Origin of the sequence: Dyella sp. 333MFSha (assembly GCF_900102405.1) — a bacterium.
GTDB lineage: Bacteria > Pseudomonadota > Gammaproteobacteria > Xanthomonadales > Rhodanobacteraceae > Luteibacter > Luteibacter mycovicinus.
The window spans coordinates 343,801-400,511 of record NZ_FNBR01000002.1 but is presented as its reverse complement, the minus strand read 5'-3'; the positions used below and the strand labels follow the sequence as shown (position 1 = coordinate 400,511).

Genomic DNA, 56,711 nt, shown 5'->3' with positions numbered 1-56,711 from the left:
CCCTTGCTGGCTGCGCCACCCGTACTGAGATGCAAATGGTGCGGGACGAAGATACCTATAACGTTTGGTCGTCTCGCATCCAGCATCTGCCTTTCGTGGTCCATCAACCGGATGGACGGTTTGAAGCTTACGATGGGACAGGGGCTCCGTTTCCTAAAGCGGCTGCGATGGTGGAGGCCGAGCACGACGACCGTGTCGAAATCTACATTGGTCGCTTTGATGGGCCCGATAAGACGCTCTGCTAAAGCACGCCTGATGCGTCCGAGCGCCCGAACGGGCCGAATGTGCTGGCCGCCTTGTGTGATCACGAGCGTTCCGTCGTTTCGTTGAGCGACCATTTGCAGCACCGACCCGGAGCGTCGGCAGTCCGGCTCAGTCTATCGATGCGCGCACTTCGTGGAGCCAACCCTCGGCAGATCGAGGGCGTACCCCCAGCTCCGCGCGATGATGGCGAGGGTTAGGGAGACGGAAACAGCAGCTTCGTCGGCTTGGCCGTCTCTGAGGTGTCTGTTGATGGCTCCCGCGGGCAGGCCTGGGTCGCGACCACCATCTTGGCATCGATAATCCAGGTGTTCACTGGGTCGGTTTTCTGACGCACGTAATACTGGGTATCGGTCGGAAAGACGAAATTGAACGGCACCGTCTGCGTGCCGCCCGGCGTCGCCAACAGATTGGAAAGGACAGGATCTTTCTCTGCGTCGCGGATCTGGTCCTCATGGGACGCTCTGGGCTTTTCTCCTGCACGGCAGGATGCGACGTGCTTCATCTGCCTCAGGAATGGACGTTCCATCGGGACCCATGAACCAGCCTGGCGTCATTTTCCTGTACGCATCTTCCGCTCACGCCGCCACCGCCAGCCGTCGGCACCGGTATGCCGAGAAGCAAATCGACCGGCGTCCCCGATTAGCAATTCTTGTCGAGCCGGGCTATCCATGCACGTTCTTCGTCACGCAGCGATGTGCGCTGATCAGGACTTAAGCCCTTGCGCAGGCGTTGATACGCGGAGTTCAACCGTTTGTGCTGGTAATCGTGCTCGTTACCGATACAGTTGTTGAGCGCGAGGGTGACGCCGCGCGTTCCAACAATCCAGCGCGTCATGCGAGGAAAATCCTGTGCGATGTTTGTTCGCTCGACCCTTGCCCCGGTCACTGTGAAATAGCTAGACAGTCGACGCAACTCGAGGCCAGCGCCAAGCGAGCCCCACAGTGATTAACGAGATCGTCATTTCGATCACGCCCATGGCTTTATAAAACCACCAGGCGTCCGTCATGGTGGCCGCCATGACAAGTGTGTAAAAGATTCCAAGAATGATGGTCACTATGCGGCATGCCCTGACCGGTAAAAGCAGTGACAATGCGATCATCAAGGCGGGCGCAGCCAGGAGCATCGACGCGCCGACGAGTGTGCCCTGGCTTGTCGGACCTATGGGCCCATCACCGTTGAGGACACCTTGTAACTTCCCTGGGACGTACAGGCCAAAGTAGTCGCCATAGATGTAACACGACATCAGCGATGTCCATAACGCGGCCAGCTTCAATCGTACGGGAACCGGATGGTCTTCGAATGAAGGTAATGCCATTGCGGTTTTCTCCTACTCAATCGACACGGTCGGATCGGGCGTAGGGGCACGTTCGTGCGATGCTCCAAAGACGAGCAACCATAAACAAGTGCCTATCTCGCCGAGGGCGGCTGGAACAGTCGCGTAGTCCGAAAACATCGAGCGGCTGTAGTCAGGTAACAACAGTTGCCCAAACACGTCGACGACATAGCCAGCGCTTCCCAGCATCAGCAGATAGCCGAACAGCCGTGGAATAGTCCGCGACACAGTGATGAGATAGCCCATCGGTGCGAGCCACAGCCCCCAAAACAGGCTGGCAATGAGCAACGTGTGGTCCCAGCTGTAGAGGGCCATGCACGCCAGCGCATGGCCGTACATACCGGCTTCACCGGCCGATAGCTTCGTATTCGTAAGCCAATTGACGGCATCGACACGCTCGACAACGCCGACGAGTGCTACCGGGACGCTGGCAAGTGCCAGAACCGCCATCACACTCGCGGCCCACCGGCCCGCGTGATGCAGTAGTCGGTAGAATAAAATTGGCAGCACACAAAAGGCGGCTTGCTCGATAAGAAACGCTGCCGTCCCTGCATTGTAGAGTCCCGGGTTTGCTAACAGTTGCTCGACCCGGCTCTGTGGCGCGCCGCTGCCTGACAGTGCGGCAGGAACATACATCAGGCTGAATAGCCCTGTGCCCACAACGACGAGATAGGTCAATCCTGTCAAGCGGCCCAGCGATTTATGCCCGTCCATATGCCTCCCCCCTGCTGACGACGCTAGTGCGCGAGTATGGGAGGTGTCGAAGTTCGATAAAAGCATGCCAGAAGTATCGAATCTTACTTATGGGCCGTTAGCGTCCAGGACACCATCCCATCCGGCCTCCCACCGCCAGCCCGTTGCTTTCGCCGGGTGCCGCCATGCCTCCTGCCGTCGGGCTCTTCACGCTCGTGCGGCCGCTGGCTGCCTCGCGCCCGTGGGTGACGTCCATGTCTCCGGCGGAAGGACAGCTTTCCCTACTGCTCAGCCGCCCTGAAGCGCCTTCTCGGACATCCGCGGCATACGTACGCGGCTGGGAAAGGCGTGACGCACGATCCGCCAGATGACCTGACCGAACTGCTTAGGTAACGAGCCCGTGTTGTAGTGCTGGCCGTAACGGGCGCAGATCTGCTTCACCTCGACCGCCATCGCCGCGTAGCGATTGGCCGGCAGGTCCGGGTAGAAGTGATGCTCGATCTGATGGCTCAGGTTGCCCGACAGCACGTTGAGCAGCTTGCCGCCGGCGATGTTGGACGAGCCGCGCAGCTGGCGCAGGTACCAGTGGCCGCGCGTTTCGTCGCGAATGGTTTCCTTCGGGAACACTTCGGCATCGGCGGTGAAGTGGCCGCAGAAGATGATGACGAAGGTCCAGATGTTGCGCATGCCGTTGGCGACGAGGTTGCCCAGCAGCACCGGCAGGAAGAACGGGCCGGCCAGCAGCGGGAACACGATGTAGTCCTTGATCAGCTGACGCGCCATCTTGCGACCGACCGGACGGAAGTTGCGACGCAGTTCCGCTGTCTTCATCTTGCCCGCGAACCAGCGGCCGATGCGCAGATCCTGGATAGCCACACCCCACTGGAACAGCAGCATGAAGAACACCGCGATGACGGGCTGCATCAGATAGAACGGACGCCACCGCTGCTCGGGGAAGATGCGCAGCAGGCCGTAGCCGATGTCGTCGTCCATGCCGCGCACGTTGGTGTACGTGTGGTGCTGGAAATTATGCGTTTTGCGCCAGGCATCGCCGGTGGCGACGATATCCCATTCGTAGGTCTGGCCATGCAGCTTGGGGTCGCCCATCCAGTCGTACTGGCCGTGCATGACGTTGTGGCCGAGCTCCATGTTGTCGAGGATCTTCGACAGGGCCAGGCAGATCGTGCCGACGATCCAGGCGGGGACGAGCACGCTGTGCACGAAGGCGCCGAGGAAGAGCAGCGCGCGCCCGGTCACGCCGGTCCAGCGCACGGCGGCGACGATGCGACGGATATAGCGGGCGTCGCGTGCGCCGACGTCGGCAGCGACGCGGGCACGCAGGGCGTCGAGCTCGTCGCCGAAGGACTGCAGCTCGGCGGCGGAAAGAATGCGGTTCTTGATGCGGGCCATGTGTATTCCTTAGAGGTCCAGGACCAGATCGGTGCTCGGCGCACTGACGCACAGTCGTACCGGGGTCGACGGCTCGCTGTCGCGGTCGCCGGTCAGCGTGTGACGTACGGTGCCCGAGGCGCGGCCGCAGGCGCAGGTGTTGCAGATGCCCATGCGGCAGCCATGACGCGGGCGAAGGCCCTGGGCTTCGAGACCTTCCAGCAACGAGGTGCCGCGGGCGAGGGTCAGCGTGCGTCCGCTGCGAGCGAGGTGTACCTGTACCTCGCCGGCTTCGCCCTCGACGGTGGCCGGCGTGCTGAAGGCTTCCGCGTCGAAGTGCGCGACGTAGCCCTGAAGGCGCGCGCGTGCCGCCTCGACGAATCCGCCCGGGCCGCAGGCGAGCACACGGCGTGCCTGCAGGTCCTCGATCGACTCCAGCGACACGTCGTCGACGCGACGCTCGGGCTCGACCCCGGCACGCGTGAGCAAGGTGCGCACACGCAGCCGCGGGTGGGTAGCGGCCAGCTCGTCGAGTTCGTCCACGAAGCAAAGGTAGGCGCGATCGCGCGCCCAGTACAACAGGTCGACCTTGACCGGCATGCCGCGTGCGGCGAGCGAGCGCACCAGGGCACGCATCGGCGTGATGCCGCTGCCGGCAGCCAGCAGGAGCAGGTCGTCGGTGTCGGAAGGCAGGGTCATCTCGCCGAAGGCCTGACCGAGGGTCACCACGTCGCCTATCCGGGCGGCTTTCGCCAGATGACCGCTGACCACGCCGCCGGGCATCGCCTTGACGGTGATCGCCAGCGTGCCGTCGTCCAGTGGCGTCGGGCTGTAGCTGCGCACCAGCCGGCGACCCTCGATTTCCACGCCGATATTGACGTGCTGGCCGGGGAGCATGCCCTGCCAATGCCGGTTGGGGCGGAGCACAAGGGTCACGGCGTCGCGGCTCGCCGCCGTGCGCGAGACCAGGCGCGCCAACGGCTGCTCCAGGGTCCACAACGGGTTGAGGCGGGTCGCCCAGAAGTCGAACAACGCCGGTGAGACGGCGCGTCGCACGGCGCGCTGGCGCCAGGAGGTTTTCGGAACGGGAAGGGCGTTCATGGAGTCACTATACGCGCATCCGCACAGCTGTGTATACAGTTGTGCATTCATGACTGGGGGTATGATTCGGGCCTAGTCCGTTATCAGCGCCTTATGACCTCGATCATTCTCACCCCGTCCCCGGATTTCCCGACGCCGCCGCGCAAGGCGGGGATCGCCCGTGAGGACCTGCTGGCCGCCGCGCTCAAGCTGATCGGTCCCAACCGCAGCCTGTCCACGGTAAGCCTGCGCGAGGTGGCGCGCGAAGCCGGCATCGCGCCCAACAGCTTCTATCGTCAGTTCCGCGACATGGACGAGCTGGCCATCGCCCTGATCGACCTGGCGGGGCGCTCGCTGCGCATCATCATCGGCTCGGCGCGGGAGCGTGCTACCTCGACCGATCGCAGCGTGATCCGTGTTTCGGTCGAGACCTTCATGGAGCAGCTGCGCGCGGACGACAAACTCCTGCATGTGCTGCTGCGCGAAGGCGCGGTAGGGTCGGACGCTTTCAAGCAGGCGGTCGAGCGCGAGCTGATGTACTTCGAGGACGAGCTCCGCGTCGACCTGATCCGCCTCGCCGCCGCCGAGCGCGCGACGCTGCACGAACCGGCGCTGGTATCCAAGGCGATCACCCGCCTCGTTTTCGCGATGGGTGCCGGCGCCATGGATCAGCCGCCTGAGCGCGACCCCGAGGTGATCGAGCAGATCTCGACGATGTTGCGGATGATCATCACTGGCTCCCGCGTACTGGAGCAATCCAAAGGCTGAATCCCGGCGCTATAGTTCGCTCCTCACCGGGGGAGTGACATGGTCGATAACGGGATGGGCTTTGCAAGATCCGGCGGGTGGCGCGTCGTTCGTTTCGCTGTCCTGACGTTCGTACTCACCATCGTCGCCCACGCGGTGGCCTACCTGGCCCATGAATACAGCCACTCGATGGCCGCGTGGGCGTTTGGCTGGATGAAGTCGCCTTTCGACATCGATTACGGCTCGGCTACCCCCGGCAACATCCTCCTGCTGGGCGACGTTTCCGACAACGTGGAATACGCGCCGATCATCGCGAGTGGCGCCGGGTGGCAGGCCTCTCTCATCGCACTGGCCGGCCCGTTCGTCGGCAACGGCGTGCTCTTTTTCATCCTGGACGCCGTGTCGCGCATGGACGCGGTGCGGTCGCGGCGGGGGCTGCAGTCCTTCGTGTACTGGCTGTGCCTGATGTGCGCGGGCAACGTGTGGAGCTATGTGCCCATCAGGGCACTCTCCACGCATGCGGATATCGCGCTGTCCGCCCAGGGCTTCGGCATCCCGGTGTGGCTGCAGTTCCCGTTTCTGATGGCGGTGTCGGGCTATATCGCCTGGCACTTCTTCAGGAAGACGTTTCCGGGTGTCTGTCAGAACGTGACCCACGGTGACCCGGCCCGATGGCTGCTGATGGCGGTAGTGACCGCTTGCTGGTTCTTCCTGTTCTTCGGTGCGGGCGGGATGTCCGGTTCGTACGGCACGATCGCGTGGATATTCTCGGTCGTCTCCTGCTTCCTGTTGTTCCCGCTGTGTGCGGTCTGGCTATGGAGCACCTGTGGCCTGGCAGACGCTTCGTCGACATCCGCATCGGGATGATCGTGGCACCCGCCCACCCGGGCCGTCCCATGACTGAGCCGACGCCATGTCCGAAACCATCTTCGAAGCCCTCCGCGAAAGCCACGCCACGCAGCGCTCACTCGTCCGCAAGCTGCAGCGCTCGGAGCCGGGTCCTCACCGGGTCGAGTTGTTCACCGCGTTACGGATCGAACTCGCGGCGCATGAGGCGGCCGAGGAGCGTTACCTCTACGTGCCGATGCTGATGGACGATCGCGGCTTGCACTCCTCGCGCGATGCGCTGGCCGACCATCACAAGATGGATGACCTGATCGAGGAAATGCAGACGCGGAACCACGCGGGTCGCAGCTGGACGGCGAACCTCGCCAAGCTTTCCGAAGAGCTGCACGATCATCTGCGCGAGGAGGAGAAAATCTTCTTTCAGCTGGCCGGCAAGATCCTGACGGCGCCCCAGAAGACAGGGCTGGCAAAGAAATATCGGAAGGACTTCGCCGCGCACGAGAAAAGGCTGCGCGCGGAGTGACGCCGTAATGCCGTGATGGGGGCGTCGTTCCGGCCATGCGTCTTTCGCCCCGTTTGCCCTCGGCGACGGGTGGTGTGACCATCACGGACTTACCAGGGACAGGAGAGTCCGTTGCTCAAGACACTGATATGGCGTCCGCTCCAGCGGCTGGCCGACTTCGCCGCCGGATCGGCCGTGGGCGGCCTCGTGCTGATGGGTGCCGCGGCGCTCGCGATGATCGTGGCCAATTCGCCGCTCGCCTCCGTGTATTTCGACGCGCTGCAGGCGCACGTCGGCCCGCTGAGCGTGCTGCACTGGATCAACGACGGTCTCATGGCGGTGTTCTTTCTGCTGGTGGGCCTCGAGATCAAGCGCGAGTTCATCGACGGGGAGCTGGCCTCCAACCGTCTGCGCGTCCTGCCGGGTCTGGCGGCGCTGGGCGGCATGGTCGTGCCGGCGGCCATCTTCCTGCTGGTCAACCGGGGCAACGCGGAATCGATGCGTGGCTGGGCCATTCCCTCGGCGACCGATATCGCCTTCGCGCTCGGTGTGGCCGCCTTGCTCGGCAGCCGGGTGCCCACGTCCCTCAAGGCGTTTCTCGCGGCCCTGGCGATCATCGACGACCTCGGTGCGGTCATCATCATCGCGCTGTTCTACACCCCCGATCTGTCGCTTGCCTATCTCGGTCTGGCACTGCTTGCCGTTGCCACGATGGCCCTGATGAACCGCTTCGGCGTCAGCCGCCTGTGGCCTTATCTGCTCATCGGTGTCGTTCTCTGGGTGCTGGTGCTGAAGTCCGGCGTCCATGCGACCCTCGCGGGCGTGGCGACCGCGTTGTGCATCCCGCTTAGCGACAGTGAAGGGCGCATGCCGTCCGACGGCGACTGCACCCATTCGCCTCTGCTGAGGCTCGAGCACGCGCTCCATCGACTGGTCCCCATCACGGTGCTGCCCTTGTTCGGCTTCGCCAACGCCGGCATCTCGTTCGCCGGTGTGGGGCTGGCGCAATGGCTCGCCGCGACCACGGTCGGCGTGGGCCTCGGCCTGCTCGTGGGCAAACTCGTCGGTGTGTTCGGTGCCGCATGGCTCGCCATCCGCTTCGGCTGGGCGGAGATGCCGCGCGGCGCCTCGCGCGGGCAGCTGTTCGGCACGGCGCTGCTGTGCGGCATCGGTTTCACGATGAGCCTGTTCATCGGGATGCTCGCCTTCCCGGATCATCCCGAGCTACGCGACGAGGTGAAGCTGGGCATCCTTGCAGGCTCCGTCCTTGCGGGTCTCGCCGGCTGGGCCGTCCTTCGTGTGACCGCACGCACGCCGGCGATGCCCTGAGCCAATCCTTGCCTGCGCGGCGCGCTATCCTCGTCGACGACCCCGCTTCCCCTCCGAAGGACACCCTGTGGCTGACCGTAAAGACATCGAGTGCTGGCTGACCGACATGGACGGTGTGCTCGTCCACGAGAACAAAGCCCTGCCGGGCGCTCCCGAGCTGATCCGCCAGTGGCGTGACCAGGGCAAGCCCTTCCTCGTGCTTACCAATAATTCGATCTTCACGCCGCGCGACCTGAGTGCGCGCCTGCGGACGTCGGGTATCGACGTGCCCGAGGAGCAGCTGTGGACATCGGCGCTGGCGACCGCGGCATTCCTCAAGGACCAGTCGCCCGGCGGCTCGGCGTTCGTCATCGGCGAGGCGGGCCTGACCACCGCGCTGCACGAGGCGGGCTTCATCATGACCGACACCGCGCCCGACTACGTCGTGCTCGGCGAGACCCGTACCTACTCGTTCGAAGCCATCACCAAGGCGATCCGTCTGATCGGCGCGGGCGCGCGATTCATTGCCACCAATCCGGACGTCACCAGCCCCAGTGCGGAGGGCCCGCTCCCGGCGACAGGCGCCGTGGCCGCGCTCATCACCAAGGCCACCGGGCGTCAGGCTTATATGGTCGGCAAGCCCAACCCGATGATGTTTCGCTCGGCGATGAACAAGCTCGGCGCGCATTCGCACAACACCGGCATGATCGGCGACCGCATGGATACCGACGTCGTCGCCGGTATCGAAGCGGGTCTGCATACGGTGCTTGTGCTCAGCGGTATCGCCGACCGCGCGGAGGTGGATCGCTACCCGTTCCGCCCGGCGGAAATCCTTTGCTCCGTGGCGGATCTGCTCGACGACTGACCGGATTACTTCGACGGTTTGGCGGCGTCGACCGGTTCCGGCGCTTCCACCTTGGGCAGATTCATTTTCTGTCGTGTCGTATCGATCCGGCGCTTGCGCTCGGGCAGGTCCAGCTTCTGCGGCTTGCCCGAAGCCAGCGCCTCCATGATGCCTTCGACGATCAGCACGTCGATCAGGCCTTCCTGGCCATCCGGCTCCGGATCTTCGTTGTCGAGCAGGCATGCGGAGAAATATTTCAGCTCACCGCCGAACTGGTCGGTCGCCGGGGCGGAAATCTTCCGCTCCTTGTCGCCCACGGTGATGGTCTGTTCGAAGGGCGTGCCGTAGGTGAAGCACGGGCGCATGTGCACACTGCCCTTGGTCCCCGCTACATAGAACGCATCGACGGCATTGCCGTAGTAGGACACGGTGAAGAGGGCCACGCGGTTTCCGGGAAAGCGCAGGGTCACGGCCACGGTGTGGTCGAAATCGTCGCCAAGTCCCGACTCCGGATGGCGCAGGCCCACAGCCGACACCACCTCGATCGGGTCGGCATCGAAGACGTAACGTGCCGCGTTGATCGGGTAGGGCGCCATGTCGAAGACCGGTCCGGCCTTGGCACCGTTGGTCGCCCGGTGGTTCTTCGGGTCGACCATCTGCGCGAACGTCGCGCTGAAGGTATGCACCTGGCCCAGCTCGCCGGCGCGAATGCGGTCGATGAGGGACAGCGTGGCGGGCTCGAAATGAAGCCGGTAGGCCACCATCAGCTTCGCCGTCGACGCGGCGGCCGTCGCAAGGATCTCGCGACTGGAGGCGTGGGTGATCTCGAGCGGTTTCTCCACCAACACATGGATCCCGGCCTTCAGGGCGGGGATCACGAACTCGGCGTGGCGCCAGTTCGGCGTCGCAATATAAAGTGCATCGATGCTGCCGGAGGCCAGCAGCTCGTCGAACTGGTCGTAGCTGTAGACGCTGCCGATGCCGTAGCGCTCGGCCACCTTGGCCGCCTTGTCCGTATCGCTGCTGACCAGGGCGGTGACGACCGAGTTTCCGGTGTGCGCGACCCCGGGCAGCATGGCTTCCTGGGTGATGTCACCGAGGGCGACAAAGCCGTAGCGGATCTTGCGCGAGGTGTTGGTCGAGTCGGACATCGGATACTCCTTCAGGCAGAACCCCGAGTCTGGGCACCGACGTGTTCATGAGGCGTCGTAAGCAGGCGAACGAAATCGTGACGACGCCTGCCTGAAGGCGAGCATGGACTGACATTGCGTCCACGCGCCGACCTGCCAGAATGCGTCGTCCCGGAGAACCCGATGCCCCACGCGCCCGCCCCCAAACTGCCTGCCGTTTCCGAGGCTCGCCGCCTTGCGGCGCTGTCGTCGTTCGATATTCTGGACACGGAGAAGGAAAGCGCATACGAAGACATCGTGCGGATCGCCTCGTATGTCTGCCGTGCCCCTATCTCGGTGGTCAACCTGATCGACGCCGACCGGCAGTGGTTCAAGGCGGAAGTCGGCCTGGGTGTGCGGGAAACGCCGCTCGACACCTCCATCTGCGCGCACGCGATTCTCGAACACGACCTGCTGGTCATACCCGATACCACCCAGGACCCCCGTTTTGCCGCCAATCCGCTGGTGACCGGTGAACCCGGCCTGCGTTTTTATGCGGGCGCGCTGCTGAAAACCGCCGATGGCTTGCCGTTGGGCACGGTCTGCGTGCTCGACACCCAGCCGCGGACGCTGGATGACGACCAGATCGACACCCTGCGCCGCCTGGCGCGCCAGGTCATGGCGCAGATGGAACTCCGCCGTATGCTGCGCCAGTCGCAGCGCCGCGGCGATCACCTCTCGCGGCTGCTCGCGACTGCGGGGCACGACCTGAAGGCGCCGCTGCGCTCGGCGCTGTACGCCATGTCGAAGGTGCGCAGCGGCGTGTCCGGCGAGCACGCCGCGCGTCTGGACGACGCGAGGACCGATCTTCTCAGCGCCGACCAGCAGCTCAGCCGGCTGCTCGCTTCGACGCATGCCGACATCGCGGGCGGAGATGCCGAGCTCGGCCCCGTCGTTCTGCATGAGGTGTTCGACGCTCTGTCGTCGACCTGGACGAGGGCGGCGCAGCGCAAGCGCGTCGCACTGACCATCGGGCGCACCGGCGCCATCGTGCGAGGGCATCCGTTGCTTCTGGAAACTGTGCTCGGCAACGCGCTTTCGAACGCCGTGAAATATACGCCCGGTGGTGGTGCGGTCACCATGCTGGCGCGATCCGGCGATGGAAAGATAACGATCGACATCCAGGATAACGGTTGCGGTATTCCTGCGGAAAAGGTCGAAGAATTGTTCAGCGCGTTTCGCCAGGCCGATCCGCAGGCCGAAGGGCTTGGTCTTGGCCTGTGGCTGATCCGGCAGAGCGCCGCCGCGATGCATGCGGAGGTGGAAATACATCCCGGTGCCACTGGCGGAACGATCTTCCGGCTGAGCCTCGACGCCGCCTGACCACGCCCCGGGTGCCCGGCCATCCTGGCTGAGCCGTAATGGCGCACCCGCCTGACGGATGGGTGACCGGTGGTAATCTGTCGCCCCCGAAATCAGGTGTGAGCACTCATGGCGGTACGCGATTCCAACGGCAACGAGCTGGTCGAGGGCGATGCCGTCACGGTCATCAAGGACCTCAAGGTCAAGGGTTCGTCGATCACCCTCAAGCGCGGCAAGCAGTTCAAGAGCATCCACCTCACCGATGACGAAGACGCCATCGAGGTCCGTGAGGGTAAGAGCGTGCTCGTGCTGAAAACGGAGTTTCTCAAGAAGGCGTGATGTGAGTCGCGGTCGTGGCGTTGACTTGGACCGTCCGCCTCCCGATGCTTGTCTGGCCATCGGCCACAGGGGTCATGGCGTCCGCAGGAGACTAGGATGGTCGTGCACACCGGCGACATTTCGAGAGATCGTTCGAAGCCCGGGCCTTCGCTCCAGGGTGCCCCGTTCGTAAAGCCGAGGCGCATTGCATCGTTATGGCACCTCGCCGGTTACGTACTCATCGTCCTTTCGATCACGGCGTGGGGTATTTTCTCGTCGTTCGGCCACGCAGCCGCCGGGCCCGTCGCTGAGGGGGCACAGGTGCTGCGAGCGTCACCCTGGCCTTTTTACACGTTGTCCGTGCTGGGCAACGTCGGTGTTCTTTACTACTGCTGGGTCGGCGTCCATCGCGAAGGTGGCACGCTGGCAACGCTCACGGGCGGTCGCTGGACGTCGCTGCGTGGGGTGATCAGGGACGTCGCCATCGCGGCGGTCTTCTGGCTGGTCTGGGAAGGCGTCGCCTGGGCCGCCTGGCAACTCGTGCCAGCGGTGGCCGGGGAGGGGGTTCCTTCGATGTTGCCGCAGACGCCCGTCGAAGCGGCTGGCTGGATGATCGTCTCCGTCGTCGCAGGTTTCGCTGAGGAGATTCAGAGCCGCGGCTACTTCCAGCAGCAGCTGTTCTGGCTGACCGAGAGCACCGCCCTGGCCGTCATCGGTCAGGCGGTTTTCTTCGGTATGGCGCATAGCTATCAGGGCTGGAACCACGCCCTCGTCATCGCGATCCTCGGCGTGCTCTACGGCGCCCTCGCTGTCTGGCGCCGCAACCTGCGAGCGAACATGCTGGCGCATGGCTGGTCGGACATCTGGGAAGGCTGGCTGAAGTTTGTCGTCTTTCGCTGATTCGCAGATCCGACAGCATGCCAGGCCTTTTCCTTACGTGCCTCGCGCGCGCCCGCCGGCCGCGTCGCCTTGGTCGGCGCACTAGCGTGTCGAAGGCGATGACGGGGCCTTAAAACGACCTTGATCATACGAAACCTTTCGTATACTCTGGGGCGTGTGCAGTGGGATACAAGGACGTGAAACGGCAGGTGTTGCTTGCGTTGATCGAGGGCCGATATCGCATCGCCCATCGTGCCTCCCTTGACTCGAAAAATGTCTTCTATACGGGCGAGCTCGATCTCGAAGACCTGCTTCTGATCCTCATGGGGTCCCGGGGCACCGAGCATCGGGTGACACCGCACCATCGGCAACCCGACATCGACGTGCACGTGATCGTCAGCGGCGGTTGGTACATCAAGTTCTATTTCTTCGAAGGAGCAGTCGATCTGCTCAGTGTGCACAGCACGGAGAAGTCATGAAAATTCTTCATCAGGGCGATACCGAGCCGGCCCTCTGTGATCTCGATGGCCGAGTGACGGTGACCTACCGTTACCGGGATGTTCCTTTTTCCGATGGCTCAGGCATGGCTCGTAACGTGCTGGCGGGAATCTGCGACGTTTGCAGCGAAGTCCTGTTGGTTCCGCCGCAATCGGTTCCCGCTATAGCGGCATCACGCCGTCGCTCGACGGGGCCGCTCGAAGCAAGTCTTCCCGCATCCTATGTGGACACGCTCGACGCCGCCGTATCCCTCGTCGATACCGAGGCAAGCAAGGAATTCCGCAAGCGACTGCTCATGTACTACCTTCACCGCTACGCGCGGGGAGATGAAGCCATGGCTGAACTGGTCGGGCTGGCGGGAGGCGCCGAGCAGTCTGCGTCCGGTCCGAACCGTCGACTCTCGTTCAAGCTCTCCGAGCAAGCGAACGCAAAGGTCGACTACGTCATGAACGAAACAGGCTTGTCGAAGACCCAGCTGGTCAAGGCGCTCATCGGCAAGATCGCCGCGGACCTCGTCCGTCGGACGAAAGCGCGTCGCCTCCAGGAGCTGATCGCGCTTTGCGAAGTCATGAAGGCCTGATAGTCCGATGGATCGCGCCGCTCAGAAATTCGCTCCGATCGACAACGTGGCGAAGTCATGGTCGGCCAGCGTGTCGTACGTGGGATGTCCCAGGTAGTTCGTATACGTCAGGTTGGCGAACCAGGTCTTGTCGAGCGTGGCGCCCAGGCCGAGCGTCGCCTGCTTGCGTCCACCGACCAGCTGCCCGTCGACCGAGTAGCCATGCACGTCCTGACCGATGCCCAGGCTTGGCGACAGCACCCAGCCATGCGCGACCGGATAGGTGAGCGCGCCCTTGACGCGATAACCCCATGCGGACCGCGTGTAATACCCGCCGTTATGGCACCCCGCGGGGTTCACGATGGCCGTGCAGGTGTTGACGAAGCCTTCGCTGGAGAAGCCCCAGTGGAAGCCACGCCCGTAGCGCACATCGGTCAGGCTCGGCAGGTCGGTATGGCTATAGGCAAGCTCGGCCGCGAGGGTGGCGCCGCTCGCGCCCAGCACGCCGGTAAACGCGCGCGTCGTGTTCAACAGCAGCTGCGTGCGGTCGTAGCGGTCGTAGCCGAGCAGCGTCCCGCCCGGAGGAATCAGCGTGTTGCGCACACCGATCGGTCCGCCGCTGCGGGTCAGTGCCGCGAACATGTCCGCGGTATTGATCTGTACGGGCAGGTCCTTCGTGTAGCTGGCCTCACCGGCCACCTTCCACTTCCCGAGCATGGTGCTGCCGGAAAGGCCCCAGAGACGGATGTCGTCCGGGTATTCCCACAACACATGAATAGAGGACAGGCGTGCGGACAACTGCGCGTCGGCGAGCGGTGCGCCCGCGGCGACCAGTAGCGGAATCACCCCGTTGTTCTGTTGCGAGGCGTCGATGGTGGTCGCATCGAGAATGGGGTTGCGTGAGTTGTAACGCAGGTAATACGCGGCGATGTTCGTCGCCGGACGATCGAAGGTGTAGCGCAGCGTGGCACCGTACTGACCGTGGTCGCGACCGTCGAGCGTACTGGCACGGGGCAGCACGCCGCCGACCGAATTCTGGTAGCCGTCGCTGAGCCACTGGCCAGCACCGGGGCTATACGCATTGAGCGGGTAGTACGCGTTGCTCTCGATGCCGCCGCAGCCCGGATCGATGCCGAGGTCGGTGCCCGAGAAGAAGGTGCCGCAGGGATCGAGTTCGGAGGGGCGCCACTTCCATTGGTAGAAGCCTTCGACACTCCAGTGCGGATCGATCGTGAGCTTGCCCCAGAGCATTTCGACCGGCAGCTGCGCTTCGGTGGCGGGATCCGTCCCCGGGCGGTGCAGCGTCGTGTAGTCGGTCGGATTGATCTGGTTGACGCCCTGCATGAACAGGCCCTCGCCCCACTTGACCGTCTGCTTGCCGAGGCGCAGGTCCAGTGCGCTTTCGTCGTCCAGTGCGAAGTGGCCGTAGACATACGCGTTGAGCCACGTGAAGCCGGAGAAGCGGTTGGACTTCGACAGTCCATGATCGTCCAGCGGCCGATCGGCGGCGAACGCGCTGGCGCCGCTGCCCTGGGGTACGTCGTGGTTTTCCTGTGTGTTGTCGTACCATGCCCGGGCGCTGGCGACGATACCGACGTTCTTGTATTTCAGGTCCAGTGCGCTGGTAACCTTGAACAGGCTCGAGTAGATATCGCCCTTGCCGTAGTTGAGGTTGCCGTCGTCAGCCGTGTCCGCACCATCGCCGCCCTTCGGCTTACCGTCGGAGCGGAAGCCTTTGCCGACGAGATGCTTCGACGGGTCATTCAGGCGCTCGCCGGCGCCGGCGACCACCCGCGTTTTGAGTGTCCCCTGGACCTCCCCATCGGCGAGTCGGAAATCGGTCGCGTGCAGTGCGGAGGCGGAGAGGGCCGTGAGCGACGCCACGGCGAAGATCCATCGACGTGGATGCATCGGCTATTCCGTTAAAAACTTGACGGCATTCTAGACATGGCAGCTATATTGCACGCAAGACGTCTGGACGTCCGTCGTGTGCGACTTTCGTCGCACATCGCCTTTTTCTCCCGCGGGACGATCGAAAACCACTCATGAGCGCAACACTTTCAGATGAAACCATCGACCGCCGTCCACTCGACCGCGGCGATGCCAAGACGCTGATTCTCTCCGCGCTCGGTGGCGCGCTCGAGTTCTACGACTTCGTGATCTTCGTGTACTTCGCGAAGACCATCGGGCATCTTTTCTTCCCGCCGGGCGGCTCCGACTGGCTGGCGCAGCTTCAGGCCTTCAGCCTGTTTGCCGTCGCCTATCTCGCACGCCCGCTCGGCGGCATCGTGATGGCTCACTTCGGTGACCGTATCGGCCGCAAGCGCATGTTCACGCTCAGCGTGTTCCTGATGGCGGTACCGACCCTGCTCATCGGTGCGCTGCCGACCTATGCCAGCATCGGTGTTCTCGCCCCCGTGTTGCTGACCCTGCTGCGTGTCGTCCAGGGCATCGCGATCGGTGGCGAAGTGCCGGGTGCCTGGGTGTTCGTCTCCGAGCACGTGCCCGCGCATCGCAAGGGTCTTGCGGTGGCGAGCCTGTCGGCCGGCCTGACCTTCGGCATTCTCATCGGCTCGTTGCTCGCGGCCTACCTCAACGCTCACATGACGCCCGAAGCGCTGATGGACCACGGGTGGCGCATCGCCTTCGTGCTGGGTGGCGTGTTCGGCTTCGTCGCCGTCTACCTCCGCCGCTGGCTCAGCGAAACACCGGTCTTCGCGCGGATGCGCGAGCGCAAGCAGCTGTCGGAAGAACTGCCGGCATGGGTGGTCGTACGTGACCATCTGCCGGGCGTGCTGCTGTCGATGGCGGTTACCTGGGTGCTCACCGCCGCCATCGTGGTCGTCATCCTGCTGACCCCGACCCTCATGCAGACGGCCTTCCATATCGACCCGGCGCGCGCCTTCACCGGCGGCAGCATCGGTGCGTTCACGCTCTGCGTCGGGTGCATCGGCGGCGGTCTGCTGGTCGACTGGCTTGGCCGTGGTACAGCCATGCTGATCGCCTCGCTGGGTCTCATGCTGAGCACCTATGCGCTGTATTTCGATCTCCAGGCGGGCGGCGCGCATCTCTATCCGCTCTACGCCATTGCCGGTGCCTTCGCCGGTGTCGCCGGCATCGTGCCCGCGGTCCTCGTGGCGTCGTTCCCCGCGCCGATCCGCTTCTCGGGCATTTCGGTGTCCTACAACGTCGCCTACGCCATTGCCGGCGCCGCCACGCCCGTACTGGTCGGCTATCTGGCCAAAGGTGTCGGCGGCATCGGGCCCGCGCATTACGTCGCCATCGTGTCGCTGGTCGGTGTAGCGGCGTCGATCTACATGATCGCCGGACAGCGCGGCGTCCGCGCCGACTGACGACGGCGCGGCAGGGAGCCTTCACGTCGATTTCATGGCGGTGACGGCGGCGTCTCTCCACGGAGGCGCCGTCACAGTTGCGCGCGGGTTCGGGGTTCGGCATGCTTTCGCTATCGCGACATGTCGTCGCGGCAGTCCGGATCGTTCCCCCGGTCCCGTCGTCCCCCATACCGTCGCTCCAGACCCATGACTGATGTCATCACCCTTGGCTGGCGCGAACGGCTCGCACTTCCGTCGCTCGGCGTCTCCGTCCTCAAGGCCAAACTCGACACGGGCGCGCGTTCTTCGTCGCTGCACGTGGAGTGGCTCGAAGTGGACGAGCGCGCCGACGGATCATGGCTGCGTTTTCAGGTCCGCACGACCCGCCGCGGCGGTCTGTCCGAACCTTGCGAGGCCAGGGCCACGGGGCGGCGCACGGTCACCGACTCGGGCGGCCACCGGACCACGCGCTGGTTCATCGAGGCCGAGATCGAACTGGCCGGCCAGCGATTCCTTGCGGAGGTCAACCTGACCGACCGCCGACACATGCTGTTTCCTCTTCTGCTCGGCCGGACCGCGCTCTTCGGGCGCTTTCTGGTCGATCCCGCGCTTTCCTATTCGCAGACGCCGCGCCGCGTCGTCCGGGACCATCCATGAAGCTCACCATCCTGTCGCGCAACGCGCGGCTGTACTCGACGCAGCGGCTCGTGGAGGCCGCGCGCAAACGCCGCCATACGGTGCGCGTGATCGATCCCTTGCGTTGCTACATGAGCATTTCGCCGGGGTCGTTCGCCATTCACTTCAAGGGCAAGCCGCTGGGGCCCGTGGACTGCGTGATCCCGCGGATCGGCGCCTCCAGCACCTTCTACGGTACGGCGGTGCTGCGCCAGCTTGAGCTCATGGGCGTGTACTCGCCGAACCCGTCGGACGCCGTGCTGCGCGCGCGCGACAAGTTGCGCAGCCTGCAGCTGCTGGCCTCCCGCGGCATCGACATGCCGCTGACCGCCTTCGGCGACAACCCGGACGATACCTCCGACCTGCTGGCGATGCTGGGTGACCCCCCGCACATCATCAAGCTCAACGAAGGCACGCAGGGCGCCGGCGTGGTGCTCGCCGAGAAGCGCTCGGCCTCGCAGAGCGTGATCGAGGCCTTCCGTGGCCTCTACGCCAACTTCCTGGTCCAGGAGTTCATCCGCGAGGCCAACGGCAGCGACCTGCGCTGCTTCGTCGTCGGTAACGAAGTGGTGGCGTCGATGCAGCGCTCCTCGGCACCGGGTGAGTTCCGGGCCAATCTGCACCGGGGCGGCTCGGCCGCCCAGGTCGAGCTGTCCGACGATGAGCGACGGGTGGCGATCGAGGCGGCGTCGGCCCTGGGCCTGGAGGTGGCGGGCGTCGATCTGCTGCGCTCGTCCCGTGGTCCGCTCCTGCTGGAGGTCAACGCTTCGCCCGGCCTCGAAGGCATCGAGGGCAGCACCGGCGTGGACGTGGCCGGTGCGATCATCGCCCACTGCGAGCAGCGCCTGGCCTCGCGTCCGGTCACGCCCAAAGCTCGCAAGCCCAAGGCGCCCAAGGGATTAACAGCGATTTAAACGCCGGTCCCCTATAAAGGTCCCACTGTGATTCCGCGACGCGGGGTGACGGTATCGGGGCAGTAGTTCTTTCGGCCCGGGCGGTTTTTCCGCCCGGGCCTCTCTTTTAGTGCTGTCCGCTTCACGGAATCCCCGTTAAGCTTGCTGTCGCAATAATCATAAGATTCCAAAAGCGACCGCCCAACGGAGTGCCGCATGCGCGTCCTGGTCATCGAAGACAACACCGACATCGCGACGAACATCGGGGATTACCTCGAAGACCGCGGCCATGTGGTCGATTTCGCCGGCGACGGCGTGACCGGCCTGCATCTCGCCGTGGTCCACGACTTCGACGTCATCGTGCTGGATCTCACCCTGCCGGGCATGGATGGCCTGGATGTCGCCAAGAAATTGCGCCACGAGGCGCACAAGCAGACCCCGGTCCTGATGCTGACCGCACGCGACTCGCTGGAGCACAAGCTCACCGGCTTCGAGTCCGGCGCGGACGACTACATGACCAAGCCGTTCGCCTTGCAGGAACTGGCGGCACGCCTTGAGGTCCTGGCCCGTCGCGGCAAGGGTCCGCAGAGTCGCGTCCTCAAGGTCGGCGGCCTGACGTACAACCTCGACACCCTCACGGTCAGTCGTGAAGGCAAGTCGATCCAGCTCAACCCGATCGGCCTCAAGCTTTTGCAGGCGTTGATGGAGGCCAGCCCGTCCGTGGTGACGCGCCAGGATCTCGAACAGCGCGTGTGGGGCGAAGAACTCCCCGATTCCGATTCCCTGCGTGTGCACATCCATGGCCTGCGTGCGGCGATCGACAAACCCTTCGAAAAACCGTTGATCCACACGCGTCACGGTATTGGCTATCGCATGGTCGATCCGGATGCGGTCCAGACGTAAGCTTCGTTTCCGCCTGGTAGTCACCTTCACGCTGTTCGGTCTTGGGCTGAGCGCTCTTTTCGCGTACGCGGCGATCAACATCCGTACGCGCGTCGAAGAGCAGCTGATCAACTCCGCCTTGCAGGACGAGGTCGATTCGCTCAATGCCAAGGTGCGAGCGAATCCGGACAAGCGTCCCGAGATCGAAATCGTCAAGGCCGCCACGTACAGCGACCGGACGATCTACAAGGCTCCTCTGACCTGGCAGCCTCTGGAAACCGGCGTGCACGATCTCTATGAGACCGGCCCTGACGGTAAGCCGCGGCATTACAAGGTCGGCGTCCGTCACGAGCAGGGCATCATCAGCTTCGTGCAGTTCGACGTGTCGCGTGACGAGCTGGGCAAGCGGCAGCTCGTGATCAGCGTGATCGCCGCGGTGTTTCTGTTCGGCCTGTTCTCGCTCGTGCTCGGCGTGTGGTTGTCCTCGCGCGTGTTGCGCCCCGTGACCGATCTGGCGAAGCGTTTGCGTGATTTCCGTCGTGTCGGCAAAGCCGAGGCGCTGGCGCCGCATTTCGCCGACGACGAAGTCGGTGAGCTGGCCGTCGCGCTCGATGAATACGCCATGCGTCTGACCTCGGTGGTCGAGCGCGATCGTGAGTTCAACTCCGACGTCAGTCATGAGCTGCGCACGCCGCTTGCCGTGATTGCCAGCACCACCGAGCTGCTGCAGGGCTCGCCGGACATGACCGACAAGTTGCGCGAGCGCCTCAAGCGCATCGAGCGCGCCTCGCGTCAGGCGACGGAACTGATCGAGGCCTTGTTGCTCCTGTCGCGCGCAGAGCGCCGGGGCCCCACGCGTGGCGAGACCACCGACGTGGCCAGGGTTGCGTCCGATGTGATCGAGAGCCAGCGCCCGCAGATGGGCGGCAAGCCGATCGAGATCGAGCTGGTGTCCGACGGCAGCGTCACGGTGAATGCGCCGGCCTCGGTCCTCTCGGTCGCACTCACCAACCTGATCGGCAACGCGATCAAGTACACGATGGAAGGCAAGGTCACGGTGCGCGTGCTCGACGGCCGCGTCGATGTGATCGATACGGGCCCGGGCATCAAGCCGGAGGACGCCGAGAAGCTGTTCCAGCGCGGTATCCGCGGCGAGAGCGCGACGGGCGGCGGTGCGGGCCTTGGCCTGGCCATCGTGCGTCGTCTGTGCGAACTCTACGGCTGGGACGTCTCGTTGCGTCCGCGCCCCGACATGGCGGGCGCCATCTCGACGATCGATTTCCGCTAAGTTGCACAACGGTCACGATTCCGTCTAGGGGCGACAGTCAATGAAGAAGTTAGCACTTTTTTAACAGAATCTTTTTGAGCCCGCGCCTGACGTGATGTCGGCCTGTGATGACTCGATAGTTACGCAAGCCCGTCGAGTACTGTCGTGCGTAGGGACTTCAGTAAAGAGGCCGATATAGATACGCTGCCTTTCGCTGACCGATACGCGGCTACGGTATCTTCTGTTTCGGCCGATTGAGCGTAGACTTTAAGCCGTGGTAGCAGCGCTGCAATTTGAGGAGGCACCCGATGACGGCCACTAAAAAGAACCTCGAAGGTAAGGGATACTTCGTGTCGACGAAGAATTCATACGTCCGATTCGAGGGCAATGGCATGTCGGTCGACATGGAGAAATTTCTCAAGACAAAGGAGGGGCTTGAGCGGTTCCGCGAGTTGACGAACTCCGCGTTTGCGCAAAAAAAGGCTGCGTCCCGTCTGGTTCGGGCAAAAAAATAGCGTACGAACAGGCAGGAAGCCATGCCATTCAATCAGTTGATCTTGCCGCTCTTGGGCGGCTATATTTTCGTCAATCACACCTATCTTTGCTGCTACTGGGCGTCGCGGCATCCGAAAGAACACATGTTGTTTCTGTCGGCGGTGGCGGGAGCTTTTCTTCTAGTAGTTGCCCGCGTCATATCGTATTTTGTCGCACTTACCGATATCGGCCGTCGTTCTTCGATCGTCTTACATGACGTGATTCCTTTCCCTGGAATCGGCACGGCCATACTTGCCTTTTTTTTGGGTTTCGTTTTCCGATCTTGGTTCAATCGAACTTGGACAAAGGCGCGGGCACCTTTATGGCTTTACGCGGCAGGACAATTCAACAAGCTTGAGGAAGTCCTCTTCCACAGTGCGTATCCAGTGAGTCCCAGCGACAGAGAACGCCGCCATCCATGGAGGCAACTGATCTTGGGGCTGTTTGCCTGGCATAAAGTTCAGAAGTTGGTATCCAAAGCTCTTCCAGGCGTTGTTTCCGAATCAACTAACTACGCTGTGAATACAGATCGCGCCGATCCTGAGCCGGTAATGCTTTGCTTGAAGAATCGTAAGGTTTACGTCGGTTATATTCAGTTCGCGCTGCCTATGCGGGCAGAAGTGAAATCGTATCTCACCATGCTTCCTGCCTGGAGCGGGTACAGAGACAAGGACACACTGGGCGTCGTACCAACGACAAATTATCAAGCGACCTACGACTACATTGATGGCTCGACCAATGGCGGTTATCGCTTGGATCTCAATCGGTTTATCAAAACAGTATGCATCGATGATGTGGAATCGGCAAATCTGTTCGATGAGGATGCGTTTGCATCATTCTCGATTCCCGACGACGCACCGTCCGAGGCTCCCAAGGGTGAAGACAACGACTTGTCGTGAACTTCCAATAGGTGTTTGCTACGTATCAGTTTTGATACAGAGTGAGTGCTGTAACCAAAGCTGTCACTAAGCTTTCATTTTTCTGTCCGAGTATCCAGGGCTTCACGGCACGTGATGGGCGGCCCTCAGGGGAGGTGCTTGCCGCAGCGTGCCCGCGCAAGTAAGGATGCCGTCCCTTGTTCAAGCACACCGTTCTGGCCGTCGCCCTCGGCATGGCCTTCGCTTCCGCTGCTTACGCGTCGGATACCGATACCACGTCATCGACCGATACGACTGGCACCGCCAGCAAACGTGAGAAGGCACAGGACCTCGATACCGTATCCGTCATCGGTACCGGTGAGACACGCCAGGTGCAGCGCTTGCGCACGGCCGATCAGAAGGCGCTGCCGCCTGGCACCAGCCTGCAAAAGGTGCTGAACACGCTGCCAGGCGTGAATGCGCAGTCGGCCGATGCCCTGGGTACGAACGAGCAGTCGATGACGCTGAGCCTGCGAGGCTTCAGCGGCACGCGCCTCGGCTACACGCTGGATGGCCTGCCCCTCGGTGACAGTGCCTACAACAACTACAACGGTCTCTCGATCAACCGCGCGCTGATCTCCGAGAACTTCGCCGGTGCCGAACTCTCCGAAGGTATCGGCAATCTCGGCACGCCGTCGACGAGCAATCTGGGCGGTACCATCGCTTACAGCTCGAACGATCCGCTGAAGACGATGGGCGGCCGCGTGTCGCAGACCATCGGCAGTGACGCCAACCGCCGTACGTACGCGCGCTTCGACACAGGCGAGTACAACGGGTTCTCGATGTACCTCTCGGGCGCGCGCACCACGTCGGACCTCTGGAACAACCAGAGCGCGTACAACGGGTCGACGACGAAGCAGTTCAACGGCAAGGCGGTGTGGGACTTCGACTGGGCACGCTTCACCGGCTTCGCCGATACGTCGCGCACCTCGCAGGCGGACTACTTCTACCTGTCGAAGAGCGAGCTGGCGCGTGGCCTCGGCTACGACTGGGGCGGCTCGGCCCCGAACTGGCAGCGTGCGCTCGGCAAGGCCTACTGCAACGCCGCCACGTTCAACGCCAGCCGTTGCGACCGCAGCGGCGCGGATACGGATGCGGACGGCGCGTTTACGGCGGGCCAGATCCTGCGTAGCGACGACCTCTATTACCTCGCCGGCGATTTCTTTCCCAGCGACTCCGTGACCATCCATGCGCAGGTCTATCACCACGAGGATGCGGGTGAGGGGCATAACTGGAACAGCGGTACGTACTCGTATCCGGGCACATCACGGCAGTTGCCGATCATCTTCCGCAACACGCTGTACACCATCAACCGCTCGGGGGCGATTCTTTCCGCCGCGTGGGACTTCGCCAACCATCACCTCGAAGGCGGTGTCTGGTACGAGCACAACGTCTCCAGCGCGTCGCGCTACAGCAGCTACGTGACGGGTCCGCGCGACCTCAGCGCACCTGTCGATACACAGCCCGACCTGGGTGTGTTCGATCAGCGGACCGTGTGGAATACGCGTCAGGCCTTCCTTCAGGACACGATGCGCTTCCTCGACGATGCTCTGACCGTCGACGTCGGCGTAAAAAGCCCCCACGTCACGTCGGACGCGCACGCACTTCCGGGCGAGGCGAAAACGCCGATCAACCCAGCGTCGAACAACCAGTTCGCCACGGGCAAGCTCAGTGCAAGCAAGGCGTTGCTGCCGCAGTTCGGTACGCGCTACAAGCTGGCAGAGGGCCAGGAAGTGTTCGCCAGCTTCTCGAAGAACATCGCCATGTTCCAGGGTGGCTTCAAGCTGGGCCCGCAGGCGGTCAGTCAGTCGATCTGGAACAGTCAGGGCGATCTGAAGCCCGAGAAGTCGCGCAGCCTGGAGGCGGGCTACCGCCTGGAGCGCGACGATTTCGCCGCGTCGCTGGCGGCGTACAACGTGCGTTTCGACAATCGTCTCCTTCAGTACAATCCGTGCGACTCGCGTCAGCCGGTCGGTCCCACCTGCGGTAACCGCTTCTACAACGTGGGCGGGGTGAACAGCCGCGGTGTCGAAGCCACCTTTGTCTGGCAGCCGACCAGCAACCTGCGCTGGTACAACTCCGCGTCGTATAACCGCTCGACCTACGCCGGCGACTACACGCAGGCGGGCGTCGTGCAGCACACCCGCGGCAAGATCCAGACCGATACGCCGACCAAGCTCTTCGCGACGCAGATCGACTGGAATCAGGGCCCCTGGTTCGCCTCGCTGCGTGGCAAGTACACCGGTGAGCGCTTCTACACCTACACCAACGATCAGGGCTTCGGTGGCTTCACCACGTGGGACGTCTCAGCCGGTTACGACTTTGGCGCGTTCTCGGTGGCGAAAGACATTCGCCTGACGCTCAACGTGACCAACCTGACCGACAAGCGCTACGCGAGCAACCTGGATTCGAGCGCCTTCGTGTCCAGCGACCCGGCCGGTACGGCCTACGTGTTCCACGCTTCGGCGCCCCGCCAGCTCTTCGCGACGCTGGACGTGCGCTTCTGATGCGTCGTCTGATCGCCGGAATCGTTGCCACGGCTCTGTACGGCGGGGCGCTGGCACAAACCCTCGAAGTGCGTGTGCCCGACCTGGCCTCGACGCCACTGCCTCGCAGCGTCGACGTCGGCGGCACGACTTACGTCGATCGGGGGCTGGCCGCCGCCGGGTCGCTTCCGGCGGGGACGATCGATTTCCTCGGCGACACGCTGGGGTCGTTCTCGTCGCTCTCGATCGAGCCAGGCACATGGAAGCGGGAAGGCGATACGTACACCGGCGTGCTGTGGACCTTGCCCGACCGGGGGCGTAACGACCCCGAGCACAACGTCTTCTTCGATTATCGCGGGCGCCTGCATCGGTTCCGCTTCACGATGACGCTCCCGTCGACCGACGGCGCCGACTCCGGGACGGGCACGGTCTCCTTCGCCGTCGATGGCGGTCGCGAGTTGCGCGATTTCACTGGCAAGCCGTTCACGGGTGCCGAGCCTGCCGGGGGCCTGCGCAAGGAGCACGGCATCGTGTTGCCGTCGCCGGAGAAAGGGATCGGCGCCGGGAAAATCTCGCTCGATGCGGAATCGTTGCAGTTCACCCGCGACGGCGGCTTCTACATCGGCGACGAATACGCGGCCAACGTCTACCGCTTCGACAGGCAGGGCAAGCTGACGGGGATCATCGTGCCGCCGAAGGCGGTGCGTCCGATCGATGTGCAGGGTCGGCCCGATTTCACGTCGCTGATGCCGCCGGCCTCGGGGCGGCGCAACAATCAGGGTGTCGAGGGCATGGCACTGTCACCGGATGGCACGCGCCTCTTCGTCGTCTTGCAGAGTGCGCTCGTGCAGGACAGCGCGCCCGGCGATGCTTCCGGGCGCACGCTGACCCGCGTACTCGTTTATGACGTCAGCCACTCGGCGGTACCGAAATCACCCGTCGGCCACTATGTCGTTCGCCTGCCTTCCTACGACGACACCGGGCATGGAGGGGCTCCCAACCGGACGGCCGCGCAGAGCGAGATCCGTGTGCTGGACGATCACCGCTTCCTGATGCTCGCGCGCGACGGCAGTGGGTACGGTGCGGACGGCGGCAGGCCCATCGTCTTCAAGAGCGTGCTGCTGGTCGATACAACGGGTGCCAGTAACCTCGCCGGCACCCTCTACGAGACGGGCACGGCTTCCGTGCTGGGCGAGGGCGGTGTGTTGCGTGCCGACATTCGCGCGCTTACGTGGAAGCCATTCATCAACCTGCTCGATCCGGCGGACCTCGCACGCTTCGGTCTGGGCATCCATGCCGGCGAGTCGGGCAAGGCGCAGATCTCGGAGAAGTGGGAAGCGATGGACCTCGTTCCCGCGCTCGACGCGTCGCATCCGGACGACTGGTTCCTGCTGGTCGGCAACGATAACGACTTCATCGCGAAGCACTGCGTCATGGATGGCCAGCGCTGCGATTCCGACATCGATAACGACAATCGCATCCTCGTGTACCGGCTGACGTTGCCGGGCATGCGTTCCAACACCGCTCCTCACCACAAGTAAGGGTCACGCGCATGATGAAACGTACGGTTCTCTCGCTGCTCTCGGCGAGCCTCCTGCTGGGCTCCGTCGCCAGCCACGCCAATACCCCGGCCTACGTCGACAGCAAGGAGTACAAGGTGCTGATCGACCCCTCGCGCTTCGCGAGCAATCCATCGACGGCTGCGGCGACGCTGCTGCAGAACCTCTCGACGCGTCTCAGTGCGCTCGGCTTCGATAAGACCGTCACCGGAAACTTCAGCGCCGGCGACCGCGATACGCTGGCTTATTACGACACGGCGAAAAGCTGTTCGCTGATGAAGGCCGGCTACTCGGTCCGCACGCGCGCCGGCGACCACTCGGATATCCAGTTCAAGTTCCGTCACCCCGACGAAGAGCTCTCCTACTGGACCGACGTCTCCGGCGCGGGCAAGAACAAGTCGACGAAGCTGGAAACCGATGTGACGCCCGGTAGTCTGGTGCTCGCGCACTCGACCAAGCAGGACGCGACGACGACGCCGGCTACGGTGGCGGATCTCATCAAGCAGTTCCCTGGTGCCTCGGCGCTGTCGTCGCTTTCGTCGTCGACGCTGTCGAAGGTGGCCGGCGTGACGGTGACGCAGCAGGAATACGACGGTCCGGAATCGGATCTCGGACAGTCGAAGGCGGAGTTCGCACTGACCCTGTGGTATATCGACGGTGCGGCGACGCCCGCACTGGCCGAGCTGTCGTTCCGCGTCGAAGCGGACGAGGACAAGTACTTCACCACGCCGGTGTTGCAGCGCTCGCAGGTGCTGAACACCGCACTGGGTTCGATCGGTAACAACTGGAACATCGCCAACGATGGCGGCAAGACGAGCTGGCTGTACGCCTATCGCTCGTCCTCGTTCCCGAACGGCTTCTGCAACTGAAGAAAATCGCGCGCAAGGCGCGCTCCTGCAAGGGTAGGAGCGCGCCTTGCGCGCGACGCATCAAAGCTTCTCGAGCCAGCCCCAGCGATCGGCCGTCTTGCCGCTGAAGAGGCCGAAGAAGAGCTCCTGCAGGCGACGCGTGACCGGGCCGGCCTTGCCGGTGCCGATCTTCTTGCCGTCGACCGAGCGGATCGGCGTGACTTCGGCGGCGGTACCGCACATGAGGATCTCGTCGGCGAGGTACAGGTACTCGCGCGGCAGGTCCCGTTCGATCACGTCGATGCCTTCCTCGCGTGCGAGGGTCATCAGCGTGTGGCGGGTGATACCGGTGAGGATGGAGGCACTGGCGGGCGTCGTATGCAGCGCACCGTCGAACACCAGGAACAGGTTCTCACCGGCGCCTTCGCTGAGCAGGCCCGACGAGGCGAGCGCGATGCCTTCGCCGAAGCCGAGGCGACGCGCTTCACGCGCGATCAGCTGACCCGACAGATAGTTGCCGCCGGCTTTGGCGCCTGCCGGAATCGTGTTGGGTGCGAAACGCTGCCAGCTGGAAACGCAGGCGTCGATGCCGTTTTCGAGCGCCTCGGGTCCGAGGTAGGGGCCCATCGGCCAGGTCGCCACGGCGACGTCGGTCGGGCAGTCGGCAGACAGCCCGAAACCACCCAGGCCGCGGAAGGCCACCGGACGGAGGTAGGCGGCGCGAAGATCGTTCTTCTTGACGACGTCGCGGCAGGCGGCGGCCAGTTCGTCGATCGGGTACGGAATCTCGATATCGTAGATTTTCGCCGAGAGATACAGGCGCTTGAGATGATCCGTAAGGCGGAAGATGGCCGCGCCATCCGGCGTCTCATAGCTGCGGATACCCTCGAACACCGAGGATCCGTAGTGCAGCGCGTGGGCCATGACATGGACAGTGGCATCGCGCCAGGGCTTGATCTGCCCGTTCTGCCAGATCCATTCGGGGTAGTTCTGCGACATGTGAGCGCTCCGGAGGGGACCGCTCATGATAGCGGGTGGCGGCCCTGGTCACATGGCGCGTTGCGTCAGTACGCGCCCGGAGGGCTCAGGCGGGTGGCCGCAGCCACAGGCAACCCGCGTCGCGCACCACGTCGAAATGTGCCCGGCGGGTGGATGCGTGGGCCCCGGGCGATGAGGTCACGGCGTCGATGCCGCTGGCTTCGTTGCCCTCGAGTGCGACCAGCGGTTGCCGGATGAGCGACTCGATCCCGCGGATGCCATCGACGGCGCCCTGGCTCGAACCATTCCAGAGAATCAGGCCGCCGATGCGGTTGGCATTGCGGGTCGCAAACGCCTGACTTATCCCCTGGCGCAGGTCCGCCAGGTTTTTCGCGCAGAGCAGCCCGGCCGACGGGCCGGACGGGCCGGCCGCCGAATCGCCCGCGGTCGAGGCGAAGGCAGGGGCATTGGCAGGCGGCAGCACGGATGTCGCGCCGATGCTCGCGCAGGGCTGGTCACTGAACGCGGGACGCCCGTCGGCGCCGACGCAACGGTGAATCTCCGTCTGCGCCGAAGCGGGGAGGGCGATCGGAAGCAGGGCCAGCAGAAGGAGGGCGCGGATCACGGCAGGCACGCATGGTCGGGGTGCGCCATCATCGGTGACGGCGACTCCACGGAGGGTGACGGCGAGCACGCTATCGGGAGCCGCCGCCCCGGTTTGGTAGAGTAGGCGCTTCTCAAGCCCCCCACCGAGTCCATGGCCCAGCGCTCCCCCGACGCCACGCGTCTGCCGATTTCCGTCTGCGTCATCGCGCAGAATGAAGCCGATCGCATCGTCGCCTGCCTGACCTCGGCGTCGTTCTGCGACGATCTGGTCGTGGTGGATGGCGGCTCGACCGACGACACGGTGGCCCTCGCGGAGTCCGCGGGGGCCCGGGTGATTCATCGCCCCTTCGACGGGTTTCGCACGCAGAAGGACTTTGCCGTCGCTGCCGCCCGGCACGAATGGGTCCTGTGCCTGGATGCCGACGAGTGCGTCGACCCTGGCCTGCGTGCGGCCATGGAGAAACGTTTTGCCGAGGGCTTCGGCGATACGGCCGCCTTTCGCATCGTTCGCCGCAACCGCTTCCTCGGCAAGGTGATGAAGTACGGCAATGCGGGCTCGGATCGTGTCGTGCGCCTTTTCGACCGCCGTAAGGCCGGCTGGCACGGCGCGCGGGAGATTCACGAATCCGTCGTCGTCAGGGGCGAGACGCGCGCCATCGACGGTTGGCTGGATCACGATCCATACCGCTCGCTGTCGGCGATGCTTGCCAAGCAGGAACGCTACGCGCACCTGATGGCGGAAGAAGCCTTCGCGAAAAACAAGCGCACCGGGCTCGCGCAGATCGTGTTGAGTCCGATGTTCCGTTTCCTCAAAGGCTACGTCTTCCGCGGCGGCTTTCTCGACGGGTGGCGCGGTCTTGTCTACGCGCTGCTTCGTGTCGAGTACGTGCGCCGCAAATATCTCAAGCAGTATCTGCTGCAGAAAGGTTTCAAGCCCTGAGGATCAGGCCGGGAACAGCGACGCACGGTCGCGCCACGCCTTGTAACGTCTGACCAGATTGAGCGGCTTGCGGTGCAGTTTCGCCTTGCCGGCGGCGATCATCGCATCCGTCGCGTCGAGCACGCGTTCGCTGGAGCGGCCATCGCGGTAGGGATGGATGTCGTCACCATGGGCCTGGATCGCCGCCATCAGTGTCGGCGGCTTCGAAAGCGCGAGATCGATGGCCGCGTCCACGTCGTCGGGGGTGGCAACGTCAAGCATGAAAGGCTCGGGCCGACGGTTGGCGATGGTGACGACGGGTTTGTTCTGTACCGCGAATTCGTGGATCACCGACGACGTGTCGCACACGAGCATGTCGGCGGCGCGCTCCATATCGACCAGGCGTTCCGAGTCCATGAAGCGCGCATTGGAGGCCTCGAGCGCCTGGTAGGCACGGATCAGCCCGGGATCCGACTTGGGGTGAAGCGTCAGCAACCACTGGCGGTCGTTACGCGCGATGAGTGTGCGCAGCGTGTCGAGCATCGCCGGTGCGCAGCTCAGTCGGTGGCTGAACGTCGAAGCGAACATGATGAGTGGCCGTGCGTCGCGCTCGATCGGATCGGCCACGTTCCCGGCGAACAAGGGATCGAGTTTGGGCCAGCCGGTTTCGACCACTGCGAAATGGCCGTGTTCTCTGGCGAGCGCTTCGAACGGAAGCGTGGTCGCCGGGCCTTGCGTCGTATACAGGTCGAAAAACCCACGAATGGCGAAATGCCCGCGGTCGGGCTCACGCTTGTTGGCGTTGAAACCGTGGAATACCTGGACCTTGAGACCGGGGACACCGGGGGGCGCCCAGTTCGCCGCGCAGAATGTCGCATCCGGCGAAAAGGCGCGTATGTCGGCCATGTTGCGCAGGCGCTGCTCATCGACGGTCAGTCGCTGCGCCACCGCGTCGGTCACCAGCCAGCGAACCTGGACGCCACGCGCCACCGCCGCCGCAGCCAGTGGCCTCAGGATCGGCAAGGCATAGGTTTCGGTGGCGAACATGACGCATGCGCGCATGTCTGGGCTCCTGGAGGGGTCGGCGTTTTGGCGGATGACGAGTATAGAAGACAGCGCTAAGTGATGAGCCAGGCGTTCCGTGGGCGAAATCCTACATGTCGCGGTGCATTGACTCTGCGTTCGGCTTCGCGCACCATTTCGGCACCCCCCCGTCGGTCTCGGTCGCCGGGTCGCACGCCACCCATCGAGGTGGCGTTGCCTTTTCTAAGGAATGGAAATTGCGGACTGCGATCTACGTGGACGGGTTTAACCTGTTCCATCGCCTGCTTGAGGGCAAGGCAAATGTGAAGTGGCTCGATTTATTCGCGTTGGCGCGTGCCTGCCTTCGCAACGAGAACGACGTTACGATGATTCATTACTTTACGGCCCGCGTAACGGGCACCGAAACCGACCCCGATCAGCCAAGCCGGCAAGACGTATATCTGCGAGCCTTGCTCGCCCGCGGCGTGCACGTGCATTACGGAACGTTTCGGCAAAGACAAAAACGCGCCAGGTTGGTCGAACCTTCGGACAACGGCGAGTCAACTCACGTCAGAATCTGGACGCGCGAAGAGAAAGGCTCGGACGTTAATCTCGCGGTGCACATGTTGCACGATGCCTGGAACGATGAGTACGACTGTGCTGTCGTACTGTCGAATGACTCCGATCTGGCGGAAGCCCTGCGCCTGGTGCGTTCGCTGGGAAAGGTCGTCGGCATCTTGTGTCCGGTGGCGGGCGGACCTGCAAAAGATCTGCAGATGCATGCGGATTTTGTCCGCCCCATTCGTTCAGTGCATTTGCTCAGGTCACAGTTTCCGAGCGCCATCCGACTGCCCGGCGGCAGCGAAATTCGCTGTCCCTCACGGTGGTATTCGAGTCCGGCGGCGCAGGCGACGACTTAAAGGCGATCGAGTACCGACGTCGTCGCGCGCGCGCGGTTGATCGTGTAGAAGTGCAAACCCGGCGCGCCGCCTTCGAGCAGTCGACGGCAAAGCTCCGCGACCACATCGGCGCCGAGCTCGCGCACCGCGGCGGCATCGTCGCCATGCGCCTGCATGCGCTTGACGATCCAGCGGGGAATCTCCGCGCCGCACTGCTCCGAGAACCGACGCAGCTGGCTGAAGTTCGCGATCGGCATGATGCCCGGAACGACCGGCACCTTGACGCCGAGGCGGGTCACGTCGTCGACGAAACGAAAGTACGCGTCGGCATTGAAGAAGTACTGCGTGATGGCGCCGTCCGCGCCTGCGTCCACCTTGGTCTTGAAATGGCGAAGGTCGGCCAGGGCGTTCTCGGCCTGGGGATGGGTTTCGGGGTAGGCGGCGACTTCGATGTGGAAATGATCGCCGCTGTGTTCGCGGATGAAGCCGACCAGTTCCGCCGCGTAGCGAAAGTCGCCGGGCGTCGCCATGCCTGAGGGCAGGTCGCCGCGCAGCGCAACGATGCGACGGCAGCCTGATGCCTTGTACGTATCCAGCAGCGCGCCGATTTCCGCCTTCGTCCCGCCCATGCAGGAGAGGTGAGGGGCCACCGAGAGCCCGTGATCCGCACGCAGCCGCTTCACCGTGTCGTCGGTGTAGCTGAGCGTCGAGCCGCCCGCGCCGAACGTCACGGACACGTAGTCCGGCCCGCGTCCCTTGAGACGGGTGACCGCGGCGTCGAGCTGCTCGCGCTGTTCGTCGGTCTTGGGCGGGAAAAACTCGAAGCTGATGGCCGGCATGGACGCGGATCCCTGAAAGGTGTTCCGAGTATATATCTTTCCATCCAGATGGAAAGATGGCTAAATCGCCGTTGCAGCCGCGTTCAAGCGTTTCCTCCTACAACGGAGCCTCCCCCAAGGAGGCAAACCATGCTCGCATTGCTCGCGATGACCGCCCTCGCCGCCGCTCCCGCAACCGTCCCTGCATCCCCCTGCCGCGCGGAAACGCTGGCGCTGAGAACGGACGGCGAGAACGGCAACTTCGACGGCATGTCGCACGGCGGCACCCGTCTGATCGTGCGCAATACGGGCTCCTCCGACTGCCTGCTGCCGGGACTGCCGACGGTGATCTTCCTGGACGCCGACGGGAAGACCCTCGCCACGGAGCGTAAGGCGCCGGCTGGGATGCATCCCGGTCCGGTGGTGCTGCCGGTACGCCTGGCGCCCGGCGCGGAAGCCTCGACGCCGTTGCGTTGGGTCAGTGGCGAGGTCTACGACGACAGCCGCTGTGTGTCGATCGCCCGGGTGCGCGTGCGCTACGGTGCGAAGGCGCTCGTGGAGGGTCCGGCGAGTGGTCGCATCTGTGCGCCGGGCGATGCGCCGGCGGCGGTCGAGCAGCCGCCCCTGTCGCTGACGAAATAAAAAAAAGGCGCCCCTCGCGGGGCGCCTTCGTCGTTTGCGATAACGCAGCCGATCAGTAGCGGTAGTGATCCGGCTTGTACGGACCTTCGACCGGCACACCGATGTAATCGGCCTGGTCCTGAGTCAGCACGGTCAGCTTCACACCGATCTGCGCAAGGTGCAGGCGGGCGACTTCCTCGTCGAGCTTCTTGGGCAGGCGATACACCGTCTTCTCGTAGGTGTCCTTGTTCTTCCACAGGTCGATCTGCGCCAGCGTCTGATTGGAGAAGCTGTTCGACATGACGAAGCTCGGATGGCCGTGGGCGCAACCGAGGTTGACCAGGCGGCCTTCGGCCAGCATGTAGATGCTGTTGCCCTTGGCGAAGGTGTAGCGGTCGACCTGCGGCTTGATCGTCTCGCGGGTGACGTCCTTCGCGCCGTTCAGGCGATCCATCTGGATCTCGTTGTCGAAGTGGCCGATGTTGCAGACCAGGGCGTTGTTCTTCATCGCCGCCATGTGCTCGAGCGTGATGATGTCCTTGTTGCCCGTGGTGGTGACATAGATGTCGCCAAGGCCGAGGGTGTCTTCGATCGTGGTGACCTGAAAACCTTCCATCGCGGCCTGGAGGGCGTTGATCGGATCGATTTCGGTCACGATGACGCGAGCGCCGAAGCCCTTCAGCGAGTGCGCGCAGCCCTTGCCCACGTCACCGTAGCCGCAGACGACCGCGACCTTGCCGGCGACCATCAGGTCGGTGGCGCGCTTGATGCCATCGGCCAGCGACTCGCGGCAACCGTAGAGGTTGTCGAACTTGCTCTTGGTGACCGAGTCGTTGACGTTGATGGCCGGGACCAGCAGCTTGCCGGCTTCGGCCAGCTGGTACAGGCGATGCACGCCGGTGGTGGTCTCTTCGGAGACACCGCGCCATTCGGCGGCGACCTTCTTGAACCAGCCCGGACGCGCGGCGGCGGTCTTCTTGACCAGGTCCTTGATGACCTGCTCTTCGTGGTTGCCGCTCGGGGTGTTGACCCAGTCGCTGCCGTCTTCGAGCTCGACGCCCTTGTGGATGAAGAGCGTGGCGTCGCCACCGTCGTCGACGATGAGCTGCGGGCCGAGCTCACCCGGGTGGGTCAGCATGTCGAGAGTGCACTCCCAGTACTCTTCCAGCGACTCGCCCTTCCAGGCGAACACCGGCATGCCACCGTCGGCAAGGGCCGCGGCGACGTCGTCCTGGGTCGAGAAGATGTTGCAGGAGGCCCAGCGCACCGAGGCGCCGAGTTCGCGCAGGGTCTCGGCGAGGACGGCGGTTTCCTTGGTGACATGCAGCGAGCCCGAAAGGCGGACGCCCTTGAGCGGCTTCTCGCTGGCGTAGCGGGCGCGGATCTGCATCAGGCCCGGCATTTCCTCTTCGGCCATGCGGATGCGACGGCGGCCGAGGGCGGCCTGCGAGATATCGCGGACCTTGAAGTCGTCGGCATCGTTGATCTTGGTAACGGCGTTCATCTGGCGTAGCTCCGGAAGTTTCACGGGGGCGCCGTTTGGTGGGACGCCGCGCCGAGCCTGGCCTATGGGTCGGACCCATGGTCGCAGCGCCCCTCGGCGGGCAAAACGGTTTCCCGATTATATCGCGGAATCCGAATGCAGGGATGAACACATCTTTTTAGGTACTCTCAGGGTTTCGACCCCACGTGAGACTCCGATGGAAGCTGCGCGCGATCCGGAATTCCTGCCCCATGACGACCCCCTCCGCGAGGACGTGCGCCGACTGGGCGCCCTCGTCGGTCAGATGCTGGCGGAGCAGGGCGGCCAGCCCTTCTTCGACCGCGTCGAGCACGTGCGCACCACCGCGATCCACCGCCGCCGCAGCGGCGCCGCGGTAGATGCTCTGGCCGACCCGCTGACGGGCCTCGACCCGGCCGACGCCGAATCCCTGGCGCGTGCCTTCGCCACCTACTTCCAGGCGGTCAATACCGCCGAGCGCGTGCACCGTATCCGTCGCCGCCGCGACTATCAGCGCGAGGGCGGTGCGCCCCAGCCCGAATCGCTTGCCGCCGTGCTGGCCCGCCTGAAAGAGGATGGCGTGAGCCGCGACGAACTGCGTGCCTTGCTGGACCGTCTCGATGTCGAGCCGGTATTCACCGCCCACCCGACGGAAGCGGTGCGCCGTTCGCTGCTCGAGAAGGAGCAGGAGATCGTCCGTGCGCTGGTCGACGAGTTCGATCCCACGCGTACCCCGCAGGAACGACGCGATGACGATGCGCGCATCCTGATGGCGTTGTCGTCGGGCTGGCAGACGGCGGAAGCGTCGCCGGTCCGCCCCAGCGTGCAGGACGAGTTCGATCATGTCGGCTTCTACATCGCGCGGCCGATATACCGCGTGCTGCCGGCCCTGTACGAATCGCTCCAGCAGGCGATCGACGAGACCTACGGCGAAGGTGTGACCCTTCCACGCGTGCTTCGCTTCGCCACCTGGGTAGGCGGCGACATGGACGGCAATCCCAACGTCAACGCCGAGACCATCGCCGCGACGCTGTCCGCGCAGCGCGCGCTGGTCCTCGAGCGCTATCTGGAGGACGTGGCGGCGCTCGGTCGCCTGCTCAGCCAGACCGACGATCGCGTGACGCTCGACGATACGCTGGTGCGTCGTCTGGAGACATATCGCGAGGACCTGCCCGAGGCCGCGGCGAGGATCCGTCCGCGCCACGCGGATATGCCGTATCGCACCTTTCTCGCCTTCGTCGCGGCGCGACTCGAAGCGACGCTGCACGAACAGGCGCAGTCGTACCCCGATGCGGACGCCTTCATCGACGATATCGCGCTGATCGAAAAGAGCCTGGTTCAGCACGACGGCAGGCACGCGGGTGCGTATGCCGTCGGCCGCCTGCTCTGGCGTGCGCGGACGTTCGGTTTCCATCTCGCGCGTCTGGATGTGCGCCAGGACGCGCGCGTGCATGACGAAGCCCTGTCGGCTCTGCTCGACGATGCGGACTGGTCGGGTCGCGATACCGATGCGCGGGTGAAAGCCCTGCGTCCGTACGCGGCGGGTGAGCGCAGCTTCGTCGCCGGCGAGGACCATGAAGCCGCGGGCATGCTGCGTGACGTGTTTGCGACGCTGGCCGATTCGCGCACGCGCTACGGTACCGAAGCGACCGGCCTGTACATCATCAGCATGGCCGAAACCGCGGCGGACGTACTTGCCGTACTCGCGCTGGCACGCCGTGGTGGCCTGCTCGAAGACGGTCGCGTGCCGCTCGACGTCGCACCCCTGTTCGAGACCATCGACGACCTCGCCGGTGGCGCGACCACGTTGCAGGCACTGCTGGACGATCCCGTCTATCGTGCCCATCTGAAGGCACGCGGCGATCGCCAGTGGGTGATGCTCGGTTACTCCGACAGCGGCAAGGACGGCGGTACGGTCGCCTCCAAGTGGAGCCTGCAGCGTGCGCAGGTCGAACTGCTCGACGTCGCCGCGAGGGCGGGTATCCGGATCGGGTTTTTCCACGGTCGTGGCGGTTCGGCCAGCCGGGGTGGGTCGCGCATCACGCCCGCTCTGATGGCGTCCCCTCGCGGCTCGGTCGGTGGCGTGTTGCGCGTTACCGAGCAGGGCGAGGTCATCCACCGCAAGTACGGCATTCGCGCGCTCGCGGTGCGCAATCTCGAGCAGACGCTCGGTGCGGTCATGCGTGCCTCGCTGCGGCCGCGTGAGACCGAAGCGCGCGAGGCCGGGTGGAAGGACGTCATGGCCCGTCTGTCGGACGAGAGCCGTAAGGCGTACCGCGCCTTCGTGGACACGGAGGGCTTCGTCGATTACTTCCGCGGTGCCACGCCCATCGACGTCATCGAGCGCATGACGCTCGGGTCGCGTCCGGCGCGTCGTCGCAGCATGAAGGGCGTGGAGGATCTGCGCGCCATTCCCTGGGTCTTTTCGTGGACGCAGTGCCGTGCGGTGCTCACCGGCTGGTATGGCCTCGGTGGCGCGCTCGATGTGGTGGCGAAGGAGTGCGGCGAAGAGGCGCTGGTCCATATGGCCCGCGAGTGGCCGTTTTTCTCGACCATGCTGGATGACGTCGAGATGGTGCTGGCCAAGGCCGACATCGACATCGCCGAAGCGTTCTCGCAGCTGGCCGGGCCGCTCCACGAACGGTTCTTCCCCATGATCCGCGCCGAGTTCGAGCGGACCGTGGCCTGGGTGCTGAAGCTCAAGGGCGCCTCGGAGTTGCTGGCCGGCGATCCCCGTCTGGCGACCTCGATCCGTCTGCGCAACCCGTACGTGGATCCGATGAGCCTTCTGCAGGTCGATCTGCTGCGTCGCTGGCGTGCCACCGAAGGCAAGGACGATGCGTTGCTCAACGCACTCGTGGCCTGCGTCAACGGCGTGTCGCAGGGTCTGCAGAACACCGGTTGAGGCCAGATCTCCGGGATTGAGATTAAAGTCTCGAAATAACTTGCCGAAAACGGGTGCGAGCGGCATCCGTGGGGTGTCGCTGACCAATTCCGGGGCAGGGCACCTTATGAATGAGAACAAGGGCCGCGCTCCGCGCGGCATGAGCGTGGGTGCACGCCTGACATTGCAGGTCGTCGGCATCGTGGCCCTGGGGGTCGCGGCACTCACCCTCGTCATCACCAGCATGGTGTCGAGACAACTCGAATCGCGGGCGCGCGAGGAACTCGCTCGTGGCAACCGGTCGATCATCGCGACGGTAAACACGTTCAGCGGCGCGCTGGTCGCGGAGTCCGATCGCTTTCTGGCGGTCTTCCAGAGCTATTTTCCGGCGCGGTTTACGGTGGACGACGCGCACCGGGTGACGATGGCCGGGAGATCCGTGCCGGCGCTCATGCACGGCGGCAAAGTGCTGAACGACGATGTCACGCTCATCGACCAGTTCTCGTCCGGCGCCCATGTGGTCGCCACGCTGTTCGTGCGCGACGGGCAGGATTTCGTCCGCGTGACCACCTCGCTGAAGAAAGACGACGGATCGCGTGCCGTGGGCACGTCGCTGGATCACGCGCATCCGGCCTTTCCGCTGCTGCTCGCCGGCAAGTCGTATGGTGGGCCCGCCGTGCTGTTCGACCGGCCGTATATCACCCGCTACGAGCCGATCCCGGACGAGAGCGGCAAGGTGATCGGCGTCTATTTCGTCGGCGTGGAGATCAGTGCCGAGATGGCGCGCCTCGCCCAGGAGATCGCCTCGATCCGCATCGGTGAGACGGGCCACTTTGCCGTCATCGACGCGGCCCCCGGAAAGCGCTACGGCACGCTCATCGTCGACCCGACGGCGACGGACGCCGCCGCGAGGGCGCCGGGTGCCGCGCTGAAGGTCATGGACGTCGAAGGCAAGCCGGTCTTTGGCCGCATGCTCAACGCGCGGGAGGGCGAGATGCGCTACCGGATCGACGCGCAGGGTCGCGTGGTCGACCGGTTGTCGATCTACGCGACCAATGCCGCCTGGAGCTGGCTGGTCGCTGGCACGATCGACCTCGATGAGCTGTACGGCCCGGTGCGTCACCTGACCATGGTCGCGATCGGTGCGAGCATCGTGCTGGTCGTCGCCCTGTGCATCGTGCTGTTCGTGGCGATCCGCTCGCGGATCACGCGTCCGCTTGCTGAAGCGGTCAACGCGGCGCGCAGGCTGGCCGAGGGCGATCTCACCGCGCGTATCGGCTCGACCCGTGCCGACGAGATCGGTCAGCTGATGCGGTCGATCGACGGTATCGGCGATGGACTGGGCGATATCGCCCGATCGGTGCGCAAGGCTGCCGCCAGCATGACGGGGAGCACGTCCGAGATCGCGGCGGGCAATGCGGATCTGTCGTCACGTACCGAAACACAAGCCCACGAGCTGCAGCTGACGGCGTCCAGTCTGGACCTGCTCACCCGTACCGTGCGCGATAACGCGGCTCACTCCGAGCGGGCCAGCACCCTGGCTGGGGATGCCAGCGTCGCCGTGCAGCAGGAGGCGGGCTCGATGCAAGAGGCGGTGGAGGCGATGAACGGCATCCAGGCGTCGGCGCAGCGCATCGTCGATGTCATCGGCATCATCAATGGCATTGCCTTTCAGACCAATATTCTGGCGCTGAACGCGGCGGTGGAAGCGGCTCGCGCAGGGGAGCAGGGCAAGGGATTCGCCGTGGTGGCCGAAGAAGTCCGTAGCCTCTCGCAGCGCAGTTCCAGTGCGGCGAAGGAAATCGAAGCACTGATCAATGAATCGGTCGCCCAGGTGGACGCCGGTCACGGTCTGGTCACCGACGCTGGCCGCAACATGCAGGTCGTGATCGGCCGCATCCGCGATGTGGCCGATCTCATGGGCCAGGTCAGTCGCGCGTCCAGCGACCAGTCGGAGCAGATCGGCCGGATCAACCATGCGGTGTCCCGCATGGATGAGTCGACCCAGCAGAATTCGGCGCTGGTCGAGGAGGCCGCGGCCGCGGCCAGGAGCCTCGAAGATCAGGCCGCGGAACTGTCACGCGTGGTCGAGGTATTCCAGCTCTGATCAGCCTTCGAGTTCTTCCCAGCGCGCGAAGGCCGCATCCAGCTCGGCCTGCACCTTCGCCAGTTCGTCGTTCGCCCGCGTGATCGCGGCCGCATCCTGCTGGTAGTACTTCGGGTCGTTCATCGCCTCGGTGCGCTTCGCGATCTCCGTCTCGAGTTCTTCGAGCTTCGCCGGCAGCAGGTCCAGCTCGCGCTGTTCCTTGAAGGACAGCTTTTTCTTCGGTGCGGCGACGGGAGCGGCTGCCGGTGCCGCGGCGGGTGCCGCTGGCTTCGCGCTGGCGGCGTTGGCGGCCTTCGCCGCCTCGATCGCGGGCTTCTGTCGCAGCCAGTCGCTGTAACCGCCGATGTACTCGCCGACGTCGCCGTCGCCTTCAAGCACGAGCGTGCTGGTCACGACGTTGTCGATGAAGTCACGATCGTGAGACACGAGCAGCAGGGTGCCGGTGTATTCGTTGAGCAGTTCTTCGAGCAGTTCCAGCGTCTCGACATCGAGGTCGTTGGTCGGTTCATCCATCACCAGCAGGTTGGACGGCTGCGCGAACAGCTTGGCCAGCAGCAGGCGGTTGCGCTCGCCGCCGGACAGGCGGGTGATCGGCGCGCGTGCACGCTCCGGCGAGAACAGGAAGTCCTGCAGGTAGCCGATGATGTGCTTCCGCTGCCCGTTGAGCTCGATGTATTCACGGCCTTCGGCCACGTTGTCCAGCGCGTTCATGCTGTCGTCCAGCGTGGAGCGGTGCTGGTCGAAGTAGGCGATCTGCAGGCTGGTGCCGAGCGTGGATTCGCCCGTCTGCGGCTTGAGTTCGCCCAGCAGGATCTTCAGCAGCGTGGATTTGCCCGCGCCGTTGGGGCCCATGATGCCGACACGGTCACCGCGCATGATCGTGGTGGAAAGGTCTTTCAGCAGCGTGCGCCCGCCGTAGCCGTGGGTGACGTGCTTGACGTCGACCACCTTGCGCCCGGACGACTGCGCATTGCCCAGCGTGATCTTCGCGGTGCCGGTCTGCTCGCGACGTTCGCCACGTTCGCGACGCAGTGCCTTCAGGGCGCGAACGCGCCCTTCGTTACGCGTGCGGCGTGCCTTGATGCCCTGCCGAATCCAGACTTCTTCCTGGGCCAGCTTGCGGTCGAAGTGCGCGGTGGCCTGGGCTTCGGCGTGCAGGCGCTCTTCGCGGCGGCGCAGGTAGTTGTCGTAGTCGCCCGGCCAGCTGGTGACGCTGCCGCGGTCGATCTCGACGATGCGGGTCGCCAGCGCGCGCAAGAAGCTGCGGTCATGGGTGATGAAGACGATGCTGCCGGTGAAGCTCTTGAGGAAACCTTCGAGCCACGCGATCGCCTCGATATCGAGGTGGTTGGTCGGCTCGTCGAGCAGGAGGAGGTTCGGGTCGCGAACCAGGGCCTGGCCCAGAAGCACGCGACGCTTCATGCCGCCGGAGAGGTCGGCGAAGTCGGTGCCCGCGGGAAGCTCGAGGCGCTCGATCACCTGCTGGACGCGCGAGTCCAGATCCCAGGCGTTGTGGGCCTCGATCTGCGTCTGCACGTCGCCGAGGGCATCCATGTCGCCCTCTTCGAGCAGATGGTGATAGCGCGCGAGCAGATGACCCAGTTCCCCAAGGCCGTCGGCCACCACGTCGAACACGCTGCCGGTGGTGTCCTGCGGGACTTCCTGCGTCAGGCGCGCGATGCGCGTACCGCCCTGCAGGCGGATCTCACCGTCTTCGGCGTGGATCTCGCCGGCGATGAGCTTGAGCAGGGTGGACTTGCCCGCGCCGTTGCGCCCGACGACGCAGACGCGTTCGCCGGCGTCGAGGGAGAGATTCACCTGTTCGAGCAGGAGCGGGCCGCCGACGCTGTAGTCGACATTGAGGAGTTGGATAAGAGACATCCCCCATTGTACCCGGCGGGAGCCAGCGCTGCCCTTCAGTCCGTATCGACGGTGTACCGGGTGTGCTGGCGCCAGGTGACGCCGGGCCGGAGGATCGCGCCCTCGGCCTCGCTGCCGTTGACCTGGTCCGGAAAGGCCTGGGCCTCGAGCGCGAAGCCGGCAAACGGGCCGTAGGCGTCCCCGTGACGGCCCGGCTGACCGGCCAGTTTCTGGCCGCTGTAGAACTGCAGCCCCGGCCGGTCGGTCCTCACCGTGAGGCGGCGTCCGCTGGACGGCTCGCTGACCACGGCGACGACGCGGGCCGCCTCGCCCACGGGCCCATGCGGGATGTAGCAGTGATCGAAGCCTCCCACCAGCTGTAGCTGGGGGTCCGGCCAATGCAGCCGCGATCCGATCGGCGCCGGTTCGCGGAAGTCGAAGGCCGTACCGGCGACATGCTGGCGGCCGACCGGGATCGCGCCCGCGTCGATGGCCAGAAACTCATCCGCGTCGATACGGATGACGTGGTCGCGGATATCCGGGCGGCGGTCGTTGAGGTTGAAGTACGGGTGCGCCGTGAGGCTGAGCGGCGTGGGGGCATCGCTTTCCGCCTCATAGCGGAGGTCGAGGCTGCCGTCGTCCTCCAGCTGCACGCGCAGGGTCACCCGCACTTCGCCCGGAAAGCCGCCATCCCCCTCGGGTGAGACGAGGCGTAGCAGCAAGGCGTCGCCGTCCGGTTCGACGTCCCAGCGCTGCAGGTGAAAACCGTCGTGGCCGCCGTGCAGGTGGTTGCCGCCGTCATTGCGGTCCACCCGGTAGTCGATGCCGTCGACGCTGAAGCGTCCCCCGCGTATGCGGTTGGCCCAGCGTCCGACGATGGCGCCCATATACGCCGTGGAGGCGAGGTACTGCTGCGCGTCGGCGTGACCGAGCAGAATGTCGCCGACGCGTCCCTGCCGGTCCGGCGCCTGCCACGAGAGCAGGGTGCCGCCGAGGTCGGTGATGTCGATCTGCGCGTCGCGGGCGTTGCGCAGGGTCCAGCGGTGGAGCGGGCGGCCGTCGGGGAGCTGTCCCCAGGCGGTGGTATTCGATACGGGCATGGGTAGAGCGTTCCCTGCGGACGGCGATCAGGTCGTCGTCTTGCGATGGAGGTCGAGGTACTGGCGCGGCGTGCAGTCGTACTCACGACGGAATACCGCATACATGTATTGCAGCGACGTGAAGCCGCAACGCAGCGCGATGTCCGCGAGCGGCACGTCGGAGTTGGCGATGAGGTCGCAGGCCGTGTCGAGCTTGTGCTTAAGGATCACCTGATGGACGGTCTGCTTGAGCTCGCGCTTGAAATGTTCCTCGAGCACGGTCCGCGATACGCCCACGTAGTCGGCGACCTGTTCGGTCTTGATGCCGAGGCAGCCGTACTGACGGATATAGTGGCTGGCGCGCATGACGTGCGGGCTGCGCATCGGCTGGAAGCGGCTCGAGACCTGCACGTTGATGCCCACCGGTGGCACGAGGATGCGCGAGCTCGAGCAATCCACGCCCCGCAGCATCTGGTGCAGCAGGTGCGCCGCGGTGCGCCCCATCTCCTCGGCACCCTGAATCACCGACGTCAGCGGGATGCGCGTCAGCAGCTGGGCCATCGGGTCGTTGTCGATACCGACGATCGCGATCTGCTCCGGTACCGCGAAGCCACCCATGACGCAGGCCTGCAGGAGCTGGCGCGCACGGGCGTCAGTCACGGCGATGATGCCGATGGGCTTGGGCAGCTCGGCCAGCCACGTGATCAGTTCCTCCACCGCGTGGCCCCAGCCACCCGCACTGGTGGGGGAGCCTTCGTAGACGACGCCGTCGATGGATTCCTCGCGAACGATGGCCTCGAAGGCGTGTTCGCGCTCCTGCGCCCAGCGGCTGCCCGGGCTCGGGGGGATGCCGTAGAAGGCGAAGCGCGTGAGGCCCTGCTCGATCAGGTGGTCATAGGCCAGCCGCACGAGGCGCGCATTGTCGGTGGCGATATAGGGAACGCCCGCCGGATAGGCGGAAGCGTCGTGGTAGGAGCCGCCGACGGCGACCACGGGGATGTGCAGGTCGCGCAACGCATCCGGGGCGTCGGGGTCGTCGAAGTCGGCGATGACGCCGTCGCCCTGGAAGTCGTGGATGTCGCGCATCCGGCTGCGGAAGTCCTCTTCCATGAAGAGGTCCCACTCTACCCGCGTGCTGTTGAGGTAATGCCCAATCCCGGCGATGACCTGACGGTCATACACCTTGTTGGCATTGAAAAGCAGGGCGATGCGGTGCGGTGCCATGGCGGCGAAAACTAGCAGGAATCCGCGCTCCCGGCCATGACGCACCGCGGCAAAGAAAAGTACCGGGGTGGCGACTGAAATCGCAATTGCGCGGTATGCCCCCGGATCGTCAGCATCGACGGAATTCGCCCCCCTGTTTGTCAAGGATTTGTTATGTCGTACTTTTCGCACATTCCGAAGATCGCCTACGAAGGTCCGCAGTCGGACAATCCGCTCGCCTTCCATCACTACGATGCGAAGAAGCAGATCCTTGGCAAGAGCATGGCCGAGCACCTGCGCCTCGCCGTCTGCTACTGGCACACCTTCGTGTGGCCGGGCTCGGATGTCTTCGGTGCCGGCACGTTCGAGCGTCCCTGGCAGACCGCGGGCGACCCGCTGGAGAAGGCGCGTGAGAAAGCCGACGCCGCCTTCGACTTCTTTTCCCGCCTCGGCACGCCGTTCTACACGTTCCACGACACCGACGTGGCACCGGAAGGCGCGAACCTCGCCGAATACCGGAACAACTTCGCCGCGATGGTCGACGTGCTCGAGAAGAAGCAGGCCGAAACCGGCGTGAAGCTGCTCTGGGGCACGGCCAACGTGTTCAGCAACCCGCGCTACGCCGCCGGTGCCGCGACCAATCCGCAGCCGGAAGTGTTCGCCTACGCCGCGACGCAGGTCCGTCACGCCATGGAAGCCACGCATCGCCTCGGCGGTGAGAACTACGTGCTGTGGGGCGGCCGCGAAGGCTACGAGACCCTGCTCAACACCGACCTCAAGCGCGAGCGCGCGCAGCTGGGCCGGTTCTTCCAGATGGTCGTCGAACACAAGCACAAGCTCGGCTTCAAGGGCACGATCCTGATCGAGCCGAAGCCGCAGGAGCCCACCAAGCACCAGTACGACTACGACAGCGCCACGGTGTACGGCTTCCTCAAGGACTTCGGTCTGGAGAACGAGGTCAAGACCAACCTCGAAGCGAACCACGCCACGCTGGCCGGCCATTCGTTCCAGCACGAGGTCGCCACCTCCATCGCGCTGGGTCTGTTCGGCTCGATCGACGCCAACCGCGGCGATCCGCAGAACGGCTGGGACACCGACCAGTTCCCGAACAGTGTCGAAGAGCTCACCCTGGTGACCTATGAGATCCTCAAGGCCGGCGGCTTCACCACGGGCGGTTACAACTTCGACACCAAGGTGCGTCGCCAGAGCAGCGCGGCGGAGGATCTCTTCCACGGTCACATCGGTGGTATCGACGCGCTGGCGCTGAGCCTCGAGCGTGCGGCGAAACTGATCGAGCGCGACGCCCTCGCCGACTTCAAGGCGAAGCGCTACGCTGGCTGGGATGCCGAGCTGGGTGCGAAGATCCTCAACGGTGGTTTCACGCTCGCTTCCCTGTCGGACGAGGCGATCGCACGCGACATCCACCCGAAGCACGTCTCCGGCGGCCAGGAATTGCTCGAAAATATCGTCAACCGTTATATCTACGGCTGATAGGGAGTTCGTTTTGATGGAAGCACAGGCACGCATGTACCTCGGTATCGACCTCGGCACCTCGTCGGTGAAGGCGGTGCTGATCGACGACACGGGGGCCGTGCGGGCCAGTGCGTCCAGCCCGCTCGAGGTGTCCCATCCCAGGCCGCGCTGGTCCGAGCAGGATCCCGCGGCCTGGTGGGCGGCCACCGAGGCGGCGGTCACGGATGTCCTCAAGGGTGCCGATGCCCGCCGTGTGGCGGCCATCGGTCTCTCGGGCCAGATGCACGGCGCGACCCTTCTCGATAAGTCAGACAATATCCTGCGGCCCGCGATTCTCTGGAACGACACCCGGTCCGATATCGAGGGTGCCGAACTGGAAAAGGTGCCGGGCTTCCGCTCGATCACCGGCAACGTCGCTTTTCCGGGCTTCACGGCGCCCAAGCTCGCCTGGGTCCGCAAGCACGAGCCCGAGATCTTCGCGCAGGTCGCCAGGGTGCTGCTGCCCAAGGACTATCTGCGGCTGAAGCTCACCGGTGAGTACATGACCGATGCCTCCGACGCGGCCGGCACGCTCTGGCTCGACGTCGAGAAGCGTCAGTGGAGCGATGCGATGCTCGCCGCGACCGGCCTGGATCGTTCGCACATGCCCGAGGTCTTCGAAGGCAGCCAGCCGGCGGGTCGGCTGAGCCGGGAGCTGGCGGATCGATGGGGCATGGATACCGTGCCCGTCGCCGCCGGTGGTGGCGACAACGCGGCGGGTGCCGTCGGCGTGGGTATCGTCCGCAGCGGTCAGGCGATGCTCTCGCTGGGCACCTCGGGCGTGTACTTCGCGGTGTCCGATGGTTTCCGTGCCAGCCCCGAGCAGGCCGTGCACAGCTTCTGCCATGCCTTGCCGGACACCTGGCACCTGATGTCGGTGATGCTCAACGCGGCCAGCTGCCTGGACTTCACCGCCCGCCTCACGGGCTTCAAGGATGTCCCGGCACTGCTGGCGGAAGCCGAAGCCGCCGGCCTGAAACCCGACGGCCCGGTGTTCCTGCCTTACCTCACGGGTGAGCGCACGCCGCACAACGATGCTCATGCACGCGGCTCATTCACCAACCTGGGTCCGGGCACGCTGCGCGCGGATCTCGCCAACGCCACGCTCGAGGGTGTCGGCCTGGGTCTGCTCGACGGCTTGCTGGCGGTCGAGTCGACCGGCCTGGTGGCCGACGAGATCACGGTCATCGGCGGCGGCTCGCGTAGTGCCTACTGGACTCAGATGCTGGCCGACATTCTGGGCAAGAAGCTGGTGTTGCGCGCCGGTGGCGAAGTCGGCCCGGCGCTCGGCGCGGCCCGTCTCGCACGCCTGGCGGTGGACCCGCAAGCCACGCTGGATGAGGCCTGCCCGATGCCGGAGGTTACCGCCGTCCGCGAGCCCGATGCAGCGCGTCATGCATATTTTCTTCAAACACGTCACCCTCTGTTCCGCCGCTCGTACGAGCGTTTGAAGCCGCTGTATTCCGACGCCGCCTGAGGCGACGAATTTCCGCCCTGAAGAGGGTGAACCCAGAAGCATGGAGATGAGCATGAAGCACAACGCCCTATACACGTTGCTCGCCGTATCGATGGTCGGCGCCAGTATTTTCGCGGCGCCGCAGGCGCACGCCAGCAAGGAAAAGCCGGTCATCGGCTTCTCCATCGACGACCTGCGCGTCGAGCGCTGGACCAAGGACCGCGATTATTTCAAGGCTGCCGCTGAAGCCAAGGGCGCCACGGTCTCGGTGCAGTCCGCCGATGCCAACGAGCAGAAGCAGATCCAGCAGATCGAGAACCTGATCTCGCGCAAGGTCGACGTCATCGTCATCGTGCCGTTCAACGCCAAGACCCTGACGACCGTCGTGGCCGAAGCGAAGAAGGCCGGCATCAAGGTCATCTCCTATGATCGCCTGATCCTCAACGCCGACGTCGACGCCTACATCTCGTTCGACAACGACAAGGTCGGTCAGATGCAGGCCCAGGGCGTGGTCAACGCCGCACCCAAGGGCAACTACTTCCTGCTCGGCGGCGCGCCCACCGACAACAACGCCAAGATCCTCCGCGAAGGCCAGATGAAGGTGCTCAAGCCGCTGGTCGACAAGGGCGACATCAAGATCGTCGGTCAGCAGTGGACCAACGAGTGGCTGGCCTCCAACGCGCAGTCGATCATCGAAAACGCGCTGACCGCCAACAAGAACAACATCCAGGGCATCGTCGCTTCCAATGACGGCACCGCGGGTGGCGCCATCGCCGCGCTGAACGGCCAGAAGCTCGCCGGCAAGGTCGCCGTGTCGGGTCAGGACGCCGATCTCGCCGCGATCAAGCGGATCAAGGCCGGTACGCAGACCATGACGGTCTACAAGCCGATCAAGACCATCGCCACGGATGCCGCCAACCTTGCGGTCGACCTCGCCCAGGGCAAGGCGCCGAACTTCACCTCCAAGATGAACAACGGCAAGGGCGACATCAACACCATCCTGCTGACCCCGACCCTGCTGACCAAGCAGAACGTCGATCTCGTGGTCAAGGACGGCTTCTATACCCAGGCCCAGGTGGGTCAGTAAGATCGGGGGCGCCCCGCTTCGTGCGGGGCGCCACCTTGAGTGAGGAAGACCGTGAGCGAATACCTGTTCGAGATGCGCCAGATCGTCAAGGAATTCTCCGGCGTACGTGCGCTCAATGGCATCGACCTGGCCGTGCGGCCCGGTGAATGCGTGGGCCTGTGCGGAGAGAACGGCGCAGGCAAGTCGACCCTGATGAAAGTCCTCTCCGGCGTGTACCCCTATGGCACGTGGGAAGGCGAGATCCTCTTTGACGGCAAGCCGCTGCGGGCGCAGTCGGTGCGTGACAGCGAAGCGGCCGGCATAGTGATCATCCACCAGGAGCTGATGCTGGTACCGCAGCTCTCCGTCGCCGAGAACATCTTTCTCGGCAACGAGATCCGTAAATTCGGCGGTGTGATGGATTACGACGCCATGTATGCGAAGGCCGAGGCGCTGCTCGCCCGGCTCAAGCTCAAGGACGTCAACGTAGCGGCCCCTGTCATGAACTACGGCGGCGGCTACCAGCAGTTGTTCGAGATTGCCAAGGCGCTGGCGAAAAACGCGCGCCTGCTGATCCTCGACGAGCCCTCGTCGTCGCTGACCTCCTCCGAGACCGACACGCTGTTGTCGATCATCGAGGACCTCAAGCGCGACGGTGTGGCCTGCGTTTACATCTCTCACAAGCTCGACGAAGTGGCACGCGTGTGCGACACGGTCACGGTCATCCGCGACGGCAAGCACATCGTCACGAAGCCGATGAGCGAGATGACCACGCACACGATCATCACCGCGATGGTCGGGCGCGAGATCGAAAACCTGTTCCCGAAGATGGACCACGACATCGGCGAGGTGATCTTCGAGGCGAAGCACGTCACCTGCTGGGACGTGGCCAACCCGAACCGCAAGCGCGTCGACGACATCTCGTTCGAAGTGCGTCGCGGCGAGATCGTCGGTATCGCCGGGCTCGTCGGCGCGGGTCGTACCGAACTGGTCTCGGCGATCTTCGGCGCCTACCCCGGCCGCTACGAGGCCGAGCTGGTGCTCGAGGGCAAGTCGATCAAGATCCGTTCGCCCGAGCAGGCGATCAAGGCCGGTCTGTCGCTGGTGCCGGAAGACCGTAAACGCCAGGGTATCGTGCCGCTGCTGGGTGTGGGCGACAACATCACGCTCGCCACGCTGGCGCATTATGCGCACGCCGGGCAGATCGACCGTCAGGCCGAGCTGCAGGTGGTCGACACCGAGATCAAGCGGCTGCGCGTCAAGACGGCCAGTCCCGAACTGGCGATCGTCGGATTGTCCGGCGGCAACCAGCAGAAGGCGGTCCTGACCAAAATGCTGTTGCCCGGCCCCAAGGTGCTTATCCTCGACGAGCCGACCCGCGGCGTCGACGTCGGCTCCAAGTACGACATCTACAAGCTGATGTTCGAACTGGCCGCCAAGGGCGTCGCCATCATCATGGTCTCCTCGGAGATGCCCGAGGTGCTCGGCGTGAGCGATCGCGTTCTCGTCGTCGGCGAGGGCAAGCTTCGCGGCGACTTCAAGAACGTCGGTCTGACGCAGGAGCAGGTGCTCGCCGCCGCGATTTCACACGCCGCCGAGGGGCCCGCACACGCGGCCTGATCCTTCGAACCCATCCACGCGCCACCACGGAAGCTCCTCCATGCAGGCCCAGCAAATCCAGCAACTGTTCGTCCGCTACAAGATCCTCGCGCTGCTCATCGCCGTCGCGCTCATCTGGGTGTTTTTTCACGTAAAGACCGACCAGGCCTTCATCACGCCCGGCAACCTGTCCAACCTGTTCCGGCAGATGGCCATCACCGGCATGCTTGCCTGCGGCATGGTGTTCGTCATCATCGCGGGCGAGATCGATCTGTCGATCGGCTCGCAGCTCGGCCTGCTGGGTGGCGTGGTCGCCATCCTCACGGTCAACCAGGGCTGGGGCACGTGGACGTCCATCGGCGCCGTGCTGCTGCTCGGCCTGCTTATCGGTGCGTTCAACGGCTTCGTGGTCACCAAGATGCGCGTGCCGTCGTTCATCGTCGGTCTCGGCGGCATGCTGGCCTTCCGCGGTATCGTGCTTTACATCACCGGCAGCTCCACCATCGCGCCGGCGCCGGATGACCTCATCCAGCTCGGCCAGGGCTTCGTCCCGGTGGCGATGTCGCGCTGGATCGGCGCCATCATCTTCCTTGCCATGGTCGCGCTGACCGTCCGCCGGCGCATGCGTCGGGGCAAGCTCGGTCTGCAGCAGGGCGCGGTCTGGGTCGATGCGGTCAAGCTGGTCGCCATCGGCGCGGTTATCTTCGGCTTCGTGCGCACGCTCAACGACGCCAACGGCATCCCCATTCCGGTGATGATCCTGCTCGGCCTGCTCGCCGTATTCACCTACGTCTCCACCCAGACCGTGTTCGGTCGCCATATCTACGCGGTCGGCGGCAACATGGAGGCGACGCGCCTCTCGGGCGTCAACGTCGCCCGGGTCAAGCTGGTCGTGTTCGCGCTGATGGGCCTGATGTGCGCTTTCGCCGGCATCATCACCGTGGCCCGCACCGGTTCGGGTTCGCCCTCCGCCGGTACCGGCGGCGAGCTGGACGCCATTTCCGCCTGTTTCATCGGCGGCACGTCGATGCGCGGCGGTTCCGGCACGGTCTACGGCGCGCTGATCGGCGCCCTCGTCATGGCCAGCCTCGACAGCGGCATGCAGCTGATGGATGTCGACAACTCCTGGCAGATGATCATCAAGGGCGCGATCCTGGTGCTCGCCGTGTGGGTGGACGTGCTGTCGGGTTCGAACCGTAACGGCTGAGCATGAAAATCATGGACGATTTCGACACCCTCCAGGGTCAGTGGCGCCAGGTTCGGTTCGAAGATAACGGCATCATCGACCCGCCGGATGACCACGGCGGGCATGGCGCGATCACCCTCATCGAGGGCGATACCTTCTCGGTGCGTCGGGAAGGCGGCGAGGTGCTGCTCGCCGGACACTTCGTGCTCGATACGACCACGCAGCCGAAGTCGATCACCTGGATCGACAGCATGGGCGACGACGCGGGTAAGCGCCTGCCCGCCAGCTACGTATTGGACGACGACCAGTTCCTCTTCATCGCGGCCGATGAAGGTATGGCCCAGCCGAAGGCATTCGTCACGTCCCCGGGGCTGACGTTGCGCGGCTTCGTCCGGCATCGCCCCTAAAAATGTAGGAGCGCGCCTGCGCGCGATGCTCTTGCGCTGACCATCGTGCGTCAGGCGTTAAGGGCATCGCGCGCGAGGCGCGCTCCTACAGGTCTTATTTCCCGCTGTTCAGCGCCCGAGCCATCTTCAGATGTTGCTTCAGCGTCGGCAGGGTCTTCTTCGCGAAGGCTTGCAGTTCCTTGTTCGAGCCCTTCTCGGCCTCGACCTCGAAGATGGCGATGGCCTTTTCGTGATCGGCGACGGCGACCTTCGCGTATTCCTTGTCGAACGCCGCGCCATTGAGGCGCTTCAGCGCGTCGATGTCTTTCTGGTTCGCGGGCGGCGGACTCTCGGCGGTGGCATAGCCGCGGTCTCCGCTCGCAAGATTCTTCAGCTCCTCGCCCGACTTGGTGTGGTCGTCGACCATGTGCTGGCCGAACGACTTCACCTTGGCCGATCCGCCGTTGGTCACGGCGATCTTGCCCAGCTCCACTTCGGCCAGGCCTGCGCCGCTGGCATTGGTGACGAAGCCGGCATCGGTCGGGGTACCGCCCTTGGAATCGGTCTGCTTGGTGTCGTCCTGCGCATGGGCGGCGAAAGGAACGGCAGCCACGAGTAGCGCGGTCGCGATGAGGCGGGGCAGGGTGCGTGACATCATGGATTCTCCGGTAGCACGGTAACGGCTCTCAGGTGTCTCATTCCAGCCATGAAAGCGTTGTGACCCCGGCGGCAACTTTCTGAAGTTCCTGAACGAAAACGGGCGCCCGAAGGCGCCCGTTTCCTATCGCATGTCGCACAAAACTTACTTGCGACGAGCAACCGTCGCGCCGAGGCCGGCGGCGTCGCGCAGGACGTCAGCCTTGTCGGTCTTCTCCCAGGAGAACGCCGTGAACGTGTTGCCGTTCTTGTCGGTGACGTCGTACGGCTTGCGGCCGAAGTGACCGTTGGAGGCGGTCGGCTGGTACATCGGGTGGACCAGATCGAGCATCTGGATGATGCCGTACGGGCGCAGGTCGAAATGTTTGCGAATCAGCTTCTCGATCTTCTCGTCGGGGATCTTGCCGGTACCGAAGGTGGTCACCGAGATCGAGGTCGGCTCGGCGACGCCGATGGCGTAGCTGACCTGGATTTCGCAACGGTCGGCGAGGCCGGCCGCGACGATGTTCTTGGCGACGTAGCGCGCGGCATAGGCAGCCGAACGGTCGACCTTGGACGGATCCTTGCCCGAGAACGCGCCACCACCGTGACGGGCCCAGCCGCCGTAGGTGTCGACGATGATCTTACGGCCGGTCAGGCCGCAGTCGCCCACCGGTCCGCCGATGACGAACTTGCCGGTCGGGTTGATGTGGAACTTGGTGCCCTTGTGCAGGAGCTTCGCCGGCAGCACGGGCTTGAGGATCAGCTCGCGCACGCCTTCGATCAGGTCCTTCTGCTTGACGTCGGGATCGTGCTGGGTCGAGAGCACGACGGCGTCGATGGCGACGGCTTCGCCGTTCTCGTAGCGCAGGGTGACCTGGCTCTTGGCATCCGGGCGAAGCCACGGCAGCGGCGAGTTCTTCTTCTTGCGGACCTTGGTCTGCTGCTCGACGAGACGATGCGCGTAGTGGATCGCCGCGGGCATGTACTCGGTGGTTTCGTTGGTCGCATAGCCGAACATCAGGCCCTGGTCGCCAGCGCCCTGTTCTTCCGGCTTCTTGCGGTCCACGCCCTGGTTGATGTCGGGCGACTGCTTGCCGATCAGGTTGAGAACGCCGCAGGTCTCGCCGTCGAAGCCGACTTCCGAGGAGTCGTAGCCGATGTCGAGGATGACCTTACGGGTCAGCGCTTCCAGATCGATCCAGGCGCTGGTGGTGATCTCACCCGCGACGATGGCGACACCGGTCTTCACCAGCGTCTCGCAGGCCACGCGCGCACGCGGGTCCTGGGCCAGGATGGCGTCCAGAACGGCGTCGGAGATCTGGTCGGCGATTTTGTCCGGATGGCCTTCGGAGACCGACTCGGAGGTGAAGAGGAAATTGCTCATCGAGGGTATATATCCTTCTTTACGGATAAAGAGATAAATGGGGCGCGCCATGATACACGCCCCGTCGCCGGTTTGCAGCGGCAAGGGTACCCCCGGCGGGTGACGATTGCATGGATGTTCAGCGGGGGAAGGGGTAGGAGGGGTTGGGAGGGGGTTGCCGCCCGCTCTGTTGGCTTTTCGCGCGCGGGGCGCGCTCCTACGGCAGCCGCCGTGTGGGAGCGCGCCCCGCGCGCGAAAGGCCAACAGCGCGGGGACACGGTGCCCCTTTTTCCGTCAGGCCACCTCCGCCAGCCGTTCGCGGGCCGCCCGGGCCACGGCCACCATTCCGGTCAGGGCCTCAGCTACCTCGGGCCAGCCGCGGGTCTTCAGGCCGCAATCGGGATTGACCCAGAGCTGGTCCGGACGAAGCACCTGGAGCGCCCGGGACAGCAGATCGGCCATTTCCTCCTTGCCGGGCACGCGCGGGGAGTGGATGTCGTAGACGCCGGGGCCGATCCCGTTCGGGTAGCGGAACCGTGTGAAGGCGTCCAGCAGCTCCATCCGCGAGCGGCTGGTCTCGATCGAGATCACGTCCGCGTCCATCGCGGCGACCGCCTCGATGATGTCGTTGAACTCCGAGTAGCACATGTGGGTATGGATCTGGGTCGAGTCGCTGACGCCACCCGCGGTGATCCGGAACGCGTCGACCGCCCAGTCCAGATAGGCGGCCCAGTCACGCCGGCGCAGCGGCAGGCCTTCGCGCAGCGCCGGCTCGTCGATCTGCACGATGCCGATGCCGGCTTTTTCGAGATCGTGGACCTCGTCACGCAAAGCCAGGGCGATCTGTCGGCACACCTCGGCACGCGGGAGATCGTCACGTACGAACGACCACTGCAGCATCGTCACCGGACCGGTGAGCATGCCCTTCATCGGCCTGGCGGTCAGGGACTGGGCGTATGCGGACCAGGCGACGGTCATCGCGGCGGGACGCGCCACGTCACCGAAGACGATCGGCGGCTTGACGCAGCGCGAGCCGTAACTCTGCACCCAGCCCAGAGACGTGAACGCGTAGCCTTGCAGCTGTTCGCCGAAGTACTCGACCATGTCGTTGCGCTCGGGCTCGCCGTGCACGAGGACATCGAGCCCCGCTTCTTCCTGAAACGTCACGGCGCGCCGCACCTCCTCGCGAAGCACGGCCGTATAAGCCTCGTCGTCGAGCTTGCCCGAGCGATGCGCGGCACGCGCAAGGCGTAGTTCCGTGGTCTGCGGAAACGAACCGATGGTGGTGGTCGGCAGGTCGGGCAGGCCGAAGCGCTGCTTCTGCACATTCGCGCGAAACGCGTAGGCCGAGCGGCGCTGTCCGAACTGGGGCGTCAGTCCACGCACGCGCGCCCGCACCTCGGTGCGCAGCACGTCGGGAGAAAGCAGCCGCGCCTCCACTGTCGCTTGCTGACGCGCGAGCGCGAGCTGCGCCGTTTCGTCGCCGACGGCGGCATCGGCATAGCGTCGCAGCTCGACGATCTTCTGCCGCGCGAACGACAGCCAGTCACCGATCGAACCCGGCAGGTGCTTTTCTTCCGACGCATCGATCGGCACGTGCAGCAGCGAGCACGAGGTCGACAGCCAGAGACGCCCGTCGCCGAGGCGCTCGCGTGCGCGGGCGATGCGCGGCGCGATGGCGGACGGGTCGCTCAACCAGATGTTGCGGCCGTCGAGCACGCCGGCGGACAGCACACGACCGGCAGGAAGCGCGTCGAGCACGGCATCCAGTTGCCCGGGCGCGCGCGCGAGATCGACATGCAGGCCGGCGACGGGCAACGACGCCGCCAGTTCGAGGTTGCCGCCGAGCTCGCCGAAGTAGGTCGCGAGCAGGATGCGGCCGCGCAACCGTTCACCGATGGCGGCATAAGCGCCGCGATAGGCCGCCTGCCAGTCCGGCTCGAGATCGAGCACGAGGGCCGGTTCGTCGACCTGGATCCAGTCGGCACCCGCGTCCGCGAGCGCATCGAGCAAACCGCTCCACGCCGGCAGCAACGCATTGAGCAGCGCGAGGGGATCGCTGCCGTCGACGGTCTTGGCCAGACGGAGGAAGGTCAGCGGACCGAGCAGTACGGGGCGCGCCGCATGGCCGAGTGCGATGGCTTCACGATATTCCGCGACGACCTTGTCGGCGCGCGTGGCAAACGACTGGCCCGCCTGCAGCTCGGGGACGATGTAGTGGTAGTTGGTGTCGAACCACTTGGTCATCTCCAGCGCGTGCAGGTCGACTTCGCCGTCCTGACGGCCTCGTGCCATGGCGAAATAGCCGGCCAGCGGATCGCGCTGATGGAGTGCACGGTAGCGCGGGGGAATGGCGTCGACCGCGACGGCGGCATCGAGCACCTGGTCGTAAAGCGAGAAGTCGTTGACGGGAACGCTGTCGGCTCCCGCGTCGCGCGCGAGGCGCCAGTGGCGTTTGCGGAGCTGACGGGCGACGGTGAGCAGGTCGTCGGCGCTGGTTTCACCCCTCCAGTGACTTTCGAGCGCGCGCTTCAGTTCGCGGCGTCGGCCGATGCGGGGAAAACCGGGGTAGGTAACGTGTGGCATGTGGATGATTCCTCTTCGTGGCAAAGAGGAGGGAAGGGCGGTTCGTCGCGGACGCACGTGCACTGCCACACGGAAGGTGCGGCAGCGTGAAGGCGTCATGCGGCTTGCCGTCGACCTTCGCCCCCGCGGGCGAACCGGACCCTCGCGCGAACGCGACGGCCCAGGTCGGGCAGGGCACACGCACCCATGACGGCACGCGCGCCCAGGCCGGCGGCAGGTCTTCGGGCTCGTGGATGTGGCACCTGGGTGCCGCCTTGCGTGTCGCTTCCCGGATCGCCATCGATCCAGTGCTGATGACGCGCTCGTCTCCACATACCGCTGCGGGGCAGCGCCGGATTCTCACCGGCTTCCCTCTTAGCTTTTATCCTTCCATTCGAATAGAGAGATAAAGACCGCTGGCGGCCCAGAGGTTAGCCCTACGGACGGGGCAGGTCAACGAGCCAGGCATGCATCGCGTCGACATGTCGCCCGCGACGATGCGCCAGGGCATCGGGAGTAGGGCATGGCGGCAAAGCACATCGTGATGGCGACGGTGGGATCGCAGGGTGACCTGTTTCCGTTCCTGTCCGTGGGGCGGGAGCTGGTGGCGCGGGGCCATCGGGTCACCATCGGTGCCCATGCGATTCATCGCGAGGCGGTGGCGGAGGCCGGGCTGAGGTTCGTCCTTGCCAGCGGGATCGCGGAGCCCGAGGACAAGGCCGCCTTCGCTGCCCGGGCGTTCCATCCGCTGCGCGGTCCGCGCTTCGTCGTACGCGACCTCGCCGCCGAGGATGTCGCCGCGAGCTACCGCGCGCTGGCGCCGGTATGTCTGGAGGCCGATGCGATCGTCACGTCGACGCTCGCCTTCGCCGGCCAGATTCTGGGCGAGACGACACGCGTGGCGTGGTTGTCCGCCGTCCTGTCGCCCGCGGTGTTCCTTTCCGCTTTCGATCCGCCGGCGACGGGCATGGCGCGACTCGACCGTTTCTTACGTGCGTCGCCGCGTCGTGGCGCATGGGTGCGCCGGATCGGCGAGCGGGTGACCGCACCGTGGACGCGTGCGGTGCGCAACTTCCGGCAGTCGCTGGGTCTGGCGCCGGTGTCGGTGTGGGGCGATCCGTTTCATCGCGGACAGCACGCGCGCGATGGCGTGCTGGCGATGTATTCGCCGTTGCTGGGTCACGCGCCGCAGGATGCCCCGGCGCACAGCGTGGTCACTGGCTATTGCCGTTACTCGCCCTTCAACGAAACCCTTCCCCCGGAGCTGTCGGCGTTTCTCGACGCGGGTGACGCGCCGATCGTGTTTACGCTGGGATC

The 56,711-nt window shown here is 64.7% G+C and carries 51 protein-coding genes, 1 pseudogene and 2 riboswitches (2 of these 54 only partly in view); of the genes and pseudogenes, 33 read left to right on the top strand and 19 right to left on the bottom strand.

Going from position 1 to position 56,711, the window contains the following annotated elements:
• Positions 1-245: the 3' portion of a hypothetical protein gene (locus BLT40_RS09100; protein ID WP_090352734.1), read on the top strand. Its footprint begins 58 nt before the window's first position; only the last 245 of its 303 coding nucleotides appear in the window; its start codon lies beyond the left edge, outside the window; its stop codon occupies positions 243-245.
• Positions 246-457: 212 nt separating this feature from the next.
• Here BLT40_RS09100 and BLT40_RS09095 read toward each other — a convergent pair whose 3' ends face one another.
• The 6 genes from BLT40_RS09095 to BLT40_RS09070 all read right to left on the bottom strand — a co-directional run bounded on the left by BLT40_RS09095 (position 458) and on the right by BLT40_RS09070 (position 4,780).
• Positions 458-766 carry a hypothetical protein gene (locus tag BLT40_RS09095; RefSeq protein ID WP_143025860.1) on the bottom strand — a complete coding sequence of 103 codons (309 nt, stop codon included), beginning with the start codon at positions 764-766 and terminating at the stop codon, positions 458-460.
• A gap of 137 nt (positions 767-903) precedes the next feature.
• Complete coding sequence (locus BLT40_RS09090) at positions 904-1,098, bottom strand: lysozyme inhibitor LprI family protein (protein ID WP_079520439.1); 195 nt, start codon at positions 1,096-1,098, stop codon at positions 904-906.
• Positions 1,099-1,159: 61 nt separating this feature from the next.
• A complete protein-coding gene (locus tag BLT40_RS09085; protein WP_090352732.1) occupies positions 1,160-1,579 on the bottom strand; it encodes a DUF6326 family protein in 420 nt (139 codons plus the stop codon).
• A gap of 12 nt (positions 1,580-1,591) precedes the next feature.
• Positions 1,592-2,311, bottom strand: coding sequence for a DUF4386 domain-containing protein (locus tag BLT40_RS09080; protein ID WP_090352731.1), 720 nt, complete (start codon positions 2,309-2,311; stop codon positions 1,592-1,594).
• Between the two features lie 267 nt (positions 2,312-2,578).
• Positions 2,579-3,700: a fatty acid desaturase family protein gene (locus BLT40_RS09075; protein ID WP_090352730.1), complete on the bottom strand. Its 1,122-nt coding sequence runs from the start codon at positions 3,698-3,700 to the stop codon at positions 2,579-2,581.
• A 9-nt stretch (positions 3,701-3,709) separates the two neighbouring features.
• Positions 3,710-4,780, bottom strand: coding sequence for a ferredoxin reductase (locus BLT40_RS09070; RefSeq protein WP_090352729.1), 1,071 nt, complete (start codon positions 4,778-4,780; stop codon positions 3,710-3,712).
• 93 nt (positions 4,781-4,873) lie between these two features.
• Here BLT40_RS09070 and fabR point away from each other — a divergent pair, with 93 nt between their 5' ends.
• From fabR to BLT40_RS09045, 5 genes are all read left to right on the top strand, one after another.
• Positions 4,874-5,527, top strand: a complete 654-nt coding sequence (fabR, locus tag BLT40_RS09065; protein ID WP_090352728.1) for an HTH-type transcriptional repressor FabR — start codon at positions 4,874-4,876, stop codon at positions 5,525-5,527.
• Between the two features lie 39 nt (positions 5,528-5,566).
• On the top strand, positions 5,567-6,373 hold the full coding sequence (locus BLT40_RS09060; RefSeq protein WP_090352727.1) for a hypothetical protein: 807 nt from the start codon (positions 5,567-5,569) through the stop codon (positions 6,371-6,373).
• 46 nt (positions 6,374-6,419) lie between these two features.
• Positions 6,420-6,875 carry a hemerythrin domain-containing protein gene (locus BLT40_RS09055; protein WP_036110294.1) on the top strand — a complete coding sequence of 152 codons (456 nt, stop codon included), beginning with the start codon at positions 6,420-6,422 and terminating at the stop codon, positions 6,873-6,875.
• Positions 6,876-6,986: 111 nt separating this feature from the next.
• Positions 6,987-8,183, top strand: a complete 1,197-nt coding sequence (gene nhaA / locus BLT40_RS09050) for a Na+/H+ antiporter NhaA (protein WP_255363980.1) — start codon at positions 6,987-6,989, stop codon at positions 8,181-8,183.
• Positions 8,184-8,250: 67 nt separating this feature from the next.
• Complete coding sequence (locus BLT40_RS09045) at positions 8,251-9,027, top strand: HAD-IIA family hydrolase (protein WP_090352726.1); 777 nt, start codon at positions 8,251-8,253, stop codon at positions 9,025-9,027.
• Positions 9,028-9,032: 5 nt separating this feature from the next.
• Here the strand turns inward: BLT40_RS09045 and BLT40_RS09040 are convergent, their stop codons facing one another.
• Positions 9,033-10,157 carry a Gfo/Idh/MocA family protein gene (locus BLT40_RS09040; protein ID WP_090352725.1) on the bottom strand — a complete coding sequence of 375 codons (1,125 nt, stop codon included), beginning with the start codon at positions 10,155-10,157 and terminating at the stop codon, positions 9,033-9,035.
• Between the two features lie 162 nt (positions 10,158-10,319).
• Here BLT40_RS09040 and BLT40_RS09035 point away from each other — a divergent pair, with 162 nt between their 5' ends.
• The 5 genes and pseudogenes from BLT40_RS09035 (at position 10,320) to BLT40_RS09015 (ending at position 13,752) form a co-directional block, all read left to right on the top strand.
• On the top strand, positions 10,320-11,498 hold the full coding sequence (locus tag BLT40_RS09035; protein WP_079520446.1) for a sensor histidine kinase: 1,179 nt from the start codon (positions 10,320-10,322) through the stop codon (positions 11,496-11,498).
• Positions 11,499-11,612: 114 nt separating this feature from the next.
• A pseudogene (locus tag BLT40_RS09030) lies at positions 11,613-11,816 on the top strand (alkylphosphonate utilization protein); the annotation flags it as partial.
• A gap of 96 nt (positions 11,817-11,912) precedes the next feature.
• Positions 11,913-12,695 (top strand): CPBP family intramembrane glutamic endopeptidase, encoded by a 783-nt coding sequence (locus BLT40_RS09025; RefSeq protein WP_079520447.1) that lies wholly within the window; start codon positions 11,913-11,915, stop codon positions 12,693-12,695.
• A 176-nt stretch (positions 12,696-12,871) separates the two neighbouring features.
• Positions 12,872-13,153 (top strand): hypothetical protein, encoded by a 282-nt coding sequence (locus tag BLT40_RS09020; RefSeq protein WP_143025859.1) that lies wholly within the window; start codon positions 12,872-12,874, stop codon positions 13,151-13,153.
• Positions 13,150-13,752: a hypothetical protein gene (locus BLT40_RS09015; RefSeq protein ID WP_036110307.1), complete on the top strand. Its 603-nt coding sequence runs from the start codon at positions 13,150-13,152 to the stop codon at positions 13,750-13,752. The genes BLT40_RS09020 and BLT40_RS09015 overlap by 4 nt, the downstream gene beginning before the upstream one ends.
• 21 nt (positions 13,753-13,773) lie before the next feature.
• Here BLT40_RS09015 and BLT40_RS09010 read toward each other — a convergent pair whose 3' ends face one another.
• Positions 13,774-15,642 (bottom strand): DUF1302 domain-containing protein, encoded by a 1,869-nt coding sequence (locus tag BLT40_RS09010; protein ID WP_090352723.1) that lies wholly within the window; start codon positions 15,640-15,642, stop codon positions 13,774-13,776.
• 134 nt (positions 15,643-15,776) lie between these two features.
• On the opposite strand from BLT40_RS09010, the gene BLT40_RS09005 reads away from it, so the two are divergent.
• From BLT40_RS09005 to BLT40_RS08960, 10 genes are all read left to right on the top strand, one after another.
• A complete protein-coding gene (locus tag BLT40_RS09005; RefSeq protein WP_090352722.1) occupies positions 15,777-17,084 on the top strand; it encodes an MFS transporter in 1,308 nt (435 codons plus the stop codon).
• 186 nt (positions 17,085-17,270) lie between these two features.
• Complete coding sequence (locus tag BLT40_RS09000; protein WP_090352721.1) at positions 17,271-17,720, top strand: ATP-dependent zinc protease family protein; 450 nt, start codon at positions 17,271-17,273, stop codon at positions 17,718-17,720.
• A complete protein-coding gene (gene rimK / locus BLT40_RS08995) occupies positions 17,717-18,652 on the top strand; it encodes a 30S ribosomal protein S6--L-glutamate ligase (RefSeq protein ID WP_051943297.1) in 936 nt (311 codons plus the stop codon). Before BLT40_RS09000 ends, rimK begins: the two co-directional genes overlap by 4 nt.
• 195 nt (positions 18,653-18,847) lie before the next feature.
• The gene (locus BLT40_RS08990; RefSeq protein WP_036110317.1) at positions 18,848-19,534 is read left to right on the top strand and encodes a response regulator transcription factor; all 687 of its coding nucleotides are present in this window, start codon (positions 18,848-18,850) and stop codon (positions 19,532-19,534) included.
• The gene (locus BLT40_RS08985) at positions 19,518-20,801 is read left to right on the top strand and encodes a sensor histidine kinase (protein ID WP_036110319.1); all 1,284 of its coding nucleotides are present in this window, start codon (positions 19,518-19,520) and stop codon (positions 20,799-20,801) included. The genes BLT40_RS08990 and BLT40_RS08985 overlap by 17 nt, the downstream gene beginning before the upstream one ends.
• A gap of 287 nt (positions 20,802-21,088) precedes the next feature.
• A complete protein-coding gene (locus tag BLT40_RS08980) occupies positions 21,089-21,295 on the top strand; it encodes a hypothetical protein (protein ID WP_079520450.1) in 207 nt (68 codons plus the stop codon).
• A 21-nt stretch (positions 21,296-21,316) separates the two neighbouring features.
• A complete protein-coding gene (locus BLT40_RS19955) occupies positions 21,317-22,213 on the top strand; it encodes a hypothetical protein (protein WP_139382629.1) in 897 nt (298 codons plus the stop codon).
• 212 nt (positions 22,214-22,425) lie between these two features.
• A complete protein-coding gene (locus tag BLT40_RS08970; RefSeq protein WP_090353840.1) occupies positions 22,426-24,738 on the top strand; it encodes a TonB-dependent receptor in 2,313 nt (770 codons plus the stop codon).
• Positions 24,738-26,258: an esterase-like activity of phytase family protein gene (locus BLT40_RS08965; RefSeq protein ID WP_090352720.1), complete on the top strand. Its 1,521-nt coding sequence runs from the start codon at positions 24,738-24,740 to the stop codon at positions 26,256-26,258. Before BLT40_RS08970 ends, BLT40_RS08965 begins: the two co-directional genes overlap by 1 nt.
• 11 nt (positions 26,259-26,269) lie before the next feature.
• The gene (locus tag BLT40_RS08960; protein ID WP_079520452.1) at positions 26,270-27,145 is read left to right on the top strand and encodes a hypothetical protein; all 876 of its coding nucleotides are present in this window, start codon (positions 26,270-26,272) and stop codon (positions 27,143-27,145) included.
• A gap of 60 nt (positions 27,146-27,205) precedes the next feature.
• On the opposite strand, the gene BLT40_RS08955 is transcribed toward BLT40_RS08960, so the two are convergent.
• Together BLT40_RS08955 and BLT40_RS20265 are read right to left on the bottom strand one after the other, a co-directional pair.
• A complete protein-coding gene (locus tag BLT40_RS08955) occupies positions 27,206-28,123 on the bottom strand; it encodes a branched-chain amino acid transaminase (RefSeq protein WP_036110328.1) in 918 nt (305 codons plus the stop codon).
• A gap of 85 nt (positions 28,124-28,208) precedes the next feature.
• Complete coding sequence (locus BLT40_RS20265) at positions 28,209-28,727, bottom strand: DUF4124 domain-containing protein (RefSeq protein WP_079520453.1); 519 nt, start codon at positions 28,725-28,727, stop codon at positions 28,209-28,211.
• A gap of 132 nt (positions 28,728-28,859) precedes the next feature.
• Here BLT40_RS20265 and BLT40_RS08945 point away from each other — a divergent pair, with 132 nt between their 5' ends.
• Positions 28,860-29,648 (top strand): glycosyltransferase family 2 protein, encoded by a 789-nt coding sequence (locus tag BLT40_RS08945; RefSeq protein ID WP_090352719.1) that lies wholly within the window; start codon positions 28,860-28,862, stop codon positions 29,646-29,648.
• A 3-nt stretch (positions 29,649-29,651) separates the two neighbouring features.
• Here the strand turns inward: BLT40_RS08945 and BLT40_RS08940 are convergent, their stop codons facing one another.
• Complete coding sequence (locus BLT40_RS08940; protein WP_079520454.1) at positions 29,652-30,689, bottom strand: CDP-glycerol glycerophosphotransferase family protein; 1,038 nt, start codon at positions 30,687-30,689, stop codon at positions 29,652-29,654.
• A gap of 95 nt (positions 30,690-30,784) precedes the next feature.
• Between BLT40_RS08940 and BLT40_RS08935 the strand changes: the two genes are divergently transcribed.
• Positions 30,785-31,570, top strand: coding sequence for an NYN domain-containing protein (locus BLT40_RS08935; RefSeq protein WP_090352718.1), 786 nt, complete (start codon positions 30,785-30,787; stop codon positions 31,568-31,570).
• Here the strand turns inward: BLT40_RS08935 and metF are convergent.
• A complete protein-coding gene (gene metF / locus BLT40_RS08930; protein WP_090352717.1) occupies positions 31,567-32,388 on the bottom strand; it encodes a methylenetetrahydrofolate reductase [NAD(P)H] in 822 nt (273 codons plus the stop codon). The genes BLT40_RS08935 and metF overlap by 4 nt on opposite strands.
• A 129-nt stretch (positions 32,389-32,517) precedes the next feature.
• Here metF and BLT40_RS08925 point away from each other — a divergent pair, with 129 nt between their 5' ends.
• On the top strand, positions 32,518-33,009 hold the full coding sequence (locus tag BLT40_RS08925; RefSeq protein ID WP_176809132.1) for a DUF4232 domain-containing protein: 492 nt from the start codon (positions 32,518-32,520) through the stop codon (positions 33,007-33,009).
• Positions 33,010-33,061: 52 nt separating this feature from the next.
• On the opposite strand, the gene ahcY is transcribed toward BLT40_RS08925, so the two are convergent.
• Entirely contained in the window at positions 33,062-34,492 is a 1,431-nt protein-coding gene (gene ahcY / locus BLT40_RS08920) for an adenosylhomocysteinase (RefSeq protein WP_079520458.1), read from the bottom strand.
• 19 nt (positions 34,493-34,511) lie between these two features.
• Positions 34,512-34,593: riboswitch (S-adenosyl-L-homocysteine riboswitch) on the bottom strand.
• A 95-nt stretch (positions 34,594-34,688) separates the two neighbouring features.
• On the opposite strand from ahcY, the gene ppc reads away from it, so the two are divergent.
• Positions 34,689-37,394, top strand: coding sequence for a phosphoenolpyruvate carboxylase (gene ppc / locus BLT40_RS08915; RefSeq protein WP_090352715.1), 2,706 nt, complete (start codon positions 34,689-34,691; stop codon positions 37,392-37,394).
• A 106-nt stretch (positions 37,395-37,500) separates the two neighbouring features.
• Positions 37,501-39,480: a methyl-accepting chemotaxis protein gene (locus BLT40_RS08910; protein ID WP_176809131.1), complete on the top strand. Its 1,980-nt coding sequence runs from the start codon at positions 37,501-37,503 to the stop codon at positions 39,478-39,480.
• Here the strand turns inward: BLT40_RS08910 and BLT40_RS08905 are convergent, their stop codons facing one another.
• Genes BLT40_RS08905 through BLT40_RS08895 form a run of 3 tightly spaced genes read right to left on the bottom strand, consistent with a single transcriptional unit; the run spans position 39,481 to position 43,643 of the window.
• Positions 39,481-41,361 (bottom strand): ATP-binding cassette domain-containing protein, encoded by a 1,881-nt coding sequence (locus BLT40_RS08905; RefSeq protein WP_090352713.1) that lies wholly within the window; start codon positions 41,359-41,361, stop codon positions 39,481-39,483. It abuts the gene before it with no gap.
• A 35-nt stretch (positions 41,362-41,396) separates the two neighbouring features.
• On the bottom strand, positions 41,397-42,440 hold the full coding sequence (locus BLT40_RS08900) for an aldose epimerase family protein (protein ID WP_090352712.1): 1,044 nt from the start codon (positions 42,438-42,440) through the stop codon (positions 41,397-41,399).
• 27 nt (positions 42,441-42,467) lie between these two features.
• On the bottom strand, positions 42,468-43,643 hold the full coding sequence (locus BLT40_RS08895) for a XylR family transcriptional regulator (RefSeq protein ID WP_079520462.1): 1,176 nt from the start codon (positions 43,641-43,643) through the stop codon (positions 42,468-42,470).
• A 153-nt stretch (positions 43,644-43,796) separates the two neighbouring features.
• Here BLT40_RS08895 and xylA point away from each other — a divergent pair, with 153 nt between their 5' ends.
• The 6 genes from xylA to BLT40_RS08865 are packed head-to-tail and all read left to right on the top strand — an operon-like array spanning position 43,797 to position 50,848.
• Positions 43,797-45,113 carry a xylose isomerase gene (gene xylA / locus BLT40_RS08890; RefSeq protein WP_036110348.1) on the top strand — a complete coding sequence of 439 codons (1,317 nt, stop codon included), beginning with the start codon at positions 43,797-43,799 and terminating at the stop codon, positions 45,111-45,113.
• 16 nt (positions 45,114-45,129) lie between these two features.
• A complete protein-coding gene (gene xylB / locus BLT40_RS08885) occupies positions 45,130-46,611 on the top strand; it encodes a xylulokinase (protein ID WP_343123897.1) in 1,482 nt (493 codons plus the stop codon).
• Between the two features lie 52 nt (positions 46,612-46,663).
• Positions 46,664-47,677, top strand: coding sequence for a D-xylose ABC transporter substrate-binding protein (gene xylF / locus BLT40_RS08880; RefSeq protein ID WP_218124540.1), 1,014 nt, complete (start codon positions 46,664-46,666; stop codon positions 47,675-47,677).
• Positions 47,678-47,728: 51 nt separating this feature from the next.
• A complete protein-coding gene (locus tag BLT40_RS08875) occupies positions 47,729-49,276 on the top strand; it encodes a xylose ABC transporter ATP-binding protein (protein ID WP_090352710.1) in 1,548 nt (515 codons plus the stop codon).
• Positions 49,277-49,316: 40 nt separating this feature from the next.
• Positions 49,317-50,462 carry a sugar ABC transporter permease gene (locus tag BLT40_RS08870; RefSeq protein WP_090352709.1) on the top strand — a complete coding sequence of 382 codons (1,146 nt, stop codon included), beginning with the start codon at positions 49,317-49,319 and terminating at the stop codon, positions 50,460-50,462.
• Between the two features lie 2 nt (positions 50,463-50,464).
• The gene (locus BLT40_RS08865; RefSeq protein ID WP_218124539.1) at positions 50,465-50,848 is read left to right on the top strand and encodes a TIGR03067 domain-containing protein; all 384 of its coding nucleotides are present in this window, start codon (positions 50,465-50,467) and stop codon (positions 50,846-50,848) included.
• Between the two features lie 94 nt (positions 50,849-50,942).
• Here BLT40_RS08865 and BLT40_RS08860 read toward each other — a convergent pair whose 3' ends face one another.
• The 3 genes from BLT40_RS08860 to metE form a co-directional block, all read right to left on the bottom strand.
• Positions 50,943-51,485, bottom strand: a complete 543-nt coding sequence (locus tag BLT40_RS08860) for a DUF4142 domain-containing protein (protein WP_090352708.1) — start codon at positions 51,483-51,485, stop codon at positions 50,943-50,945.
• 144 nt (positions 51,486-51,629) lie between these two features.
• The gene (gene metK / locus BLT40_RS08855; RefSeq protein WP_036110358.1) at positions 51,630-52,850 is read right to left on the bottom strand and encodes a methionine adenosyltransferase; all 1,221 of its coding nucleotides are present in this window, start codon (positions 52,848-52,850) and stop codon (positions 51,630-51,632) included.
• 273 nt (positions 52,851-53,123) lie between these two features.
• Entirely contained in the window at positions 53,124-55,415 is a 2,292-nt protein-coding gene (gene metE, locus BLT40_RS08850; protein ID WP_090352707.1) for a 5-methyltetrahydropteroyltriglutamate--homocysteine S-methyltransferase, read from the bottom strand.
• A 194-nt stretch (positions 55,416-55,609) separates the two neighbouring features.
• A riboswitch (cobalamin riboswitch) is annotated at positions 55,610-55,827 on the bottom strand.
• A 90-nt stretch (positions 55,828-55,917) separates the two neighbouring features.
• Between metE and BLT40_RS08845 the strand changes: the two genes are divergently transcribed.
• Positions 55,918-56,711 carry the 5' portion of a glycosyltransferase gene (locus BLT40_RS08845; RefSeq protein ID WP_090352706.1) on the top strand. 490 nt of this gene lie beyond the right edge of the window, so the window shows 794 of its 1,284 coding nt (coding positions 1-794); the start codon lies at positions 55,918-55,920; its stop codon lies off the right edge, out of view.

Bases quoted from the DNA above. Each gene is read 5' to 3' on its own strand.
- BLT40_RS09035 (WP_079520446.1), top strand. From the start codon at position 10,320: ATGCCCCACGCGCCCGCCCCCAAACTGCCTGCCGTTTCCGAGGCTCGC.
- BLT40_RS08935 (WP_090352718.1), top strand. From the start codon at position 30,785: ATGTCGCGGTGCATTGACTCTGCGTTCGGCTTCGCGCACCATTTCGGC.
- BLT40_RS09085 (WP_090352732.1), bottom strand. From the start codon at position 1,579: ATGGCATTACCTTCATTCGAAGACCATCCGGTTCCCGTACGATTGAAG.
- BLT40_RS08940 (WP_079520454.1), bottom strand. From the start codon at position 30,689: ATGCGCGCATGCGTCATGTTCGCCACCGAAACCTATGCCTTGCCGATC.
- xylA (WP_036110348.1), top strand. From the start codon at position 43,797: ATGTCGTACTTTTCGCACATTCCGAAGATCGCCTACGAAGGTCCGCAG.
- BLT40_RS09090 (WP_079520439.1), bottom strand. From the start codon at position 1,098: ATGACGCGCTGGATTGTTGGAACGCGCGGCGTCACCCTCGCGCTCAAC.
- BLT40_RS08960 (WP_079520452.1), top strand. From the start codon at position 26,270: ATGATGAAACGTACGGTTCTCTCGCTGCTCTCGGCGAGCCTCCTGCTG.
- BLT40_RS09000 (WP_090352721.1), top strand. From the start codon at position 17,271: ATGACTGATGTCATCACCCTTGGCTGGCGCGAACGGCTCGCACTTCCG.
- BLT40_RS09075 (WP_090352730.1), bottom strand. From the start codon at position 3,700: ATGGCCCGCATCAAGAACCGCATTCTTTCCGCCGCCGAGCTGCAGTCC.
- BLT40_RS19955 (WP_139382629.1), top strand. From the start codon at position 21,317: ATGCCATTCAATCAGTTGATCTTGCCGCTCTTGGGCGGCTATATTTTC.
- BLT40_RS08965 (WP_090352720.1), top strand. From the start codon at position 24,738: ATGCGTCGTCTGATCGCCGGAATCGTTGCCACGGCTCTGTACGGCGGG.
- BLT40_RS09060 (WP_090352727.1), top strand. From the start codon at position 5,567: ATGGTCGATAACGGGATGGGCTTTGCAAGATCCGGCGGGTGGCGCGTC.
- metK (WP_036110358.1), bottom strand. From the start codon at position 52,850: ATGAGCAATTTCCTCTTCACCTCCGAGTCGGTCTCCGAAGGCCATCCG.
- xylF (WP_218124540.1), top strand. From the start codon at position 46,664: ATGAAGCACAACGCCCTATACACGTTGCTCGCCGTATCGATGGTCGGC.
- BLT40_RS09070 (WP_090352729.1), bottom strand. From the start codon at position 4,780: ATGAACGCCCTTCCCGTTCCGAAAACCTCCTGGCGCCAGCGCGCCGTG.
- BLT40_RS08895 (WP_079520462.1), bottom strand. From the start codon at position 43,643: ATGGCACCGCACCGCATCGCCCTGCTTTTCAATGCCAACAAGGTGTAT.
- ahcY (WP_079520458.1), bottom strand. From the start codon at position 34,492: ATGAACGCCGTTACCAAGATCAACGATGCCGACGACTTCAAGGTCCGC.
- BLT40_RS09095 (WP_143025860.1), bottom strand. From the start codon at position 766: ATGAAGCACGTCGCATCCTGCCGTGCAGGAGAAAAGCCCAGAGCGTCC.
- BLT40_RS08860 (WP_090352708.1), bottom strand. From the start codon at position 51,485: ATGATGTCACGCACCCTGCCCCGCCTCATCGCGACCGCGCTACTCGTG.
- BLT40_RS08980 (WP_079520450.1), top strand. From the start codon at position 21,089: ATGACGGCCACTAAAAAGAACCTCGAAGGTAAGGGATACTTCGTGTCG.
- BLT40_RS08955 (WP_036110328.1), bottom strand. From the start codon at position 28,123: ATGTCGCAGAACTACCCCGAATGGATCTGGCAGAACGGGCAGATCAAG.
- xylB (WP_343123897.1), top strand. From the start codon at position 45,130: ATGGAAGCACAGGCACGCATGTACCTCGGTATCGACCTCGGCACCTCG.
- BLT40_RS09025 (WP_079520447.1), top strand. From the start codon at position 11,913: ATGGTCGTGCACACCGGCGACATTTCGAGAGATCGTTCGAAGCCCGGG.
- BLT40_RS09005 (WP_090352722.1), top strand. From the start codon at position 15,777: ATGAGCGCAACACTTTCAGATGAAACCATCGACCGCCGTCCACTCGAC.
- metE (WP_090352707.1), bottom strand. From the start codon at position 55,415: ATGCCACACGTTACCTACCCCGGTTTTCCCCGCATCGGCCGACGCCGC.
- metF (WP_090352717.1), bottom strand. From the start codon at position 32,388: ATGCCGGCCATCAGCTTCGAGTTTTTCCCGCCCAAGACCGACGAACAG.
- BLT40_RS08925 (WP_176809132.1), top strand. From the start codon at position 32,518: ATGCTCGCATTGCTCGCGATGACCGCCCTCGCCGCCGCTCCCGCAACC.
- BLT40_RS08990 (WP_036110317.1), top strand. From the start codon at position 18,848: ATGCGCGTCCTGGTCATCGAAGACAACACCGACATCGCGACGAACATC.
- BLT40_RS08870 (WP_090352709.1), top strand. From the start codon at position 49,317: ATGCAGGCCCAGCAAATCCAGCAACTGTTCGTCCGCTACAAGATCCTC.
- BLT40_RS08900 (WP_090352712.1), bottom strand. From the start codon at position 42,440: ATGCCCGTATCGAATACCACCGCCTGGGGACAGCTCCCCGACGGCCGC.
- BLT40_RS09055 (WP_036110294.1), top strand. From the start codon at position 6,420: ATGTCCGAAACCATCTTCGAAGCCCTCCGCGAAAGCCACGCCACGCAG.
- ppc (WP_090352715.1), top strand. From the start codon at position 34,689: ATGGAAGCTGCGCGCGATCCGGAATTCCTGCCCCATGACGACCCCCTC.
- fabR (WP_090352728.1), top strand. From the start codon at position 4,874: ATGACCTCGATCATTCTCACCCCGTCCCCGGATTTCCCGACGCCGCCG.
- BLT40_RS09010 (WP_090352723.1), bottom strand. From the start codon at position 15,642: ATGCATCCACGTCGATGGATCTTCGCCGTGGCGTCGCTCACGGCCCTC.
- BLT40_RS09040 (WP_090352725.1), bottom strand. From the start codon at position 10,157: ATGTCCGACTCGACCAACACCTCGCGCAAGATCCGCTACGGCTTTGTC.
- BLT40_RS08865 (WP_218124539.1), top strand. From the start codon at position 50,465: ATGAAAATCATGGACGATTTCGACACCCTCCAGGGTCAGTGGCGCCAG.
- BLT40_RS08910 (WP_176809131.1), top strand. From the start codon at position 37,501: ATGAATGAGAACAAGGGCCGCGCTCCGCGCGGCATGAGCGTGGGTGCA.
- BLT40_RS08905 (WP_090352713.1), bottom strand. From the start codon at position 41,361: ATGTCTCTTATCCAACTCCTCAATGTCGACTACAGCGTCGGCGGCCCG.
- BLT40_RS09015 (WP_036110307.1), top strand. From the start codon at position 13,150: ATGAAAATTCTTCATCAGGGCGATACCGAGCCGGCCCTCTGTGATCTC.
- BLT40_RS08945 (WP_090352719.1), top strand. From the start codon at position 28,860: ATGGCCCAGCGCTCCCCCGACGCCACGCGTCTGCCGATTTCCGTCTGC.
- BLT40_RS08970 (WP_090353840.1), top strand. From the start codon at position 22,426: ATGGCCTTCGCTTCCGCTGCTTACGCGTCGGATACCGATACCACGTCA.
- rimK (WP_051943297.1), top strand. From the start codon at position 17,717: ATGAAGCTCACCATCCTGTCGCGCAACGCGCGGCTGTACTCGACGCAG.
- BLT40_RS08985 (WP_036110319.1), top strand. From the start codon at position 19,518: ATGCGGTCCAGACGTAAGCTTCGTTTCCGCCTGGTAGTCACCTTCACG.
- BLT40_RS09080 (WP_090352731.1), bottom strand. From the start codon at position 2,311: ATGGACGGGCATAAATCGCTGGGCCGCTTGACAGGATTGACCTATCTC.